Below are 57,671 nucleotides of genomic sequence, written 5' to 3'. Positions count from 1 at the left end.
TTTCCAGCCGCGATCGTCGAAGCCGGGGAGATGCCAGCCGCGGCGCTCGCCATCGAGGCCGCCATTATTGGCCACTCCGCGTACCGGATCGGGGAGATCCTCGCCGCGGCCGTTGATCCGCCATGCGATCGGCACCGCGAAGCTCGGTCCGGCGACCGGTTCGATCGATGCCGAGACGAGGCCGCGCGCTTCCTTGTGGAAATCGTCGGCGTCGAGGTCCCAATTATGCCCGTTGTTGCGCACCATCACCGACAGGACGTGCTCGCCCGGCGCGCGCGCGGCCTCGGGCAGCGCGAAGCTGGGCGCACCGGTGGTGAGGGGACGCGGGAGACCGGCGGGGATCTCGTCCTGCCCGATCAGTCTGCCGTCGAGGAACACCTGGACCAGCCCCGAGCCGCCGGCGCCGTAATGGAGCTTGAGCCGCTCGGCATCGGGGGTGCCGGCGAAGCGCCCGCGATACCAGACATCGCCCTCGTGGAAGCCATAGGCGTCCATCAGCATGTTGGGCTGACCGTCGGCGCGCGCGGTGATGCTGGCGTAGGCGCGGTTGTCGATCTTGGCCCAATCGCGATCGTCGAATTTCGGATCGGCCTCGGGCGACCCCGCCGCGACGCGCCAGTCGGTCAGCGCAGGAACCGAGAATTCGACCGGGGCCGGCAGGCTGGCCGTCGCTGCCGCGCTGCCCGATAGGGTGCGAACGGTCGCGACCTTCGCCCCGTTCCACGTCACGCTGCGGATGCCGGCGGGTGCCCATAGCTCGAGTGGTGTCGGTTCGCGCGTGTCGCCGGTGAGCGCGAGGCTGCCACCCTTGAATTTCGCCGCACGGAGCAGCGCCGGCCCGCGCACCAGCGTTTCGCCAATGTGCCAGAATCTCGCGCCCTCGGCCTCGTCGCCGATCAGCAGCAACAGTTCGGGCCGCCCGCCGCCGCTGATGCGAATTCGGGTCAGCCCACGGTGCGCGTAATTGAGCTTGAGATCGCCCTTGGCCGCATCGAATGCCGAAGTCGCGCCGCCTTCGAGCACGGCGACCTTCGGGGCGCTCGTATAGCGCAGCACGGTCTCGCCGGCCTCGCCCGCGCGGCCATAGAGCAGTGCGACGTCGCGATCGTCCTGCTTGAGGATCGTCTGCAGCTCGGACGTCGAATAGACCAGCCGCTGCCCGCCGAGATCGACGCCGGCGATCAGCCATTTGGCGTCGAACCCGTCGAGCTGCATCGGAAGCGTGTAGCGGCCGTCGGGCAGGTTCGCCGTGAAGCTGAAGCGGTCGCTGGTCTGGACGTTGGACGGCTTGTGGGTGACCAGCAGGAAGCGCGCGTCGGTTTCGGGGTTCTTGTTGTGATAGACTTGCACCTTGTCGGTCGAGATCTCGACCGGTCCCGCCGGCACCATCCCGGCGAGATCGGGCACCGCGGCGATCAGCCCGCCGAGCTGCTTCAGTTCCTCGGCCTTGGGGCGCACCTCGCGGGTCTCGGAGAAGGCGGCGCCATAATCATAGCTGGTGAACACCACCGGCGCCGGCAGCCAGCCCCAGCTCGTCCCGCCGAACCCCATATAGAAGCTCTGGATCTGGATGCCGTTGGCGAGATTGGTGCCGTAGAACACCCGCTGGAAGCGGCGCCCGCGCTGGATCGCGTTGCATTCGTAGCCGCCGTTCGAGCCCCAATAATCGAACCAGCCACCGCCGAACTCGGCGAGGAAGCCCGGCGTGTTGGGCGAGGCCGAGGCGCCGCCCTTGGCGCCGCCGGGGCCGTAATAGCCCCAGTCGGGCGCCGCGCTGCCGCGGGTAGGCTTCCCCTCGACGGTGCAGGTGCCGCCGGGATAGCCGTCGAAGGCATACAGGTCGTTGGGGCCGGCAACGGTCTTCTCGACCTTGCTGTCCTCGGGCACCCAATAGCCGTTGCGGCCCTGATCGTTGTGGAAGATCGGCACGTTGATGCCGTCGGCGAGCGCCTTGGCATAGAGGTGATCCATGTAGCGGCGCTGCGCCGGAGTGGTCAGCGCCAGCTCGTTTTCGATCTGGTGGAGGATGACGTTGCCCTTATGGCCCTTGCCGTCGCCGTTGATCTGGTGGCGCGCGATGATCGCGTTGACCTTGGTCAGCCACTCGTCCGACGCGGAGAGATATTCGGGATCGTCGGTGCGCGCGCGGCCGCGCTGATTGACCAGCCAGCCGGGGAAGCCGCCCCGGGTGAGCTCGGCATTCACATAGGGCCCGGCCCGGGTGATCACCCACAGGCCCTCTTCCTCGGCCATGGTCAGCAGGCGATCGATGTCGCGGATGCCGCTGAAATCGTAGACGCCCTTTTTCGGGCTGTGGAACCCCCAGTCGAAATAGAATGCGACGGTGTTGAACCCGCTCGCCTTCATCTTCTGGAGCACGTCGCGCCACAGATCGGGCGAGGGCAGGCGGAACGCGTGCATCTCGCTCGACCAGATGATCGTGCGCTTGCCGTCGATCATCAGCGAGCGCGCATCGTACGAAACCCGGCCGAAGCTCTTGACCGGCGCGTCGAAATTGGCGGTCTGCCGGGCCTCCTGCGCGGCGGCGGGGGCGGAGAGCGCCACGGCGGCGGCGAGGGCCGCGCGGATCATGCGAGGTGGAACACTGGCTTGAGGACCCATTCCTTCGGCTTGTTGTCCGGCTCGACCTCCATCAGCGGGGCCATGTAATCCCACCATTTCCGCATCACCGGATGCTCGGGCAGTGCGTCGCGCGCATTGTCGTCGGTCAGCTTGAGCACGGCGAACAGCGCGCACGTCTCTTCGTCGAGGAAGATCGAATAATCGCGGATGCCGCTATGATGGAGCAATTCGGCCAGCTCGGGCCAAATCGCATCGTGCCGCGCCTTGTACGCGTCCGCGGTGCCGGGCTTCAGCTGCATCCTGAATGCGTGCGTGGTGGTCATGCCCTCTCCCGACATCCATTATATGGGAACTATATGCAACATATGGTAGTCGTTTGCGGGCGTCGCGTCAAACCGCATCGGGCCAATATTGTGCGTCCTCGGCCCGCCCATGGGCGTCGTCGAGCAATATGGGCGGGCGACGATCGCCAGCTTCGCGGCTGAGGCGGAGCTTCTTGACGTCCAGCCCCGCCACATGCCGCGCCCAGAAACCCCAGGCCGGGGTGGGGCCGAACATGCTCGGTTCGGGATAGGCGTCGGCCAATTCGGGCGGGCTGGCCGGCACCGGCCCCGAAAAGACGCCGCGGAACGACAGGTCCACGTCGCGGAGTTGAACGCATTCGATCGGGTTGCCGGGCAATCCCGCGAGGATCGCGGCGAAGCGCGGGTCGATCCCCGTCGCCTTCAACCCGCGGATCTCGACATTGCGCATCGCGCCGGGGCGAATCCCCTCGGGCCCGCGCAGCCGCGCGCCGAGGCGGAGGAACAAGGGGGCGGTGGTCACGTCGGCCATTGCGATATTCTCGGCGAGAACATCCTCGATCACGCCCCCGTCGACCGTCTCCAGCGCGAGCCCGCGGCTGCGTTCGAAGCGGCAATTGGCGATGCGGATGCGGCGGAAATCGCCATTGCTTTCGGTGCCGAGCTTGATCCGCCCGGTGACGCGGTCGCGGTCGGGCGAAAGCTCCTGGGTGCGCTGGCGGGTGCCGTCGAGCATCGTGCCCAGATCGAACCCGCTGACCTGACAGTCGCGGATCTCGATGTCCTCGCAGGCCGAGCGCCTGCCGAGCCCCAGGCTGGTCTTGAGCACGATCGCGTCGTCATTGGGCGTGTTGACCCGGCAGCGCACGACCCGGGCATCGCGGACGCAATCCAGATCGAGCCCGTCGCGATTGGTGTCGATATGGAGATCGGAGATGTCGATCCCGTCGACTTCGCTGGCGAGCAAAGCGAAATGGCCGCCCTTGAACAAGGTGAAGCCATCGAGCCTGACGCGCTTGCAATGCGCCAGCGCGATCGCCTTGTTGCCCATGCCCTGCATTGCCGCGCGATCGCGCTCGAGTTTGCCGACCTCGGCGGCGGGCATCGCCGCCATCGACAGCGGCCGCTCGCCGGCCTGCTTGCTCCACGGCGTGCCAGGGCCGTTGCGGGTGAGCCCGAGCCCCAGGATCCGGCCCTTGCCGATGATCGCGATGTCTTCGGCATGTTCGGCCCAGATCAGGCTGTTGTGCCAATGGCTGTGGCCGAAATCCTGATAGAGCTGGGGCCCGCGTTCCTCGGGCAGGTCATAGGCGCCTGGCGGGCCCTTCTCGGCGGCGATCAGGGTGGCGCCCTTTTCGAGCACCAGCGTGACGCGGCTCTTGAGGCGGATCGAGAAGCTGAGATAGTCGCCCGGCGGCAGGATCACCATGCCCCCGCCCGCAGCCTCGGCAGCGAGGATCGCGGCGTTGATCGCAGGGGAATCGAGCGCGACGCCGTCGCCCTTCGCACCATGGTCGCGGACGTCGAAGACGTGGCCGGTACGCATCAGATCCTCTCCTGGAGGGGGAGAAGGACCAAGCGCAGCTTGGTGGAGGGGTAATCTCCACGGGCGGCATCGCTTGGGGAGAATATCTCTCCACCGCTGCGCGGTCCCCCTTCCCCTTCGGGGGAGGATGGATTGGTGTGCGCCATCAATTCCCCGCGGGCCGCACGTCGCTCTCCGCGAGGCTCGCGGCGACAAAGCGTTCGTCGAGATCGGGATTGGCAGCGTCGAAGCGACGGGCGGCGGGCTTGAGGTGCGCAGCGAGCTCGGGAATCTGCGCGGCAATCCCCGCGGCGAGCGCACGGGCGAGAAACCATGCGCCGGCATTATTATGGTGCGTACGGTCCTTGCCGCGATCATTGAACAGGTTCGCCGCCTTGGCGTCACCCAGGGCTTCGTACAGCGCGACGGTCCGCTCCTGCAGGTCGAGCAGGGGAATCCGTTCTTCGCGCGCAACCCTTCGGGCGGCTTCGCCATATTCGGCCAATGTCCGCCGCACGGTTCCGTCGCCCTGATAGTTGCGCCGTTCGGGCGAGGTCACCAGCACCGGATGCGCGCCGCGGCGGCGGGCTTCCGCGATATAGGTCCTGAGCCATGCCGGATAGGTGATTTGCGGGTCGGCATAGGTTTGCGGCCACTGCACCTTCTGATCGTTATGGCCGAACTGGATCAGCAGCCAGTCGCCCGACTTCACCTGCGACAGCAATTTGTCGAAACGCAATTCGGTGACGAACGATTTGAGCGTCTCGCCCGATTCGGCGTGGTTGGCGACCGCAATGTCCGGCTCGAACAGCGCCGTCAGCATCTGACCCCAGCTCGCCGCGGGCTCGGAGCGCTGGTCGGTGACGGTCGAATCCCCCGCGAGAAAGATCGTCGGCACGGCGACCGGCTCGATGTCGATCGAGGCCACCCGCGGATCGCCGAGGAATTCGAGCGTGAGCTTGTCGTCCCATGTATAGCTCTCCGCTTCGCGGCTCTTGAGCCTGACCGCGCTGCCGCCCGGCGCATTGGCCGGAGGTGGCACGAGCCGGGCGTCGCGGACGTTCACGATGAAGCTGACGGTGACGTACTGACCCGGTCTGGTGGTGATGTCGCGCAGCATCAGTCGACGCGATTCGGCCTTCACCGTCACGCGTCCGCCCAGCCTTACGGTCACTCGATAATTGCCCTCGGGCAACGCGGCGGAGAACAGGAATTCCTTGCCGCGGCGCTGCGGCTCATAGCCGTAGCCGCCTTGCTCATACGCCTTGTCCGCCGTCACTGCGATGCGGCCGGTGACGTGTTTCGGCGGTTCGAGGTCGAAGCGGAGAGGGGTCTGGGTCATCGCCATCTGCAGTGCGATCAGTAGCACCAAGCTACTCCTTCATCCGTCGTCCTGGCGAAAGCCGGAATCTCGGGTAACAACAGGCTCCGTTTGCCGCATGCGATCCCGGCATTCGCCGGGATGACGGATTTCACTTCGCCCCCAGGAAATACGACGTGTGTGGCGGCTGGTTGTACGCGGTGTTCTGCCACGCCACTCCGAGCCGATAGACCGGGTCGTGCATCAGCGTCACGATGCGTTCGCTGGTGGGGTAGGGCGTAGCGTAGATGCGCAGCTCGCGGCTGTCCGCGCTCGGCACCGCCAGTTCCTCGCGCCAGTCGCCGATGATGTCGGCGGACAGCGACGGGTTCGCCTTGGTGCCGTTGTTCGAGACCGCGCCGGCCGGGTCGAGCAGGATCTGCTCGGTGCCATTGTTCCAGTCCCATTTGGAAATCCGCTTGCCGTCGAGCAACTCGCGCAGCCGGTCGCCGTCCCACCAGATCCCGAAATTGGCCGCGCGCGGATGCCCGCCGGGAATGACGTTGCCCTTCGCATCATAAAGGTCGCGCGAATTGCTCGCCCAAGCCTCGGCGCCCGCATGGCGCGGATCCACGTCGATCGCGATGCCGCGGCCGGTATCCCTGTCGGCCGGCGTCGACCAAAGGATCGCCCCGGTCTTCGCATCGAGCATCGCCGCGCCGCGATTGCCGCTCATCTTCATATTCTCATGCACGCCGAACTTCTCGAGCCCCGGATGCGTCGGGTCGAGATCGGACAAGTGCATCGCATCGCCATGCCCGAGGCCCGAGGACCACAGGCCCTTGCCGTCATCGTCGAGCACCATCGATCCGTAGAATATCTCGTCGCGCCCGTCGCCGTCGACATCGGCGACCGAGAGCTGATGGTTGCCCTGACCACCGAACTTTTCATTGCCCGGCACTGCGCTGTCGAACAGCCAGCGCATGCGGAGCTCGCCCTTTCGATAATCCCAGGCGGCGACGGTCGAGCGGGCATAGTAACCGCGTCCGAAGACGAGGCTGGGTCTGTGCCCGTCGAGATAGGCCAGCCCGGCCAGATAGCGTTCGGAGCGGTTGCCATAGCCATCGCCCCAGACCGCCTTCATCCGCTCATAGTCCGGATTGTCGTCGCCGCCTGGACCGCGCGAGGGTGCGTAGGGCGCGCTGGCCAGCGCTCTGCCGGTCGTGCCGTCGAATACAGTCAGATATTCGGGGCCCCTGAGGATGCGACCCTTGAGTTCGGAAACCTTTCGCCCATCGGGCAGGACCTTGGCGCCGGTGCGGTCCTCGATGTCGACTTCACCTTCGCGGCTGGTCCAGCTGGCATGCGGATCGCCGATCATGTGGTTGGTGCCGTCGACCGTGCCGTCGGCAGTCTTCATCGCAACTTCGGCTTTGCCGTCGCCGTCGAGATCATAGACCATGAACTGGGTGTAATGCGCGCCCGAGCGGATGTTTGGCCCCAGATTGATCCGCCACAGCTTCCTGCCCTCGAGCGTATAGGCGTCGATCAAGGTGACGCCGGTATAGCCCGAAAAGGCATTGTCCTTGGCGATCGTCGGATACCATTTGACGATCAGCTCATAGCGTCCGTCGCCGTCGAGATCGCCGACCGAAGCGTCGTTGGCGGTATAGCCATAGGTCTCGCCGTCGCCAGTGCGCCCCTCGGCAGGCTTGTCGAGCGGGATCGCAAGATAGCCGTTGGCCCAGGCGAGCGCGCCGGCGCCTTTTGCCGCGAGCGAATAACGCGAGGTGACGGTACCGGCGCGGTCGAGAAAGCTGGTCGCCTGACTGCCACCGACCCGTGCGATCGGCTTGCCGTCGCGATAGAGCGTGAAGCGTGCGCTTCTGGCGTCGGTGGCGAGCAACCGCCACGAGACCTGATTGCCGCCGCCCGCCGCCGGCACGGCGACCAGCCCGCGATCGAGGCGCTCGATTTGCCGTCCCGCCACTGCCGGCGCCGCCGGCGCAGGGATCGCCGATGCGATGATCAGTGCCGCCAGCATGAACCTCTCCCCGATCTGTTTTCGACAAGCTGCCCCCGCAGCCGGATGGAGTCAACAAACTCCCAACAAATGGCACGACTATTTACATTTCGGGATTATATCCGTGCCGGCGCCCGACGCGAAAACGGGCCGCGATCCTTCGATCGCTGCCCGCTTTCGCCTGGTCTCCCGAAAAAAGTGGGCGGCCGCGAACGGCGGCCCACGGAAGGCAAGGTTCAGAACTGGAAGTTCACGCCGAAATTGAACGTCCGTCCGATCCGGGTCTGGAACAGCGTGTCGCGGCGCGTGCTGTCGATATACAGGTTGTTGCGCTCGTCGGTGAGGTTCTGCACCTCGAGGATCGCCTTGATATTGTCGGTGATCGCATAGGAGGCCGAGGCGTCGACGAAGACGTTCGGCGAATTGCCCTGGATGTCGCTGCCGGCCGGCCCCGGGATGCCGCGGATGTACCGATCGCGATAGCTCGCGGTGCCGCGGATGCTGAACTTGCTGTCTTCGTAGAACAGCGTGCCGCTGGCGGTGTTCTTCGACAGTCCGATCAGATCGGCGGTGGTGCCGACCGTGCAGGCCCCGTTCACGCTGGTGAGGCAGTAATTGATCGTCGAGGTGACGTGGGTGTAATTCGCCAGCACGCCGAAATTGCCGAGGAAGCCGGGCAGGAAATCGAGCTGCACCTGCGCATTGACTTCGACGCCTTCCAGCGGCCCGCCCGGCGTGTTGAACGGCTGGCTGACGTTGAAGAAGTCCGCGGGAGTCGACGGCGTCCCTGCCAGCAACTCGGCCGGAAGACCCAGTTCGCTGAACTGGATCCGGCTGGTGATGCGCTGGACGAAGGTTTTGATGTTCTTCTTGAAATAGGCGACCGACAGCAGCGAGCCCGGCTTGAAATACCATTCCAGCGCGGCATCGAAAGTATCGGCGCGGATCGGGTCGAGGAACGGATTGTTGATCGTACCGCTCTGGGTGGTCGCCGTGATGCTGCTCGTCGGCGTCAGGCTGGGGAGATCCGGACGCGACATCACCTTCGCCGCTGCGAGGCGCAGGAACAGATCACGGTTGATCTCCCACACCACGTTGGCGGAAGGCAGCCAGTCGGTATAGCCGCGGTTGACCTGCGTATAGACGCGGCGCGTGCCGGTGGGGCTGGATGCTGCGGTGATCGGGACATAGCCCGAGGCCAGCATGTCGGTGCGGACGTAGCGGACGCCGACATCGCCGCGCAGGGTGAGCGGGAACAGGCCTTCGGTGTTGAAGGTCGCCATCGCATAGACGCTCTTGACCTCCTCGCGGACGCGGGCACGGCTGCCGCCGCAGTCCACGTCGCAATAGCGCACCGCATCGAGGTCGAAGAGCGCGTCCCATTTGTCCGGATCGATCGCCGCCCAGCTGGCCGGCGCGCCGTTGCCCCATAAATTGTCGAGCCCGCTGATCTGGCGCGTGATGCTGGCGAGACTGGTGCCCGCGGGAAGCGGGCGAATGGCCAGGTCGGCGGTATAGGGCGCGAGGTTGTACGAGTTGAAATCGCTTTCGCGATACTGGCCGCCCACCTTGAACTTCAGGCCCTGATCGACATTCCATAGCGTGTTGAGTTCGAAGGTGCCGTTGTCGGTCTGCGCCTTGGACGGCTTGCCCTGGAAGCTGAAGCCACCGGTCACCGGCGCGGCGGCATTCGCGCGCGGCCCGTAGAGGAAATTGGCCGGGTTCGACACGTCGAACCCGAAGCCGATCTTCGGCGTGGCGCCGCCGTCGCGGAAGTCGATCGAGAAGCCGTCGGTGTGGATGGCGTCCATGAAAGTCTGGAAGCGCTTCGGACCCCACCAGACCGACTGGTTGATGCCGAACAGGCCGGTGATCTCGAGCGTGTCGTTGAAGCGGTGGCGGAAGTTCAGATTGCCCTGCTTGAAGTCCGAGATGAAGTGATCGACCAAGCCTTCGGAGCGCACATTGACGCCGTCGAACAGGCCGTAAACCAGCGAGCCATTCTCGTCGAATTCGATGTCGCGCACCGAAACCGTCGCCTGCCCGAGCTCGTTGACCAACCGGCCGAACGACATGGCCGCGATATAATTGTCGCGGCGCTCCACGTCATAGCGCGAATAGAGCATGTCGAAGCTGATATCGGTGTCGTCATCCGGCGTGAACTGGATGGTGAGCGTGCCGCCGATGCGCTTGGTGTCCTGTTCGGAATTCACGTAGCGCGGCAGCCGCGGCAAGAAGGCGCCGCTGCCCGGTATGGCGGCGGCATCGGCACGACGCAGGTTGAAGACGGTAGCATAGGCAGCCTGGGTGCTGGTGCGCGGGTTGCCCGCACTGCAATTCGCTGCATTCGCGCCGATGTTCACCCCATTGTTGGCGGTCGCCGTGGTCGGACTGACATAGGTCACGCCGTTCTGCACGAAGCCGCCGACCGGGGTGCAATAAGGCAGGATCGGGATCGGGCCGTTGCCGTCGGTGTCGAGGCCGTTCGCATTGGCCGAGAGGACGTCCACCGCCGAATAGCCGACTTCGCGGACGTGGCGCTTCTGATAGGCGACCGAGGCAAGCACGCCCCAGCTGTCGTTCAGCTTCTTGGAAACGATCAGCGAAGCGCGCGGATCGACCTTCTTGCTGATCGTGTTGTAGACGCCGCGCGCGGTCGCCGAGAAGACAAAGTCCTTGTCGAAATTCATCGGCTTGGGCGCGTTGAGATCGACGGTCGCGCCGAGCGAGCCCTCTTCCACATCGGCCGACGTGGTCTTGCGCACCGCCAACGACGAGAAAATCTCGGTCGGAAAGACGCTGAAATCGAAGCTGCGGCCGGAATTGCCGGCGCCGTAAATATCCGACGAGCCGGTTTGCGCGGTGCCTTCCATGCCGTTGATCCGCACGCGGGTGAATTGCGCGCCGAGCCCGCGGACCGAAATGTTGCGGCCCTCGCCGCCATCGCCGCGCGACAGGGCGACGCCGGGGACGCGTTGCATCGATTCGGCGAGATTGCTGTCGGGAAATTTGCCGATGTCCTCGGCGACGATCGAGTCGACCGCGGCGGTCTCCTCGCGCTTCTGGTTGAGCGCGCTGTTGAGCGAGGCGCGGAAGCCCTGGACGACGATTTCGCTCTCGTCTGGGGGGACGTTCTGCTGGGCGGCCGGGTCGGCGGCAGACGCGTCCTGTGCCATTGCCACCGGTATCCATGCCAGCGCGACAGCTAGAGCGGCGCTTGAAATTCCGGCCCCGCGAACACGCGAATACGATGCAACCCTCATGCTGATCCCCTCCTCTTGTCCTGCCGACCGCTGCGCTTGTCGCGTCAGTCAGTCTCATTTCTTGTTCTTATTTCCCAATATATATGACTTACCTGAAACGGTCCGCCAATCCCCCTTTTGCCATTTGCCCGATCCATGTGGGGTTTTGGTCACAGTCGAGACACATATCGCGGCGAGGCGCACGTCGGGCCGCGCCGACGCTAAATCTGCGCGGCGCTGCAGCTTTTGTCCAGCGGTGTCATCTTGACGGCAAACGACGCCGCTCAGCAGCAGGCGAAGCTGCCCAATGGCTTGGCTCGGTTGAGGTCCGGACGCTCGGCGAGAACCTTCTCGGCCAGCGGCACCTTCAGCGCCTTGAGCTCCTGCGCCACGAGATTGGCCATCGCGCGGGCGCCGAGCTCGCTGAAATGGGTGTCGTCAGCGATGCCGTTGGGGAAGGCGGCGATTTTGTCGGCCGCGGTGTAATGGAGGTAATATTTCTTCGATCCGGCCTCGCCGGCACTGCTGACCAGATCGAGCGAGCGCGTCTCGAGATCGATCATCGGCGTGTTGGTGCTCGCCACCAGTTCGCGCTCGACCTGCGAATATGCCGCGAAATCGGCCTTGGCGCGCGCGCCGTCGAAGGAGCGGCGGGCAGGGGGCGTGACCAGCACCGGGATCAGGCCGCGGCCGCGCGACTCCCAGATCATCCGCAGCAGATTGTCGCGGTAAAGTGTTGCGGCGGGGGCATAGCGCTCGGGGCGCGAGACGCTGGCGTCGTTATGCCCGAACTGGATCAGCACCACGTCGCCGGGCCTGGCCTCGGCGAGCAAGGCGTCCCATTTGCCTTCGGAGATGAAGGTCCGCGTGCTGCGGCCGCCCACGGCGCGGTTGATCACCTCGACATCGGGGGCGAGGCCGCATTTGAGCATCATCCCCCAGCCGGTCTGCGGATAGCGATCGGCGCCGTAATTGGCCGCGGTCGAATCGCTCGCGATCAGGATGCGCTGCTGCGCCTCGGCGGGCAGGGCCCAGGCGAGGACCGCGACTCCGGCGGCGAGCAGCGCCCTCATTGCAGATTCACGAAAGCGCCGCCGTCGACCAGCAAGGCCGCGCCGGTGACATAGGCCGCCATGTCCGAAGCGAGGAAGACGATCGGCCCGGCGAGATCCTCGGCCTGGCCCAGCCGGCCGAGCGGGATGCGGCCTTCCATGTATTTGCGCTTCTCCACATCGGCGAGATCGTCCTTGTTGATCTCGGTGAGGATCGTGCCGGGCAACACCGAATTGCAGCGGATATTGTGCTTGCCCAGCGCGATCGCAGTCGACTGCATCAGCGAATGCAGCCCCGCCTTGGTCGGGGTGTAGTGCGTTTGATATTCGCCGCCGACCAAAGCCGAGATCGAGGAGACCGCGATCAGCGCGCCGCCATGGCCCTGCGCGACCATCTGGTTGGCCGCCGCCTGGCACATGAAATAGCCGCCGAGCAGATTGACCTGCATCGTCCGCTGGACGGTCTCGACGGGCATGTCGAGGAACGAATGGAACGGGCAGATTCCGGCGTTGGAGACCATCACGTCGACCTTGCCGAACGCCTCGACTGCTTTCCGCACGAACTCGGTCGCGGTCTCCGGCGCGGCGACGTCGCCTTTCACCGCCAGCCCGCGCTGGCCGGCCGCCTCGATCTCGGCGACGCATGCCGCAGCATCGTCGTCGCGGCTGTGATAGTTGATGACGACATCGGCGCCGGCTTTGGCGGCGCCGACCGCGGCGGCGCGGCCGATGCCCGTCGATGCGCCCGTGACGAGCACGGTCTTGCCTTCCAACAACCTCACAAGCCTCTCCCGATACTATCTGCGTGAACGTCGCGGCGGGCGCACGTCGGGGCTCCAGCCCAGATCGGTGCTGATCCGCTGCGCGGTTTCGCGGACCTGGCCGCTCAGCGCCGCCATCCGCTCGTCGTCCATATATTGCGCGGCGCTCGACACGCTGATCGCCGCGACGATCTTTCCGGAGACGTCGCGCACCGGCGCGGCGACGCAGCGGATCTGATCCTCATTTTCCTCGAGGTCGAAAGCATGGCCGGCCTCGGCATAGCCGCGCATCCGCTCGAACCATGTCTCGCGATCCGCGCGCGGCGCGCCATGCGCCTGATCGGCTTCGAACAATCGCGTCCATTCCGCTTCGCTGCCGTCGACGAGCAGCGCCTTGCCGAGCCCGGTCGAGGTCAGCGGCTGGCGATCGCCGATCCGGCTCGAAATCTCGACGCGGCGGCGGCCGGGGATCTTGTCGAGATAGAGCGCGAGGTCGCCGTCCATTCGGCCGAGATGCACCGTGTCCTCGGATGCCGCGGCCAGCTCTTCCATGCGCGGGCGGGCGATCTGGACGATGTCGGCCTGACTCTGCGCGAGAAAGCCCAATTGGATCAATTTGGGGCCGAGCTGATAGCCGTCGCGCGGGAGGTAAGTGAGGAAGCCGCGGTCGATCAGCGCATTGGCGAGGCGGTGGGTGGTCGAGCGCGTGAGCCCCATCCGTGCCGAAAGCTCGGCGAGCTTGATCGGGCCGTCGATCACCTTGTCGAGCATGTCGAGCCCGCGGATCAGCGTCTGGCTGCCCTGCACCTTGGGGCCCGCCTTCTTCTCGGTCGGTTCCGATTCAGCGTTTGACGGGTCGCGTCTCATCTCGTAACATCCTATCCCATAAAGTGGAAAAGTAAAGCATCAGGAGGGGTGCGAAGCGGCGGAGCATTTCGGCTCGCGCCAGACCCTTTCAAACCGGAACAACGGCGCGGCGTATCACATGATGGTATTCGTTGCGCGCGATTTTTCACATTCTCAGGCGGCGTGCCCGGATATGGTACGCTGGCCCTAAAGGGGATCGATTGACGTGGCTGCAGCCGGCCTTTCGAAGATCAAGCACGTCCGTGCCTTTACCGTCCGCGGCGGCGGTGCCGATTATCATGATCAGGGCGGTGGTCACTGGATCGACGATCACATCGCCACGCCGATGGCGCGCTATCCCGAATATCGCCAGTCGCGGCAAAGTTTCGGCATCAACGTGCTCGGCACCCTGATCGTCGAGATCGAGGCCGAGGACGGCACGATCGGCTTCGCGGTGACCACCGGCGGCGAGCCCGCGGCGTTCATCGTCGAAAAGCATCTCGCGCGCTTCCTCGAAGGCCGCAGCCCGACCGACTATGAGAAGATCTGGGACCAGATGTACTTCTCGACGCAATATTATGGCCGCAAGGGTCTGGTGGTGAATGCCATTTCGGGCGTCGACCTTGCGCTCTGGGACCTGCTCGGCAAGTTGCGCGGCGAGCCGGTCTATCAAATGCTCGGCGGCGCGGTGCGCGACGAATTGCAATTCTACGCGACCGGCGCACGGCCCGACGTGGCCAAGGAGCTCGGCTTTATCGGCGGCAAGCTCCCGCTCCACCACGGCCCGGCCGAGGGACTGGACGGGCTGCACAGGAACATCGCCGATCTCGCCGACATGCGCGCCAAGGTCGGCGACGATTTCTGGCTGATGCTCGATTGCTGGATGAGCCTCGACCTCGATTATGCCACCCGGCTCGCCCACAGGGCGTACAATGAGTGCGGCTTGAAGTGGATCGAGGAGGCGCTGAGCCCCGACGATTATTGGGCCTATGCCGCATTGAAGAAGAACGCCCCCAGGGGCCTGCTCGTCACCACCGGCGAGCACGAGGCGACCCGTTGGGGCTTCCGCATGCTGATGGACATGGAATGCTGCGACATCATCCAGCCCGATGTGGGCTGGTGCGGCGGCGTCACCGAACTGATCAAGATTGCCAATTATGCCGACAGCAAGGGCGTCCTGATGATCCCGCACGGCTCGAGCGTCTACAGCTATCACTTCGTCATCACCCGGCATAACTCGCCCTTCGCCGAGTTCCTGATGATGCATCCCGGGCCGACCGAAGTCGTCCCGATGTTCCACCCGCAATTGATCGGCGAGCCGGTGCCCGTGAACGGGCGCCTGCATGTGAGCGCGCTCGACAAGCCCGGCTTCGGGGTCGAGCTCAATCGCGAACTGCCGATGCACCGCCCCTACACGCATTGAGACTGAGAGATCTGACCCATGAAACTCTGCCGTTTTGGAACCGCCGGTAACGAACGCCCCGGCCTGATCGACGCCGACGGCGCGATACGCGACTTGTCGGGCGTGATCGCCGATGTGGGCCCCGCCGAGATCTCTCCCGAGGGGCTGGCAAGGCTCGCCGCGATCGACCCGGCATCGCTGCCCAAGGTCGAGGGCGATCCGCGCTACGGCGCCTGCGTCGCCGGCACGCGGCAGTTCGTCGCGATCGGCCTGAACTATGCCGATCACGCGGCGGAATCGAACCTGCCGATCCCCGAAGAGCCGGTGGTGTTCCAGAAATGGGTGACCTGCATCCAGGGACCGAACGATCCGGTGACGATCCCGAAGGATTCGAAGAAGACCGATTGGGAAGTCGAGCTCGGCGTGATCATCGGCAAGCGCGCTTCCTACGTTTCGGAAGCCGATGCGCTCAGCCATGTCGCCGGCTATTGCGTGATCGACGACATTTCCGAGCGCCACTGGCAGACCGAGCGCGGCGCGACCTGGGACAAGGGCAAGGGCTTTCCGACCTTCGGCCCGATCGGCCCCTGGCTGGTCACCGCCGACGAGGTCGGCGATCCGCAGAATTTGAGCATGTGGCTCGACGTCAATGGCGAGCGCAAGCAGGACGGATCGACCAAGACGATGATCTTCACCGTCGCGCAGATCATCGCCTATCTCTCGCAGTTCATGATCCTCGAGCCCGGCGACGTCATCACCACCGGCACGCCTCCCGGCGTCGGCCTCGGCCAGAAGCCCGAGCCCTGGTATCTGAAGGCGGGCGACGTCGTGACTCTCGGCATCGAGAAACTCGGCGAGCAGCGTCAGGAATTCGTGGCGTGGGTGGCCGAATGACCGTTTATTCCGGCCGCTTCGCCGGCCGCACCGCGGTCATCACCGGCGGCACCGGGGGGCTCGGTCTTGCGGTCGCGCGCCGCTTCATCGCCGAAGGGGGCGAGGTCGCGCTCTGGGACCTGAACGCCGATGCGCTCGCCACGGTGGCGGGCGAGATCGGCGCGAAGCACAATGTCGTGCTCGACGTTTCCGATCCCGCGGCGGTCGCCCGGGCCGCCAAAGACAGCGCCGCGGCGCTCGGCCGGATCGACGTGCTGGTCAATTCGGCCGGGATCACCGGCGCGACCGTGCCGGTCCACGAATTCCCGCTCGACAGCTGGCAGCGCGTGATCGACATCAACCTCAACGGCCTGTTCTATTGCTGCCGCGAAGTGATCCCGCAGATGCTGGCGAACGGCTATGGCCGGATCGTCAACGTCGCCTCGGTCGCGGGCAAGGAAGGCAATCCCAACGCCTCGGCCTATTCGGCGTCGAAAGCGGGGGTGATCGGCCTCACCAAGTCGCTCGGCAAGGAACTGGCGGGCAAGGGCATCATCGCCAACGCGCTGACTCCGGCGACGTTCGAGAGCCCGATCCTCGAACAACTCCCCGCGAGCCAGGTCGATTACATGCGCTCGAAGATCCCGATGGGCCGCCTCGGCGAGGCCGAGGAAAGCGCCGCGATGATCCTGTTCATGGCGAGCGAGGAATGCAGCTTCACGACGGCGTCGACTTTCGACACGTCCGGGGGGCGGACGACGTATTGAACTAATTCCTCCCCGAGCTTGCTCGGGGAGGGGGACCATGCGCAGCATGGTGGAGGGGCGCCGCGCAGCGGCGTTTGTGGAGCGGTACCCGGCGACTGCGGCGGCGCCTCTCCACCATTGCCTGCGGCAATGGTCCCCTCCCCCAGGCGAGCTCGGGGAGGAGTTGGAGAGGAAATGGCGCGCGATCTGCCGTTCATCGATGCCCATGTGCATCTCTGGGACCTCGACCGCATCGCCTATCCGTGGCTGACGCCGCCCTTCGCCGATGACGGCCCCAATGGCAGCGTCGCGCCGATCGCCAGGACCTATCTGCTCGACGACTACCTCGCCGATGCCGAGGGCTGGGACGTCCGCGGCATCGTCCATGTCGATGCCGGTGCCGACGCCAGCGCCGCGCTCGCCGAGACCGAATGGCTGCAGGGCCTCGCCGACGCACGCGGCATGCCCAATGCGATCATCGCCTTCGCCGCGCTCGACGACCCCGGGATCGAGGCCTTGCTCGACGCGCATGCCGCGCACCACGCCGTCCGCGGCATCCGCCACATCGTCAACTGGCACGCCGACCCGCGCCGCAGCTACACGCCGCGCGACGTCACGCAGGACGAGGCCTGGGCGCAGGGCTTCGCCTTGCTCGGCAAATACGGGCTGAGCTTCGACCTCCAGGCCTATCCCGGCCAGTTCGCGGGGCTCGCGGAGATCATCGCGCGGCACCCCGAAACGCAAATCATTATCAACCATACCGGCATGGCGGTGCCCGGCGAATGGGAGCAGTGGCGCACCGGCATGGCCGCGCTCGCCGCCTTGCCCAATGTCGCGACCAAGCTCTCGGGAATGGGCTTCACGCATCGCCCGTGGAGCCTCGACCAGGCACGGCTCTACATCCTCGAAGCGATCGGGTTGTTCGGCACCGACCGCGCGATGTTCGCCAGCGACTTTCCGACCGACAAGCTCTTCGGCAGCTTCGCGCAGCATCTCGACGCCTATGCCGCGATCACTGCCGATTTCAGCGAGGACGAGCGCCGCGCGCTGTGGGGGCGCAACGCCGATCGCATCTACCGGCTCGGGCTGGGCATCTGAGGGGGCATATGAGCGACACGCAGGACCATAAGTGGCGCGACACCATTCTCGCCGGCCTCGCCAATTATATCGATGCGGGGTCGATCGTCGCCGGATCGGTCGCGCTGGCGCTGTGGAAGGAGATTTACGGCCTTTCGGACAGCTTTATCGGGCTGATCGGGGCGTTCAGCGCCAACGCGATCTCCGCCGGTGTCGGCGCGCTGATCGGCGGCATCCTGTGCGACAAATTCGGTCGCAAGAAGATCTACCAGTACGACATGCTGTTCTACGCGTTCGGCATGCTGTTCCTCGTCTTCGCCTCGGCGCCGTGGATGATCGTGCTGGGGTTCGTTCTCGTGGGCCTCGCGGTCGGCGCGGACATCCCCGCCTCGTGGTCGCTGATCGCCGAGCAGGCGCCCGACGACAAGCGCGGCGCGCATTCGGGCGTGGCGCAATTGCTCTGGTACCTCGGCCCGGTCGCGGTGCTGGTCGCGGCCTTTTTCCTCCAGCCCTGGGGCATCACCGGAGTGCGCTGGATCTTCGCGCATCTGGCCGTGCTGGCGCTGGGGCTGACCTTCCTGCGTTCGCGGATGCGGGAGTCGCAGCGTTGGGAGGAGAGCCAGGCACAGGACCAGCAGACCGGCTGGCGCGAGCTGTTCAGTCCGCGCTATTTCGCGGCGGTGCTGTTCCTCGCCGCGATGTACGGCTTCTGGAACCTGTGGGCGGGGTTCAACGGCTTCTTCACGCCCTATCTCGTCAACCAGCATGATCTGCCCGAATGGGTCGCGACGATCGTGCCGGCGAGCTATTTCCTGATCGGCATGGTCTCGATCCTCGCGATCTTCATGACGCTGTCCGACAAGGTCAACCAGCGGCTGCTGTTCGGCATTTCCGCGGCGATGCATGTGGTCGGCATGGCGATCCTCGCGATCTTCGGCTTCACGCTGGAGATCTACATCCTCCATGTGATCATCATGGGGGTGGCTGGCGGTTTCGGCGCGCAGAGCTTCTTCCAGCTCTGGTCGGCCGAGCTTTTCCCAACCGCGATCCGCTCGACGGCGCAGGGTCTTACCTTCGCCATCGTCCGCATCGGCCTCGGCATCTGGAGCTTCTTCGTGCCGTGGCTCGCATCCTATGATTACACCACGCTGGCGTGGATCCTGACCGGCTTCCTCGTCGCCTCGAGTGTGATCGGATTGATCTGGGCGCCACGCAACGAAGGTAAGTCGCTCGAGGAAATCGCGGCGGGGCGGAGCTAAGGGCATGCGATTCAAGCATTTGCTCGCTGCGCTGGCCGTACTCACGGCGGCCCCAGTCGCCGCGCAGCAAAAGCCCGCCGAAGCGCCGCTGCTCCTCCCGCAAATGCAGCTCCACGATCCCTTCATCGTCGCCGACAATGCCAGCAAGACCTATTATCTCTTCACCCGCAACGAGACCGCGATGACCGGTGAGCGCCGGCTCGGCACGATGGTCTATGCCAGCAGGGACCTGAAGCACTGGAGCCGCCCGCGGGTAGTGTTCACGCTGCCCGAAGGCATTTGGGCCAAGGGCGGCGCCTGGGCGCCCGAGGTGCATCAATGGCGGGGCAAATGGTACCTCTTCACGACCTTCCACGATGAAGCCGCGACCTTGCCGCCCGAAGGCAATCGCAAGCCCTATCGCCGCGGCACCATCCTCGCGGTGGCTGACAAGGTGGACGGGCCATATCGCGCCGTCCGGAACGGCGAGCCGATCGCGCCCAAGGAATTGATGACGCTCGACGGCACGCTCCATGTCGATGCCGCGGGCAAGCCGTGGCTCGTCTATGCCCATGAATGGCTGCAGACTACGGTGGGCACGATCGAGGCGATCCCGCTCGACGACATGCTCGCCGCCGCGGGCCCGCCCAAGCTGTTGTTTCGCGCCGACGAAGCGCCCTGGGCCAAGGGCCAGCGCCAGCCCGACGGCGACAGCGTCTGGGTGACCGACGGTCCCGAATTTTATCGCACCGCCAAAGGCACGCTGGTGATGCTGTGGTCGAGCTATGGCGAGCGCGGCTATGTCCAGTCGATCGCGCGCTCGAAATCGGGCAGCCTCGAAGGGCCGTGGGAGCAGCTCGACCCGCTGGTCCGCCGCGACAGCGGTCACGGCATGCTGTTCCGCGCGTTCGACGGCCGGCTGATGATGGTCCTCCACCGGCCCTTCACCTTCGCGCTCGGCAAGCTCTATGAGATGAAGGATGCGGGCGACCGGGTGGAAGTCGTGCGCGAAGCGACCGAACTCGACCTCGAAGCCTATCCCACCCACCCGTGCATCCAGCCGCACACACCGACCGAGCGGAAGGTGGATTGCTAATTTGACGGTGCTCCTGCGAAAGCGCGGGCCGAGCCTAAGTTGACCAAGTTGGCGGAAACGCAAAACATCTCGCAACATTATCGCGCGAAATTTGCGGCGCGCGATCCGTTTCCCGAACGATATGAAAGAGCGGCCGGCGAGGATCCGGCCCTGCGAGCCAAGCAGGCGAAATCCTACATTGCAAGACGTGCCGGAGCGCCGCGCCGACTGACGAAGGTCGGCGGTAATACGAGGCTTAGCGTCTGAGGCTCCGGCGCCGTCGCACGGGGCAAATCCCGATTTGGCGGCAGCGTCGCCCAGGCGATTGCCACACCCGACGTGTCCTCGACCGTATTGAGCCGCATGCCCTTCGGCACGGCGATCCGCTTCGCCAGCCGGCCCGCCAGCGTCCTTCCCGGCCGTTCGCCGTTTCGGGCCAGCGTCGCGCCATCGAGCAGCAGGTCTATCGGCTTGCCGTCGCGCGCCACCGGCACGCGGAGCATCCTCCCATCCATTCGGGGCGCCTCGACGTGCAGGCGGAAGTCCAGCGAGCCCGGGCCGCCGAAATCCCAGCGAAAGCCCTTCCAGTCGCTCGCCTGCACGATCCGCCAGGCACGCGCCTCGCGACGCGCGACATAGACCTGGGTGTTCCCCGCCGCGTCGAGCTTGTGGAATGCGATCGCCGGCCGCCCGGCGGCGTCGAAACCGATCGGCGTGTTGTTGTTGATCATGCCGCCGCGCACCGGCACCGGATCGACCACCTCGGCATCACCCAGCCGGATCGGCAGGGGCAAAGGCGTGCCGTCCGAGCGCTCCCAATGCAGCAGGTCGCGGCTGCGAGCATAGGAAAGATCGTGATTGGTCGCCGCATCGGGAGTGTCGCGCCAGACCCAGCTGAGATGGAACCAGCCGTCGGGACCAGATACCGGCCCGACGAAATAGGCGCTGCGCCGGCCTTCGCCGTCGACCAGCGGCGCGTCGAGCAGCCGCTTCCACGCCGCGCCGTCGAGGATATTGTAGATCTCGCGCCCACGCCCGCTGCCCCCGTCGCGATATTTGAAGATCAGGCTGCCGCCGGCGTTCTTCAGGAACATCGGATAGGTCATGCTCCGCTCGCTCGCCCGGTCGGTCATGACTTCGACCCGGGCGAGGGTGCGGACATCGCCCGCGCTGGACGTGCGAAAATAGACGAGCGGATCATTGTGCATGTTGGCGGCGACATGAAGCTGTCCGGCGGTGTCGATCGCCATGGCGATGCGATTGTGGCTATCCCAGCCGACCTTGCTCGGCAGCCGCTTATAGGTCCACCCGGAAGACTTGCGCGAGCGGCTGGCGACGCTCAACTGGCGTGCGGCATCGTAATAGCCGACGAAGATGCGCTCTTCGGCCACCACGAGGGCGAAGGGCACGTCATGACCGGCCCAAACGCGGTCGACCGCCTCGATCCGCTGTGCCGCCGCCGGCGCCGCGCAGACCAGAGTGAGCGGCGCCAGCAGCCGCAGCATCAGTCGAGCTTCAGGTCTGCGACTGCGCTGGCCGCGAGCAGGAACGCGCCGACGCCATAATATTGGGTGTCGGTGGCGAGCACCTGTTCGGGCCTATCGCTGACTTGCTGGACATAGCCGAGCCGGCCGTCGGGCTGGATCGCGCGATTGAGTGCCGACCAGCCCTTTCGCACCACCGGTGCATATTCGGCCCGCGGCAGCAGCCCGGCCTTGATCCCCCAGGCAAGGCCATAGGTGAAGAAGCCGGTGCCGCTCGATTCGGGCGGCGAATCCTCGGGCGCGAGCAGCGAGGGCGCCCAATAGCCGTCGGGCTTCTGCACGGCCTTCACCTTGCCCGCCATCTCGACGAACAAGGCCTCGAGCTTCTTCCGCTCGGGATCGCTTTTGGGCAGTTTCGGGATCATCAGCGCGAGCCCTGCGACCACCCAGCCATTGCCGCGACTCCAGAACATCTTCCGCCCCCCGGCGTCGCGCCGGTCGAAGAAACGGCTGTCGCGGTAGAAGAGCCGTTCGGCCGGATCGTAGAGGAAATTGGTGGTCGCCCAGATCTCGCGGAGCGCATAATCGCGGTAGCGTCGGTCGCCGGTCTGGTTCGACAGCTCGAGCATCGCCGGCGGCGCCATGAACAGCGCATCGCACCAGCACCAGCGCGCGAGGCACTCGGTCGCGCCATAGCCGCCCTTTTCCGGAACGACGAAGGCGAGCGTCACGCGCGGGGCGTTGTTCACGACATTGTCGAAGACGCGGCGCACCGACTGCACCGGAGCCGAGCCTGCACCATGCTTCGCCGTCCAGAGATAGCTCTGGGTGATCGCATGATCGTCGGCGAAGAAGGGCAGACGGCCCGGCTGCCACTTATTGGAGCGGCCCATGTCGAGGATCGCCTTGCCGATATCGGCGGGCGCGCCGTGATCGGCGAGCGCGGTCATGCCGACCCAGAATGCCGCCTGCTCCCACGCCCGCGGATTGCCTGTCTCGCCGCCGGCGCGGGAGATGTGGCTGGTGTCGGTCATCCGCGCGAGCTGCCAGCGTGCCAGCCTGGTCGCAGTGTCGATCGCCGCGCGCGGGCTCGCTGCGGGCGCCTGGGCGAGCGCCGCGCCCGGCGCCGCGCCGGTTGCAGCCAGCAGGAGCAATGCGGTGCGCAGCGACATGCGGATCCCCTCTTCGTTATTGAAGGGTCATAGCAAAGCCGCGCCGGAAAAGAAGAAAGCTGGAGGACTCGCGTCCCCCGGCCTTGCTCGGGCCCGCGGCGTTCCGATCAGAAGCGGAAGCGCACGCCGAGCGAGTAGCTGCGCTCGAGGTACAGCACCTGCCGCGTGTAGACGTCGCCGGTGTCGTACGCGCGTTCGCGCTGCAACGGATTGCCGAGCATGTTCACGATGTCGAACGCCACGGTGATGTTCGGAATCGGCGTGATTGAAGTCGAGAAATCGAGCTGGCCGCGGCCCTTCTCCTTGATCGCGTGCGCGATCGGATCGAAAGCCTCGAGCGTATAGCCGGTGACGAACTTAGACCGGTAATTATAGGCGAGACGCGCCGAGAATTGCGGCTTCTCGTACAATGCGACGAGATTGTACGCCCATTTGGAGACGCCGGGGAATTCCTGCTGCTCGTTGTTGAGCGTCGCCGCGAAGTTCGGCTGCAGGTCGCCCTTGGCATCGATATAGGTGCCGTTGGCCTGCAGGCCGAAGCCCTTCATCCATTCGGGCAGCCCCTCGATGTCGAGGAAGCTGGTGAAGGTGATTTCCGCGCCCTGCAGCCGGGTCTGGCCAAGGTTCACCGGACGGTCGATGCGCAGGCCCGGCTGGCTGCGGTCCGCCACCGTCGCAAGGAAGCCCGCGGCGTCGTGGCGGAAGATCCCTGCGGTGAGCGAGCCGGTCCGCGAGAAATAATATTCGAGGCTCGCGTCGTAATTGTCCGAAGTGAGCGGCTTCAGATTGGGATTGCCGGCCGAACCGCCGCGGCGGCGACGCTCGATGCAGGGCTCGGTCGTGTTGGTTTCGTCGAAGCAGGGATCGTTCGGATCGGTGAAGGTGGGCGGCTGGAACAGCGTCGTGTTGGGTCGAAGATCGAAGAAGTTCGGCCGGGTGCGCGTCTGGGTGAAAGCAAGGCGCATCTGGAGCTTGTCGGTGAAGCCGATGCGCGCGCTCGCATTGGGCAGCCAGTCGGTATATTCGCTTTCGGCGGAAACCGGCGGGTTGGTGACGGGGACGTTCGGAAGCTCGACCCGCGAGAAGCCGTCGATGTTGAGCTTGGTCTTGACGCCGCGCACGCCGACCACGCCGTCGATCACGGTGCCGCCCAGGTCGAAGCCGTATTTCAGCTGCGCATAAGCGGCATAGGACTTTTCATTCGCGCGGAAATTCTCGGACGGATTGAACGCAGGCAGGCCTGCCGGCGCCCCGAAGAAGCTGCGCAACGCGGGCAGATTGTCGCGAATGCTGTCGCGGGTGAGCGTCGCATAGAAGACGTTGGGCTGGACCCGATTGTAGGTGAAACCGGGCAGGCTGGTCTTCACCTCGGCGCCCGGCAGCGAGGTCAGCGGAACGCCGATCCCCTGGCCGTTGGCGTAGAAGTTGCCGAGATTGCGGCCGGCCTTGCGGTCGGAGAAGCGGAAGCCGACGTCCAGCCGCTTCAGGAAGCCCAGATCGAGATCGTAGGAAAGATCCGCACGCGCCTGCAGGTCTTTGCCGTTCACCACCGACAGTTCCTGCCAAAGACCGCGCGTGGTGAAATTGGCGGGGTTGGTGATGTCGTAATTGACGAAGGTCTGCGTCGGCCCGCCGTCCTGCCCGGCCTCGAACTGGACGTTGCGCACCGGCGCGCCGGTCATCGAATAGTCGACGTTGACGTTGTTCGCGGTGTACTGGCTGTCGGTATAGGCGATATCGGCGGAGATCCGCAGCCGGTCGCGCGTCCAGATGATGCCGCCGCCGCCCTGATAGGTGTCGGTCTTGCCGTTGAACGAGCCGGTCCAGCCATCGGGATTGGCCGCACCGGTGACGGTCATGCTCGAAATCTGGTTGGTGCCGGCAAAGGTCGTGATGTTCGACAGCGTCATTCCGGTCCGAACCCCCGGAAGGGTGGTCGGGCCGAAGATCGGGATGAACATCCAGCGGTTGTAATCCTGCGAGCGGAAACCCTGGTAGAGGCCGTCGAGATAGATTTCGAGCTCGGGCGTCGGCTTCCACTGGAACGCGGCGTTGGCCGAGGGGCGCCAGCGCTTGCCATAGCCCTGGTAGATGCCCTGTGCGTCGGGAAAGCGCAGCCCGGCCGGTTGGCCCGGCGCGTAGTTCGTGATCTCGCCGTTCTGCGGATTGACCTGGTTGGTCCGCGCGATCACCAGCGACTGCTCGCGGGTCGAATCGAGGAACTCGATGCCGACATAGGACGCGTTGAACAACAGGCCCATCTCGCCGATGCCGGTGTCCCAGCGGTTGCTGATCAGCAGGTTGCCGTTCGGTGCTTCCTTTTGCGCCTGCTCCGAATGAACATAGTTGAGCGAGCCCGACAGCTCGAAGCCGTCAAAGTCGAAAGGCTTGCGGCCGCGGACGTTGACTGCGCCGGCGATGCCGCCTTCGACCTGGTTGGCGAGGCCGGACTTGTAGACTTCGAGGGCGGCGACGGTGCCGGCGGGGAAATCCTGGATCGCGACGAAGCGACCTTCGGCAGTGAAAATCTCGCGGCCGTTATAGGTGGTGGTCAGATTGGGCAGGCCGCGGACGGTGACCCCCGCCGATTCGCCACCGCCGCGGGTGACGTTCACGCCGGCCACGCGCTGCAGCGCGGAAGAGGCGAAGGTGTCGGGCAGCTTGCCGATATCCTCGGCGACGATCGCGTCGACGATACCTTCGGATTCGCGCTTGATCCGCTGTGAGGTCTCGAGGCTGCGGCGCAAGCCGGTGACGACGATCGCATCCTCTTCCTGCGTGGCGGCATCGGCCGCGACTGCGGCTGCGTCCTGCGCGGCGGGCGCGTCGTCGGTCTGGGCAAAGGCGGGAGCGGTTCCCGCCAAAATGAGAAACGAAGTCGAAGCTAGAATTACGGATTTCAGGCGCATCGCGAACCTCCCCTTGGCAACTGAGCAGGGCTCTTGACGAGCCTCTCTCATTCAAGTCGTCGCTATGCCGTTGCTTCCAACCACCGGCAAGTGATTAATCATATCAATAAGACGGTAGGCGCAAATCGTGGAGAGGCGTGGCAGGAAGGACACAGTCCGGACACACTGTGGGAAACGTCGGTGCCGCTGTTCCGAATGATGATGTCCGGGTGCGGGCGGTCCCTTTTTGTGAGATCGCCCGCTCGAGGCTTAAAAGTCGAACGGCGCCGTCACGCGTCGCTCGGCCATCATGAAGGCATCGGCGACGATCTGCAGCGGCCGCACGTCGACGTCGCTCTCGCCCGCCGCCACCAGTTCGGCGAAGCGCGCATAGAGCCGCGGATATTCGCGGTCGGGCGCTTTCTGCTCGTCTTCGCCGGGGAGCTGGAGGATGCTGCCGCCCATGCACAGCCGGAGCGTGCCGGCATCGGTGTCGATTTCGATGTCCCACGTCTGCGGGCCGGTCTGGAGGAAGTCGAACACCACGTCGACGCGGGCATTGCCGCTGCGCATCTCGAGTTCGGCGGCGAGCGGCGAGGCGCGGCCTTCGGGCACTTCCATCCACGCCGATTTGAGCAGCATCGGCTCGGGCAGAATCTTGGTCGCGATCGACAAGGCGTTGATGCCCGGATCGAACACCCCGAAGCCGCCCGCCGCGAGGATCCATTCCTGCCCCGGATGCCAGCGGCGGATATCCTCGCGCCACGTGATCCGCACCGCGTGGATCTGCTTGCCCTGCAGCCACGCCTTGGCGGGCTCGACCCCCGCGGCTTCGCGCGAGTGCCACGTGGTGTAGAGCACGACGCCCTTGGCCCGCGCGCGTTCGGCGAGCGCGGCGATCTCGGTCAGCGTCGTCGCCGGCGGCTTTTCGAGCATCACGTGCAGCCCCGCGTCGATCGCCGTGACGGCCTGCTCATAGCGCCCGTCCGGGGGAGTGCAGAGCGAGACTGCATCCAGATCATGCCCGCCCGCGATCATCGTGCCGATGTCGTGATAGCCGGGAATGCCGTCCAGGGTCGCGTGGCGGCTGGCGGTCGCGGTCAGCGCGAACCGGCCATCGGCGGCGAGGGCAGGGAGGTGCTGGTCCCGCGCGATCTTGCCGATTCCCACCAGTCCCAGCCGAATGGGCTGCGTCCCGCTCTCCGTCATCCTCACTACTTTCCTTTTATAAGATATATATGCTTCCTATTGCCCCGCACTGCCGGTATCAAGCCCGCACGACACCGTCGGCGCGAACAAAAATGGCGCCGGCGGACAAGGCAATTACCCCACCGGAGAGGTGAATGAGCGACGCGGAAAATGGTTCGAACGGCGGACGTCCGCCCCTGAGGTCGCGCGCCTGGTTTGATAATCCCGCCAATCCCGACATGACCGCGCTCTATGTCGAGCGCTATCTCAACTTCGGAATCAGCCTCGAAGAGATTCAATCGGGCAAGCCGATCATCGGCATCGCCCAGACCGGCAGCGATCTGGCGCCGTGCAACCGCCACCATCTCGAGCTCGCCAAGCGCGTCAAGGAAGGCATTCGCGACGCCGGCGGCATCGCGCTCGAGTTCGGCACGCATCCGATCCAGGAAACCGGCAAGCGCCCGACCGCGGGGCTCGATCGCAACCTGCAATATCTCAGCCTGGTCGAGGCGGTTTACGGCTATCCGATGGACGGTGTCGTCTTCACGATCGGCTGCGACAAGACCACTCCCGCCTGCCTGATGGCCGCGGCGACGGTGAACATCCCGTCGATCGCGCTCTCGGTCGGCCCGATGCTCAACGGCTGGTTCAAGGGCGAGCGCACCGGATCGGGCACGATCGTGTGGAAGGCCCGCGAGATGCTCGCCGCCGGAGAGATCGACTATCAGGGCTTCATCAAGCTCGTCGCCTCGTCGGCGCCGTCGACGGGCTGGTGCAACACGATGGGCACCGCGACGACGATGAACTCCTTGTGCGAGGCGCTCGGCATGTCGCTGCCCGGTTCGGCCGCGATCCCCGCGCCGTATCGCGACCGGCAGGAGAATGCCTATCGCACCGGCCTCCAGATCGTCGAGATGGTCCATGCCGACCGCAAGCCTTCGGACGTGCTCACCCGCACCGCGTTCATGAACGCGATCCGGGTCAATTCGGCGATCGGCGGATCGACCAACGCGCCGATCCACCTGAACGCGATCGCCCGCCATATCGGCGTCGAACTGAGCCTCGCCGACTGGGAAGAGCATGGTTCGGACATCCCGCTGGTGGTCAATCTCCAGCCCGCGGGCAAATATCTCGGCGAGGATTTCTATCGCGCCGGCGGCGTCCCCGCGGTGATGGGGCAATTGCTCCGCGCCGGGCTGATCGACGGCAGCGCGCTCACCGTCAACGGCAAGACCGTCGCCGACAATGTCGCGACTGCCGAGAGCGAGGATGCCGACGTGATCTTCCCGCTCGACGCGCCGATGAAGCCTGCCGCGGGGCTCACCGTTCTTTCGGGCAATCTGTTCGACAATGCGGTGATGAAACTCAGCGTGATCTCCGACGAGTTCCGCAGCCGCTATCTCAGCAATCCCGAGGATCCCGAGGCGTTCGAAGGCGTCGCCGTGGTGTTCGACGGACCGGAGGATTATCATCACCGCATCGACGATCCCTCGGTCGGCATCGACACCAATTCGATCCTGATCATGCGCGGGGCCGGCCCGGTCGGCTATCCCGGCGGCGCCGAAGTGGTGAACATGCGCCCGCCCACCGCCCTGATTCAGGCTGGCGTGCATGCGCTGCCGTGCCTCGGCGACGGCCGCCAGTCGGGCACCAGCGGCTCGCCCTCGATCCTCAACGCCGCGCCCGAGGCGGCGGTCGGCGGTGGGCTCGCTTTGGTCCAGACCGGCGACCGCATTCGCATCGACCTCAAGAACCGCACCGCCGACATGCTCGTCGATCCGCAAGAGATCGCGCGCCGCCGCGAAGCGCTCGCGATCGATTACGTGCCCGAGGCGCAGACGCCGTGGCAGGAGATCCACCGCGATCTCGTCGGCCAGTTCGATACCGGCGCGGTGCTCGAGAGCGCCGTCAAATATCAGCGTATCGCCCAGACACGGGGCATTCCGCGCGACAGCCACTAATCTGGCACTAATCTGACATTGATCAGAACAAGCTTGGGAGGAGAGAGACAATGAAGACGATGACAGCCCTGGGAGTATTGGCCGCCATGGCAATCGCCGCCCCCGCCGCCGATGCCGCCACCGCGAAGCGCGGCACCTTCGGCAAGCTGCCCGACGGCCGCACCGTCGACTCGGTGCTGCTCACCAACGCCCGCGGCGTGTCGGCGAACATCATCGCTTATGGCGCGTCGATCCAGTCGCTGGTGATGCCCGATCGCGCCGGCAAGAAAGCCGATATCGCGCTCGGCCACGACAATATCGGCGACTATCTGAAATACCCCAATTTCATCGGCGCCACGGTCGGCCGCTTCGCCAACCGCATCGACGGCGGGCGCTTCCGGCTCGACGGCCGCGACTATCAGACTCCGCTCAACGACGGCACCAATGCGCTGCACGGCGGCTCGATGGGCTTCGACAAGGTGCTGTGGGAAGTCGTGTCGGTGAAGAACGGCCCCGCCGCCTCGGTCACCCTGCGCTATGTCAGTCCCGACGGCGATCAGGGCTATCCCGGCACGCTCACCGTCGACGCCACTTATGCGCTCGACGAGGCGAACAACCTCACGATCGAATATACCGCCACCACCGACAAGGCGACGATCGTCAACATCTCGAACCACGCGTACTGGAACCTCTCGGGCGAAGGCTCCTCGAACGGCGCGATGGGCCATATCGTCACCATTCCGGCGGATTCGATCACCCCGGTCAACGAGACCCTGATCCCGACCGGCATCTTCCGCCCGGTCGCCGGCACCGTGTTCGATTTCCGCAAGCCCCGCGCGATCGGCGATCGCGTCCGCGACGCGAGCGACAAGCAGATGGTCTATGGCCGCGGCTACGACCATAATTGGGTGATCGGCCGCAAGGTCACCAGTACCCAGCATCTGATGTCGCGCGTCTCCGATCCGGTTTCGGGCCGCAGCTTCGAGCTCTGGTCGAACCAGCCCGGGCTGCAATTCTATTCGGGCAATTTCCTCAACGGCACCTTCTCGGGCAAGGCGAAGAAGATCTATCGCGGCGGCGACGCGATCGTGATGGAGCCGCAGATCTTCCCCGATTCGGTCAACCAGAAGGGCTTCCCCGAATCGCGGCTCGAGCCCGGCCAGACCTATCGCAACATCATGACCTACAAATTGAGCAGCGGCGCGACCGCGGCTCGCCGCTGATCCCGGGAGAGACCAGATGATCCGTCAAAGCTTCCTTCTCTCGGCGACCGCGCTCGCCTTCGTCGCAAGCATCTCCTCGGCCGAGGCGCGCGACCAATGGACCAAGGCGCAGGCCAATGCGTGGCATGCCACCCAGCCCTGGCAGGTCGGCGCCAATTACACGCCCGCCACGGCGATCAACCAGCTCGAGATGTTCCAGGCCGAGACCTGGGATCCGCAGCGCATCGATCTCGAGCTCGGCTGGGCCCAGGCGATGGGGATGAACGTGATGCGGGTGAACCTGCATCACTTGCTCTGGGAAACCGACGCCGCCGGGCTCAAGCGCCGCATGGACGAGTTCATGACGATCGCGGCAAAGCACAATATCAAGACGCTGTGGATCTTCTTCGACAGCTGCTGGGATCCCAACCCGGTTGCCGGCCCGCAGCATCCGCCGATCCCCGGCGTGCACAATTCGGGCTCGCTCCAGTCGCCGGGCGCGGACCGCCTCAAGGACGCGTCGCAATATGGCAAGCTCGAAGCCTATGTGAAGGATGTGGTCACCACCTTCGCCAAGGACGATCGCATCGTCGGCTGGGACGTGTGGAACGAGCCGAACAATAGCGGCGGCGGCAATTACAAGCCGACCCCGGACAAGAACAAATATGTCGCATTGCTGCTGCCGCGCTTCTTCGCTGCCGCACGCGCTGCGAACCCGGTCCAGCCGCTCACCTCGGGCGTGTGGATCGGCGAGCATTGGGACGATCTGAACCGGGTCGATGCGGTCGAGAAGATCCAGATCCGCGAGTCCGATGTGCTCAGCTTCCACGATTACAGCTGGGCGGAGAAGTTCGAGAAGCGCGCGCAGCAGATGCTGAGCTATGGCCGCCCGGTATGGTGCACCGAATATATGGCGCGCGGCAACGGCTCGACCTTCGACAACACGCTGCCGATCGGCAAGAAGCTCAATATCGCGATGTACAATTGGGGCTTTGTCGACGGCAAGATGCAGACCCGCTTCCCATGGGACAGCTGGAAGAAGCCGTACACCTATGAGGAGCCGACGATCTGGTTCCACGACATCCTGCACTTCGACGGCAAGCCCTATCGCCAGGCCGAAGTCGATCTGATCAAGCGCCTCGCCGCGGCGCCGAAGGGCGTGGTACCCGCCTCGGGCAAGTGAGGCGCGCATTCCTGCCGTTCGCGGCGCTGTTGGCGGGTCTCCCGCCGGCAGCGTCCGCGCAGGAAGTGAAGTCGGTCTTCGCCGGCGCCGATCCGGATATCGAAATGGCCGACGGCCAATATTGGATCTACCCGACGGGCGGCGACGGCCTCTCGGCCTGGTCCTCGCCCGACAAGGCCAAATGGACAAAGAGCGACCCGCTGATCCGCCTCAAGGACATCGCCTGGGCCGATGACGACTGCGCCCCGGTCCATTTCCTCTGGGCGCCCGACATGGTCCAGGCGAATGGGGGCTGGTATTTCTATTATTCGGTCGGCCCGCAAAACCCGACTCCCAGCCGTATCGGCGTGGCGACGTGCAAGGGGCCGGCGGGTCCCTGCACCGACAGCGGCAAGCCGCTGATCACGGGGGGCAAGGGCTTCGAGGCGATCGATCCCGCGGTGTTCGTCGATCCGAAGACCAGCACGCCATATCTCTATGCCGGCGGCAGCGCTGGCGCGACGCTGCGCGTCTGGAAGCTCAAGCCGGACATGGTCTCGATCGATCAGGAAGTGAAGGTCGATACCCCGCCCAATTTCACCGAGGGTGCGTTCATGCACTTTCGCAAGGGCATCTATTACCTGTCTTATTCGGCGGGGCAGTGGAACCTGTCGAATTATCAGGTCCATTATGCCGTGGCGCTCTCGCCGACCGGTCCGTGGCGCTATGGCGGTCCGCTGCTCGTCGGCGACACGCGCTACAAGGGGCCGGGGCACCACAGCTTCTTCGAGGATCCGAAGGACGGCAACAGCTACATCGTCTATCATCGCTGGGAAGGGCAGGCTGGCAACGGCCCGTATAATGGCAGCCGCCGCGTCGCGATTCAGCCGATCCAGTATCACCCGGACGGCGTGATCGAGACGATCAGGATACGGTGAAAATCCTCCCCCCGCTAGGTCGAGGTCGCCAAAGGTGACGGAGGGGAGGAATCATGCCGCGAGGTTGGTGCTTCCTCCCCCTCCGTCATGCTGTGCATGCCACCTCCCCTGGCGGGGGAGGATTGAATACGAAAAAGGGCGCCGCGGCCTGGCCGCGACGCCCTTTCTGCTCGGGTGAACCCCCTAGAACGAAGCCCAGTCGTCGCCACCGGTGCTCGCCATCGCGGTCACCGGCAGTGCCCGTACCGGCGAGACATAGCCCGCGGCCTTGGCCGCCGGCCTCGCCGGAGCGCTGGCGCGCGCCGCCACCGTACGTACGCCGGCGCCGACATTGAACTTCGACGCCTGCTCGCTAAGCGCGGCGACTTCGCCGCTCAGATTGCGCGCAGCAGCCGAAGTCTCTTCGACCATCGCAGCATTCTGCTGGGTCGACTGGTCCATCGTGCCGATCGCGATCGAGATTTCGGTGATCGCCGTCGACTGGGCCTGATTGTCGCTGGCCATCTCGCCGAGCAGGGTGTGGACTTCGCTGACGTCGCCCGAGATGTCGGCGAGCGCGCTGTCGACCTTCTGGACCATCTCCACTGCCGCGACGATATCGGTCTGGGTGGCGGTCAGCTGATCGCGGGCGCGGCCGGCTTCTTCCTCGGCACGCATCGCCAGCGCCGAGACGAGGTCGGCGACGACCGCGAAGCCGCGGCCCGCCTCGCCGGCACGACCGGCTTCGACTGCCGCGTTCATCGCGAGAACCCGGGTCTGGAACGCGATCTTGTCGAGGCCTTCGATGACGCTGTCGATGCCCTTGGCCGAATCGGCGACCCGGGTCATCGCCTGCACGGCTTCGTCGGCGATGGCGCGGCCGCCCGATACCGTGGCGATGGCGCCGTCGGCGCGGCCGACGGTGCGGCCTGCCGAGGCGGCCGTCGCCTTGAGGCGGCCGTCCATCTGGGTGACTGCGGCCGAAGTCTCTTCGAGGCTCGCGGCGTTGGCTTCGGTGCGGCGCGCGAGATCTTCCGACGCCTGGGCGATCTCGCCTGAACCGGTGCGGATCGTCGCGGCGCTCTCCATCACGGTGCCGATCAGGTTGCGCAATTCGCTCACCGCGGCGTTGAAATTGACCTTCACCGATTCATAGGCCGGCGAGAACGCCTCGTTGATCTCGCTGGTCAGATCGCCCTGGGCCAGCTTGCCGAGGTTCGCCTCGAGCGTATCGACCACGCGCTGCTGCTCGGCGTCGGCGATCTTCTTGGCCGCGTCGGTCTTCTGCTTCTCGACCGCGGCTTCGCGGAATACGAGGACTGCCTTGGCCATCGCGCCGATCTCGTCGCCGCGGGTCGTGCCGGGAACCTCGACGGCGTTGTTGCCGCTGGCGAGCTTGTTCATCACGCCGGTCATCTGGGCAACCGGGGCGGCGATCCCGCGCGATAGCAGCCAGCCGAGCAGCACCGAGAGCGCCACGGCAAATGCGCCACCGATCCAGATCGCCCATTTGGCCGAAGCGACCGCCGTGTCCTCCGCCGCGATCCTGTCCTCGACGCGGCCTTCCTGGACTTCCGCGATCTCCTTGATCAGCGGACGGATCTCGCCGAGCATCTTGACGCCCGAGAGCTCGCCGGCCTGGCCGCGGGTCGCGGGGTTGCGTGCGAGCGTGATGATATGGTCGAGCTTCTCGCGCAACGTCTTGACGTTGGTGATCAGCTGATCGGCGCGGGCGTGTTGCTCCTTCGAGGTCGAGAATTCCTTGAACTCGTCGACCGTCTTGAAGAACTTCTCGCCATTCTCCTGATAGGTCTTGGCGAACTCCTCCTTGCCGAGGATGGCGAAGCCGCGCGCCGCGTTCTGCTGCTCGAGCACGCCGGTGAGCAGCTTCTGGGTGATCTCCATCGCGCGCAGCGAGCGTTCCTTGTCGTCCGCCGCCGTGGCCAGCGCCGAAAGATTGACGAAGACGATCGCGCCAATACCGGCGAAGATCACGATCAGCGCAGCAAAAGCGCCGGCGAGCTTTCGCGAAATGGGGAGGTTCTGCAACGACATCATAAGCTCCGTAACAACATTGCCGGCAGAGCATCCGTCATTGCGGACATTCGCGAACCCGTCCCCTCATCCCCTCGGGTTCGACATACCGATCATCAATGCCATCATAGGAAGAGTGTGGAGAGGGCAGGGCGGTGCCGCGGCCATATAGTTTACCATGATGTCGGGGCTCTCTGGTGTTTCCAGAATATTTCCATGATATTTCGGTAACTTAGCTTTGCGCGCGACCACGCAAAGAATTTTCGAACGCTCGCGCCGGGAGGCTCGTGAAACCCGCGGGATCGCTGCAAGCCCTTGTGTTGACACGATCAAACGCGCGGCCAAAGCTGCAACTCAGCCCTGCGTTTCGCCCGCCTCGACATCGTCGATCAGCTCGAGCACGTCGCCGATCAGCGCCCGCATCGCGGTCCGCGCGCCTTCGGAATCATGCGCCGCGATCGCGTCGCGCACCGCCGCATGATCGGCGACATTCGCGGTGCGTCCCTTCAGCCGGTTGGTGAAGCGGATCGAGGTACGCAAGGCGGTGCCCACCACGTCGCGAAATTGCGCGTAGAACGGATTGCCCGACGCGCGCAGGATCGCGACATGGAAGGCGATATCAGCCTCCAGCGTATCCTCGAGGCCCTGTTCGGCCGCTTCCATCCGTTCCAGACCGTGCGAGATCCGGGCAAGGTCGTCGAGCGTGCCGACGCGTGCCGCCAGCGCCGCCGCCTCGGGCTCGATCGCCACGCGCAGCTGGTTGAATTGGCGCAGCAACTCGACCGAGAATTGCCGCTCGAGCAGCCAGCGCAGCACGTCGGTGTCGAACAAATTCCAGTTGGTCGCCGGCTGGACCACCGTGCCCTGGCGCGGGCGCGCGCTCAACAGCCCCTTGGCGGTGAGCATCTTGACGGCTTCGCGGGTCACCGAGCGGCTGACGCCATGCTGCTTGGCGAGCTCGGCTTCGGTCGGGAACGCCTCGCGTTCGTAGCGGCCGGTGACGATCGCGCGCCCGAGGCTGTCGAGCATGCCATAGGTCAGGTTGCGGCCCAGCTGGGGCCGCGCATCCTCCGCGCCCAGTTCCGGATAATTGTTCGACATGCCTGCCGCCCCTTGATCGACCCCGACAACGATGTCAGGACCCTCTCCACGCCATTGTTTCACCTACGTTAGCGGAGTGGTGGCGCTGGACAAGTCCAATAAATACGATAAATGAACCAACGACGCTCGAATGGGCGTCACAGGCGGGCACGAGAGCGCGGCATCAGCCGCCGGCGCCCGGGGCAGGGAGGAAGCAATGACGAGTCTCTCGAACTTGGATCTGTTCGTCGTGATCGCCTATGCGATCGGAATTTTCGGCCTTGCCCAATGGGTTAGTCGAGAGAAGGCGGGGCATGCCAAGGATACTTCGGATTATTTCCTCGCATCCAAGTCGCTGCCCTGGTGGGCGATCGGCGCGTCGCTGATCGCGGCGAATATTTCTGCAGAACAGATCGTCGGAATGGCCGGTTCGGGCTATGCGATCGGGCTTGCGATCGCGTCCTATGAGTGGATGGCGGCGCTGACCCTGCTGATCGTCGGCAAATTCTTCCTGCCGATCTTCCTCAAGAACGAGATCTACACGATGCCGCAGTTCCTCGAGCAGCGGTTCGGCCGCGTGCTCCCGGTGCTGATGGCGTTGTTCTGGCTCGCGCTCTACGTGTTCGTGAACCTTACTTCGATCATCTGGCTCGGCTCGATCGCGGTCAACAAGGTCGCGGGCGTCGATCAGACCGCGTCGCTGATCGCCCTGGGCGGCTTCGCCTTGCTCTATCAGCTCTATGGCGGCCTCAAGGCGGTGGCGCTCACCGACATCGTCCAGGTGACGCTGTTGGTGCTCGGCGGCCTCGTCGTCTCCTATCTCACCCTCAACCAGATCGGCGGCGATCAGGGCGTCCTCGCCGGCTTCTCGGTGCTCACCGAGCGCGCGCCGAGCCATTTCGACATGATCCTTAGCCAGGACAATCCCTTCTACAAGGATCTGCCCGGCATCGCGGTGCTGGTCGGCGGAATGTGGATCGCCAACCTGTCTTATTGGGGCTTCAACCAATACATCATCCAGCGCGCGCTCGCCGCGAAGAATCTCGGCGAGGCGCAGAAGGGCGTGGTGTTCGCCGCTTACCTGAAGCTGCTGATGCCGGTGATCATCGTCCTCCCGGGCATCGCCGCCGTCGTGCTCGCGCCCGAGCTCGCCAAGCCGGATGAGGCCTATCCGACGATGATGAAGCTGCTGCCCCCCGGGCTGCTCGGCCTCGTCTTCGCGGCGCTGATCGCGGCGATCATCGCCTCGACCGCTTCGAAGATCAATTCGATCGCCACCATCTTCACGCTCGATCTCTACGCCAAGGCACGCGGCATGAAGACTCGCGGCGAGGACAATGTCGCTGCGGTCGAGGGGCAGGAGAAGCATCTCGTTCTCGTCGGCCGCGTCGTCGCCGCGATTGCGGTGGTGATCGCGATCGTCGCCGCCCGGCCGCTGATCGGCCAGTCGGACCAGGCCTTTCAGTTCATCCAGGAATTCTCGGGCTTCTTCACCCCGGGCATCACCGTGATCTTCCTGCTCGGCCTGTTCTGGAAGCCCGCGACCGAAGCCGGCGCGATCGTCGCCGCGATCACCTCGGTGCTGCTGTCGTACATCCTCAAGATGGGCATCCCCTCGGACTTCCTGCCCGACGCGCTCAACGCCTATCTCTTCCCGTTCATGAACCGGATGATGTTCGTGTTCGTGGTGAGCCTGTTCCTCGCAATGGCGGTCTCGCTGCTGGTACGCGGCCGAGGCGACGCCAACCGGGTGACGATGGAGGGCGTGACCTTCCGCACCTCGGGGGTGTTCAACGTGGCCGGGATCGGCGTGATCCTCATCCTCATCGCCTTGTACGCGACCTGGTGGTGAGTTTCGGCAGCCGCTTCCTCGCCGTCGACTGGGGCACCACCAACCGGCGCGTGTTCCTGATCGACGGCGGTCAGGTCGTGCAGACCGAACGCGATGACCGCGGCGTGACTTCGGTCGAGGATTTCGGAGCCGAGGCGGCGGCGATCCGCGGCCGGTTCGGCGATCTGCCGATGCTGCTCGCGGGCATGGTCGGCTCGAATATCGGCTGGCGGCCGGCGCCCTATGTCGCTGCGCCCGCCGGGGTCGCCGAACTGGCGGCGGGGCTGTTGTGGATCGACGACCGCACCGCGATCGTCCCCGGCATATCGACTCTGGTCGGCGGCCGGCCCGACGTGATGCGCGGCGAGGAAGTCCAGTTGCTCGGCGCGGTCGCGGCGGACCTCGTCCCGGCGGATTCGCTGCTCGCCCAGCCCGGCACCCATTGCAAATGGGTCGAGATGCAAGGGGGCAAGGTCGCGGATTTCGTCACCGCGATGACCGGCGAATTGTTCGCCCTGCTTCGGAAACATGGCCTGCTCGCCACCCAGCTCGGCGGCGAAGTCACCCTCGGCGCGGCGTTTCTCGAAGGCGTCGAGGACGGCAACCGCCAAGACCTCGCCGCGTCGCTGTTCGGCATCCGTGCCGCGAAGATGCTCGGTCAACGCAACGATGCCGACGCCGCCTCTTATGCCTCGGGCCTGCTGATCGGCACCGACGTCGCCGCGCGGCTCGCCACGTCGAGGCACGACGCCGTCCACATCCTCGCCGGTCCCACTCTCGGCGGGCTCTATGCGGCGGCCATTCAATCGCACGGCCGCAATGCCCATCTGATCGACAGCCACGCCGCGTTCGTCGCGGGCATCAACGAGATCGTGAAACAATGAGCCATATCGCCGCCTTCGACGCCGCCTTTGCCCGCTGCCCGCTGATCGCGATCCTGCGCGGGGTGAGGCCCGACGAGGTCGAAGGCATCGGCGACGCCTTGGTCGATGCCGGATTCGCCCTGATCGAAGTCCCGATGAACTCGCCCGACCCGCTCGACAGCATCGCGCGGCTCGCCCGCCGCTTCGAGGGCCGCGCAGTGATCGGTGCCGGCACGGTGCTGACCGAAGGCCAGGTCGAGCAGGTCGCCGCGGTCGGCGGCACGATGATCATCTCGCCCAACGCCAACACACGGGTCATCGCCGCGAGCGCCGAGGCGGGGCTGGTTTCGCTCCCCGGCGTGGTTACCCCGACCGAGGCCTTCGCCGCCCTCGAGGCAGGCGCCACAGCGCTCAAGCTCTTTCCTGCCGAGGGATCGAGCCCGACGATCCTCAAGGCGATGCGCGCCGTGCTGCCCAAAGAGCTTCGCCTGCTCCCCGTCGGCGGCATCGCACCCGACAATATGGGCCCGTGGCGCGAAGCCGGGGCAGACGGGTTCGGGCTGGGGTCGGCGCTCTACAAGATCGGCCTCACCGCGGCCGAAGTCGGCGAACGCGCGCGCGCGTTCGTTTCAGCCCTTTCCTAACAGGATTTCCTTTGCCACGCTGATACCGAGGGCCGGGATGGGGAGCAATGCGGCAGCGCAGCCGCAACTTTCCGGGCGCGGCCCGCAACTTCCTAAACTTCCGCAGATGAAGTGACGGAAAAGTCGAGGAATTCGTCGCAACGCCAAAGTTGCGGACGGGCGCCGCGAATCGGGGCGAGAGGATGCAGGAACCGCGCAAGCGCGTAGTGGTAATCGGTGGCGGCACCGCCGGCTGGATGGCCGCGTCGGCGGTCGCGAAGCTGTTGCCGCATGCCGCCAGCGTCGAATTGATCGAATCCGCCGAGATCGGCATCGTCGGAGTCGGCGAGGCCACGCTCCCGCATCTGCGTGCCTTCATCCAGACGCTGGGGCTCGACGAGGCCGGGTTCATGGCGGCGACCCACGCCACCTACAAGCTCGGCATCGAGTTCCGCGATTTCGGCAAGCCGGGCGATTGCTATCTCCACCCGTTCGGCGATTTCGGCCGGCCGCTGGGCGACGTGCCCTTCCTCCATTGGTGGCGCCGCATCCACGCGCTGGGGCGGGGAGGCGAACTCGCGGACTATTGCGTTGCTCATGTCATGGCCGCGCAACGCCGTTTCGCGCCGCCAGCCGCCGATCCCGAGGCTCTGCTCTCGACCTATGGCTATGCCTATCAGTTCGACGCGACTCGCTTCGGTCCGTACCTGCGGACCTTCGCCGAGGCGAATGGCGTGACGCGAACCGAGGGCAAGATCGTCTCGGTCGAGCGCGACGGCGAAACCGGCGATGTCGCGGCGGTGTTGCTCGAAAGCGGCGCGCGGATCCATGGCGATCTGTTCGTCGATTGCTCGGGGTTCCGCAGCCTGCTGCTCGGCGACGCCCTCGGCGAGGCATGGGAGGATTGGTCGCACTGGCTGCCCTGCGATCGCGCGATGGCATTGCCCTGCGCCTCGCCACCGGGTGAGATCGAGCCGCTCACCCGCGCCACGGCGATGCCCGCAGGGTGGTGCTGGCGAATCCCGCTCCAGCACCGCGTCGGCAATGGCTATGTCTATTCGAGCGCGCATCTGTCCGACGAGGAAGCGTCCGCCGCGATCCTCGCCGCGATCGAGGGCGAGCCGCTCGCCGACCCGCGCGTGCTGCGCTTCAGGGCGGGGCGCCGCAAGCGCAGCTGGTCGCACAATGTCATCGCGGTGGGGCTCGCCTCGGGCTTCCTCGAGCCGCTCGAATCGACCAGCATCTATCTGGTCCAGGTCGCGATCCAGCAATTGATCGAGCTGTTCCCGATCCAGCAGATCCATGCCGCCGACCGCGACGAATTCAACGCGCAGGTCGATTATGAATATGATCGGATCCGCGACTTCCTGATCCTGCATTACCACGCCAGCTCGCGCGACGATTCATCGTTCTGGCGCGACGTGCGGCACGCGCCGATCCCGGAGAGCCTCGCCGAGAAGATCGAACTGTTCCGTCGCGCCGGGCGAATCCAGCGCTACAGCCGCGGGCTGTTCTTCGCGCCGAGCTGGATCGCCGTGCTGATCGGACAGGGGATAGTGCCCGAAAGCTGGGACCAGCGCGTCGATGCGGCCAATCCGCAGGAACTGGGCGCGGCGCTGGCGCGACTGCGCGGCCAGATCGCCCGCGAAGTCGCAGCGCTGCCCGGCCACCGCGCCGCGCTGGGGCTGGCATGAGCGACCGCGCGATCCGCAGCATCGCCATCCTCGGCGGCGGCATCGTCGGCCTGTCCGCCGCGGCCGCTTTCGCCCGCGCGCTGCCGCAACTCGCGATCACCATGGTCGAGACACCGCTTGATCCCGCCGCGCTCGCCGATCGCTTGCCGGGAAGCACGAGCGCGATCCACCGCTTCCATGCGAGCATCGGCATGGACGAGCAGGCGCTGCTCGGTGCCGGCGCCGCGGTGCCGCGGCTCGGGCTGCGCTTCGAGCATTGGCCCGCTGGCGCCGAAACCTGGGTGCATGTCCATGGCGAGCATGGCGCGCCCGCGGGCAAGATCGCCTTTCACCAGCTCTGGGCGCGTGCCCGCCGCGAAGGCCGCGCCGGGGCGTGGCACCTTCACGCGCCCGCCGGAGTGATCGCCGAAGCGGGCAAGTTCGTCCATCCGCAGCCCGGCACGCCGCTCGCGGCCTTCGATTATGCCCTGCGGCTGGACCCCGCGCGCTACCGGGATTTGCTCGCAGCGCTGGCCGATCGGCTGCGCGTCACCCGGCTCGCCGGCACGTTCGGCAGCGTCGAGGGGCGTGCCGATGGCGGAGTCGCAGCGGTGCTGCTGGACGACGGCCGGCGAGTCGAAGCCGATCTCTATCTCGACGCCTCGGGCCCGGCGGCGCCGCTGGCGGCCCTGTCTTCGGGTGGTTTCGAGGATTGGAGCAGCGCGCTGCCCTGCGATCGGGTGGCGATCGTCGAGGCGCCGCCCAGCGCGGCCGATCCCAACGACACCATCATCGGCGGCGGCGTGCAGGACTGGCAATTCGTATCGTCGCTACCCGGCAAAACCTTGCTCGGACGGGTCCACGCCTCGTCGGATGGCGGCGACAATTCGGTCGCGATCCGTCCCGGCCGGCGCGCCGAACCGTGGGTCCGCAACGTCCTCGCGCTCGGCGACGCCGCCGTCGCGCTCGATCCGCTGCACTGGCCCAATCTTCACCTCGCGCACAGCGGCATCGCCCGCGCGATCGAATTGCTGCCGGGCCGCGACTGCCACCCGGTCGAGACCGCCGAATATAACCGCCGGTCGCGTGCCGAGGCCGAGGGGATGCGCGACTTTCAGGCGCTGCATTATCTCCGCGCCGGCACGAGGATCGAAGTGCCGGACAGCCTCGCACGCGTCCTCGATCAATTCGAGCGTCGCGGCCGTTTCGTCCATAAGGACGAGGACAGCCTGCTCGAGGAAGTCTGGATCGCGGCTTTGCTCGGGCTCGGGGTGGTGCCGCAGGCGATCGACCCGTGCGCTGCGGCGGTGCCCGCCGACACGGCGGCGACGCGAATGACGGAGATGCGCGCCGGCCTCGCGCAATTGCCGGGGCGACTGCCGTCCTATGCCGACTATCTCGCGCGCTGCGGCGTGCCGGGGACCTAAGGCTGCGGCGCGGTCGCCTCGGGCCCTTGCGGCGTCGCGCGGAGCAGCGAGTCGCCACCGAGCGTGCGGTACAGGGTCACCAGATTGCTCGCCTGCACCAGCCGCGTGTTCACCAGGGTGCGGCGCGCCGAATAGAGCGAGCGCTGGGCATCGAGGCTCGACAGGAAGGTGTCGATGCCGCCGCGATAGCGCGCTTCGGCAAGGCGATAGGTGTCGGCGGCGGCGTCGGTTTGGGCCTGGGTCGCACGCAATTGCTCGGTGATCGTCCCGCGCCGCGCCAGCGCGTCGGCGACTTCGCGGAATGCCGACTGGATCGCGCGCTCATAGGTGGCGACCGCCGCCTCGCGCTGCGCCTCGGTCAATCGGACATTGGCGCGGCCGGCGCCGGCGTTGAAGATCGAATAATTCGCGTCGACACCCGCGGACCAGTTGAACCCGCCGCCGCTGAACAATCCGGTCAGCGCGTTGCTGGCGAGGCCGAGCAGTCCGGTGAGCGAGAGGCGCGGGAACAAGGCCGCGCGCGCGGCACCGATCTCGGCATTGGCGGCGCGCAGCGTATATTCGGCCTGCACCACGTCGGGGCGGCGGAGCAGCACGCTCGAATCGATCCCTGCCGGCAGCTCGGCGATCATGGGCGCAGCTTCGTCGAGCGAAGCGGGGAGCAAGGTCGGGTCCACCGGCGCGCCGATCAGCAATTGCAGCGCGTTGACGTCCTGCGCGAGCGCGGTGCGTTGCTCGGCGAGGTCGGCGCGCGCGCCTTCGAGCACTTGCTCGGCCTGGCGCAGATCGGTCCGCGGCGCGATCCCGCCTTCCAGCCGCGCCCTGGTCAGGCGAACGCTGTTCTCGGCATTGGCGGCGGTATCCTGCGCGATCTTGAGCAGACTGGCGTCGGCCGCATAGCGCAGCCACGCATCGGCGACGTCGCCGACCAGGGTCAGCCATGTCGCCCGTGCGCCCGCTTCGGTGGCGAAATAGCGGTTCTGTTCGGCGCGGGTCAGCGAGGCGACGCGCCCGAACAGGTCGAGTTCGAACCCGGTGATCCCCGCGTCGGCGGTGAAGCGGGTGCGGGTGCCCGATCCCGCGGTCGATCCGCTGCTGCTCTGGCCGTCCGAAGCGGTAGCGCCGGCGCCGGCGGTGACTTCAGGGAAGCGATCGGCTCGCTGGATGCGATATTGCTCGCGCGCCGCCCGGATATTCGCCGCGGCGAGGCGCAGGTCGCGATTCTCGGCGATCGCCCGTTCGATCAGCTTCTGGAGCCGCGCATCGCGGAAGATGTCGCGATAGGTGACCGCCGGCAGCGTCGCTTCGCTGTTCGCCAGATAGGCGTCGCCGGCCGGCCAGCTCGGCGGCACGGGCGCCGCGGGCTGAACGTATTTCGGCTCCATCGAGCAGCTGGCGAGGGCAGTTCCGACGAGAAGGATCAGTGCCGCGCGCTTCATGCCTGCGCCTCCCGATTCCGCCCGAACCGCGCGCGCGCTGCCTTCAGGCCGTCGCGCACCCCGCGACGGACGAGCACGAAGAACAGGGGGATGTAGAAGATCGCGAGGATCGTCGCGGTCAGCATGCCGCCGATCACCGCGGTGCCGATCGCGATGCGGCTGTTCGCGCCGGCACCGGTCGAGATCGCCAGCGGCAGCACGCCGAAGATGAAGGCGAGGCTGGTCATCAGGATCGGGCGGAGCCGGATACGGGCCGCCTCGAGCGCCGCGTCGATCACGCGCTTGCCTTCCTTCTCGGCGCGCTCCGCGAACTCGATCATCAGGATCGCGTTCTTGGCGGCGAGGCCCATCGTGGTGAGCAGTCCGATCTGGAGATAGACGTCGTTCTGCAGCCCGCGGAGAGTCACCGCGAACACCGCCCCGACCAGCCCGAGCGGAATAACCAGCAGCACCGCCACCGGAATGCTCCAGCTTTCATACAAGGCGGCAAGGCACAGGAACACCACCAGCAGCGACACCGCGTAGAGATATGGCGCCTGTCCCGAGGACAGCCGCTCCTGGAACGACAGCCCCGACCAGGCGACGCTGGTGCCCGGAATCTGCGATGCCAGTTCCTCCATCCGGCGCATCGCCTCGCCCGAGCTCTGGCCCGGCGCGGCCTGGCCCTGGATCTCGAAGGCGGGAATGCCCTGAAAGCGCGACATGGTCGTCGGCGCGGTGGCCCAGCTGGTCTGCGCGAAGGACGAGAAAGGGGCCATCTCGCCGCTGCGGGTGCGGACGAACCATTCGTCGATATTGTCCGGGCTGGCGCGATATTGCGCGTCGCCCTGGACATAGACGCGCTTCACCCGGCCGCGATCGATGAAGTCGTTGACGTAGCGGCCGCCCCATGCGGTCGACAGCGTCGAATTGACGTCGCCCTGGGCGAGCCCGAGCGCAGCGAGCTTCTGCTGGTCGATGTCGACCTTGAGCGTCGCAACGTCGGGCAAGTCGGAGAGGCGTACCTGCGCCAGCGCCGGATCGCTGTTGGCGGCGGCGAGCAATTTGTCGCGCGCGGCGAGGAACTGGTCGCGCGGCATGCCGCTGGCATTCTGGAGCTGCATCGTGAAGCCGCTCGACTGTCCGAGCCCGCGGATTGCCGGGGGCACGAGCGCGAAGACCTGCGCATCGCGGAAATTGCGGAACGCGCCCGACGCACGCTGGACGATCGCCTCGGCGGCATTCTCCTTGCCGTGCCGCGCGGACCAATCGGCAAGGTTGATGAAGCCCTGCCCGGTATTCTGGCCGCTGGCGCCGCCACCGCCGCCGCCGCCGGTGACGGTGAACATCGTCGCGGTGTTCTTGCCTTCCTGTTCCATGAAATAGCGCTCGACCGCGCGCTGCACTTCCTGCGTGCGGCTCTGCGTTGCGCCGGCGGGGAGACGGAACTGCACCGATGCCGCGCCCTGGTCCTCGGTCGGCAGGAAGCCGGTGGGAAGGCGCGTGAACATCAGCACCAGCAACAGGCAGACGGCGGCATAGAGCAAAAGGAACAGCCATTTGCGGTCGACCACCTTGGTGACGCCGCCGACATAACGCTGCACCCCGCGATCGAAATTGGTGTTGAACCAGTCGCGTGCTCTGGCGAAGAAGCGGCCGACCGCGGGAAAGCGCCGCTCGACCCAGCCATTATGCTCCTCGCTCTTCTTCCGGAGCAAGGTAGCGGTCAGCGCGGGTGTGAGGATCAGCGCGACCAGCACCGACAGCACCATCGCCGAGACGATCGTAACCGAGAATTGCCGATAGATCACGCCGGTGGAGCCGCCGAAGAACGCCATCGGCAGGAACACCGCCGAGAGCACCAGCCCGATGCCGACCAAGGCGAACTGGATCTGTTCCATCGACTGGATCGTCGCGTCGCGCGGAGAGAGGTCGGGATCCTCCTCCATCAGCCGTTCGACATTCTCGACCACCACGATCGCGTCGTCGACGAGCATGCCGATCGCCAGCACCAGCCCGAACAGGGTCAGCGTGTTGATCGAGAAGCCGAGCGCATAGAACACCGCGAACGTGCCGAGCAGCACCACCGGCACCGCGATGAACGGGATCAGCGTCGCCCGCCAGTTCTGCAGGAAGATGAACATCACGATCACGACGAGGACGATCGCCTCGACCAGCGTCTTGACCACTTCCTCGATCGAAAGCTTGATGAACGCGGTGGTGTCGTTGGCATAAGCGAATTTGAAGCCGGCGGGGAAGCTGCGGGCGATCTCCTCGACCTTGGCCTTGACCAGCTCGGCGGTTTCGAGCGCGTCGGCGCCCGGCGCGAGGCTGACCGCGATGCCCGCGCCGGGATGGCCGTTGACCCGGCTGACCGCGTTGTAGCTCTCGGCACCCAGCTCGACCCGGGCGACGTCCTTCAGCAGCACGTTGGCGCCGCTGGTCTCGGTCTTGAGGATGATCTGCTCGAACTGCTGCGGGGTCTGAAGGCGCGACTGGGCGGTGACCGTCGCGTTGAGCATCTGGGTGCTCGGCTGCGGCTGGCCGCCGATCTCGCCCGCGGCGACTTCGGTGTTCTGGTTCTGAATCGCGGTGATGACGTCGCTCGGCATCAGCGCATAGCTCGCCAGCCGATCGGGGTTCAGCCAGATCCGCATCGCATAGGGCGCGCCGAACACGTTGGTGTCGCCGACGCCGGGCGTGCGGGCCAGCGTGTCCTGCATGTTCGAAGCCATCCAGTCCGATACGTCCTGGTTGGTGCGCTTGTCGGTCTCGTCATAGACTCCGACGATCATCAGAAAGTCGGGGTTCGACTTGGTGACGCGCAACCCCTGCTGCTGGACCTGCTGCGGCAGCCTCGAGAGCGCCTGCTGGACCTGGTTCTGGACCTGGACCTGCGCGATGTCCGGATCGGTGCCCTTCTCGAACGTCGCCGAGATGTTGACCTGCCCGCGCGAGGTCGAGGACGAGCTGAAATAGATCAGACCGTCGATACCCGTGAGCTGCTGCTCGATCACCTGCGTGACCGAATTCTGCACCGTCTCGGCCGAGGCGCCGGGATAGGAGGCGCGGACGTTGACTTGCGGCGGCGCGACGTCGGGATATTGCGCGATGGGGAGCGACATGATCGCTCCGACCCCCATCAGCATGACGATGATCGCGATCACCCAGGCGAAGATCGGGCGATCGATGAATATGCGAGACATAGGGGGTCAGCCGCCCTTCTTCGCCGCGCCACCCTGCGCGCCCTGATTGCCTTGCGCGCCGCCCTTCGGCGCCTCGATCTTCTGCGGCGTGGTGACGGGGACGGGGCGGATCTCGGCGTCGGGGCGCAGATTGGCGGTGCCCTGGACGATGACCTTGTCGCCGGGCGCGAGGCCCTGCGTCACGACCCAATTGGCGCCGAGCGTGCGTTGGGCGATCACGGTCCGCGCCACCGCGCGATTGCCCGGGCCGACGATATAGACGGTCGCGTTGCCGCGCGGATCGCGCGACAGGCCGGCCTGCGGGACGAGAAACGCCTGGCGGTCGATCCCCTGCGCGAAAGTGGCCCGCGCGAACATGCCCGGCAGCAAAATGCCCTCGGCATTGGGGAAGCGCGCGCGCAGCGTCACCGTGCCGGTATTCTCGTTGACCATCACTTCGGAGAATTCGACCGTGCCGGTCTGGCCGTAGTCGCTGCCATCCTCGAGCTTGAGGCGGACCACGGCACTGGCTGGCGCGAGTCCGCCCTGCGCCAGCGATTTGCGAAGCGCGAGCAGGTCGGCGCTCGATTGCTGGATGTCGACGAAGATCGGGTCGAGCCGCTGGATCACCGCGAGCGGATCGGCCTGGTTGGTGGTGACCAAGGCGCCTTCGGTGACCAGCGAGCGGCCGATCCGGCCGGTGATCGGGGCGGGGACGCGCGTGAAGCGCAGATTGATCTGCGCGGTGCGCAGCTGGGCGTTGTTCTGCGCGACCGCGGCGCTCGCCTGCCGCGCTTGCGCTGCGGCGTCGGTATAATCCTGTTGGCTGACCGCTTCCATCTTCGCAAGCGGGCGATAGCGGTCGGCGCGGACCCGCGCCGCCTCGGCGGTGGCGCGCGCGCTCTGCAAATTGGCCTCGGCTTCGGATGCCTGCGCCTGATAGAGGCTCGGATCGATCTGGTAGAGCGTCTGCCCGGCGCGGACGATCGAGCCTTCCTTGAAGAAGCGTCGCTGGACGATCCCGGCGACCTGCGGCCGCACCTCGGACATCTGGAAGGCGGTGACGCGGCCCGCCAGCTCGGTGGTCACCGGCACGCTGGTCGGCTGCACCACGACATAGCCGACCTGGACCGGGCCGCTCGGGCCGCGCCCGCCCTTTTTCTGGGCATCGCCGCTGCCACTGCTGCAAGACGCGAGGAGGAGGGCCGCCACGCAGAGCGCCACGCCCGATCGGCCGTTGAGGTTCGATAGGTTCAGATTCAATTCGCAGACCCGCTCGTAGCGCCCATTGGGAGGGCGCAGTTCAGTTCCGAAACTCGCCCATAGGGCAGCTGGTTGCGCGGCTACTAGGGAAGAAATGTATCAGAATGTGTCAGACACATTCCGGATACGCGAAAGCGGGCAGATACACGAAAGGCCGCTTCCCTTGCGGGAAACGGCCTTTCCATTGTCAGCCGCTGCGGCGAGCGACCTTGAATTTAAGCCTCAGGCGGCGGCGCGCAGGGAGCGAACCGAAGCCTGAGTGCGCGCCGCAGACGGCGTTTGACAATGAGACATTCGATCACCTCCTTCCATGTTGTTGAACTCGAAAGGGAATATGGGCGCGTCGCGGCGTGTTTAAAGGGAGTGGCGCAAATTTTGCGAACGCCCTAGAAACCCGGCCGAAATGGCACGTATCGAAACCCCCAAGCGCATCCGGGGCACCCAGGACATTTTCGGCGACGAGCAAAGGCGCTTCGCGCACGTGCTCGACACGTTCGAGCGCGTCCGGCGGCTCTATTGCTTCCAGCGCGTCGACATCCCCGTGTTCGAGGCGACCGGCGTGTTCGCCCGCTCGATGGGCGAGACCTCGGATGTCGTCTCCAAGGAGATGTACACCTTCGAGGACCGCGGCGGCGATTCGCTGACCTTGCGCCCTGAATTCACTGCCGGGATCGCCCGCGCCTATATCACCGAGGGCTGGCAGCAATATGCGCCGCTCAAGCTGGTCACCGCGGGCCCGGTGTTCCGCTACGAGCGCCCGCAAAAGGGGCGCTTCCGCCAGTTCCACCAGATCGATTCCGAGATCATCGGTGCGGCCGAGCCCGCCGCGGACGTCGAATTGCTCGTCCTCGCCGATCAGTTGCTCCACGAGCTCGGTATCGCCGAGGGCGTGACGCTCCAGCTCAATACCTTGGGCGACGTCGAGACCCGCGATGCGTGGCGCACGGCGCTGGTCGCGCATTTCGAGGCGCATCGCGACGCGCTGTCCGAGGACAGCCAGGTCCGGCTCGACAAGAACCCGATGCGCATCCTCGATTCGAAGGACCCGCGCGACCGCCCGATCGCCGACAGCGCGCCGGACATCGACGCCTATCTGACCGAGGAGGCCGCGGCCTTCTTCAAGGCGGTCACCGACGGGCTCGATGCGGCGGGGGTGCAATGGACGCGCAATTCGCGGCTGGTGCGCGGGCTGGATTATTATCGCCACACTGCGTTCGAGTTCGTCACCGATCGGCTGGGCGCGCAGGGCACCGTCCTCGCCGGCGGGCGCTATGACGGCCTGATTGGCTCGCTCGGTGGGCCGGAGACGCCGGGCGTGGGCTGGGCCGCAGGTGTCGAGCGGCTGGCGATGCTGATCGCGGAGCCGGCGATCGAGCCGCCCCTCGTTGTGATTGCGGTTGAAGACGATTTCGCAATCGGCGCGGCGCAACACACTCTGAAGCTGTTACGAGACAACGGCTTTTCCGCGGACATGGTCGCAACGGGCTCGCCCAAGAAGCGCTTTGATAAGGCCGCTAAAACGGGCGCTCGCATGGTCCTCAGCCTGACCGTTCGAGACGGGCTGGTCTGTCGCGGATCGAGAGGCGACAAGGAAATCGTGGAGCGGGTCAACGCTTTGCTTCCGCTTGAGGCGACGCCCGTCCTATGATCAGCATCCCCGCCGACCGTATCGCCGCGATCGAGGCGCGCCGCGACGAATTGCAGGCGCAGATGGCGACCGGCGATTTGCCGGGCGACAAATATGTCCAGGTCTCCAAGGAATATGCCGAGCTCGAGCCGGTGGCGCTCGCCGCGGGCGAAGTGCGGCGGCTTCGCCAGGAAGCCGAATCGCTCCAGCACATGACGCAGGATGCCGACGAGGAGCTCCGCGCCATGGCGTCGGAGGAGCTTCGCGCCAATGACGAAGCCCTCGCCGCCGCCGACCGCAAGCTCGCGCTCGCGCTTCTGCCCCGCGATGCCGCCGATCAGCGCCCGGCGATGCTCGAGATCCGCGCCGGCGTCGGCGGCGACGAGGCGGCGCTGTTCGCCGGCGACTTGCTGCGCATGTACCAGCGCTACGCCGATCGCATGGGTTGGCGGCTGGAATTGATCTCGGCCTCCGAAGCCGAGTTCGGCGGCTACAAGGAAGCCGTGCTCAGCGTCACCGGCGTGGGCGTGTTCGCGAAGCTCAAGTTCGAGAGCGGCGTCCACCGCGTCCAGCGCGTCCCCGCGACCGAGGCGGGCGGGCGCATCCATACGTCGGCCGCGACGGTCGCGGTGCTGCCCGAGGCCGAAGAGGCCGATATCCGGATCGACGACAAGGATTTGCGCATCGACATCTATCGCGCGTCGGGGCCGGGCGGGCAGGGGGTCAACACCACCGATTCGGCGGTGCGCATCACCCATTTGCCGACCGGCACGATCGTCATCCAGCAGGACGAGCGCTCGCAGCTCAAGAACAAGGCCAAGGCGATGAAGGTGCTCCGCACCCGCCTGTACGAAGCCGAGCGCGACCGGCTCAATTCGGAGCGTGCGGGCGCGCGCCAATCGATGGTCGGCTCGGGCGATCGCTCGGAGCGCATCCGCACCTATAATTTCCCGCAAGGCCGGGTGACCGACCACCGGATCAACCTGACACTCCATCGCTTGCCCGAGATTCTCGAAGGCGAGCTTGACGAACTGATCGCCGCGCTGACCGCGCAGGACGAAGCCGACCGGCTGGCCCAGCTGGATGGGTGAACCTTTCCTTTTTCCCCTCCCGCTTGCGAGAGGGGCTAGGGGAGGGGAGTGCCGCAAGCGAGCTGCTTCATGACAGCCCCTCCCCCAACCCCTCCCGCAAGCGGAAGGGGAGCCCGGTCGGCCCTCGTGGATGCTGCAGAGCGCCTCGCCTCGGTCACCGATACCCCCCGCCTCGATGCCGAGCTCCTCATGGCGCACGCCCTCGGCGTCACCCGCAACGACCTGCTCCTCCGCCACCTCGACGAGGCAACCCCCGACGCCTTCGAGCCGCTGCTCCAGCGCCGTCTCGCGCACGAACCGGTCGCCTATATCACCGGCACTCGCGCTTTCTGGACCATCGAGCTGCAGGTCGGCCCCGGCGCACTCATCCCGCGCCCCGACAGCGAGACGCTGATCGAGGCGGCGATCGAGCATTTCGATGATCGCGCGCCCGCCACCATCCTCGATCTCGGCACCGGACCCGGCACCTTGCTGCTCGCCGCGCTCGATCAATGGCCCGAAGCGCACGGGCTGGGCGTGGACGCATCGGAACAGGCGCTCGGTTATGCCCGCGCCAATGCCACGGGCCTCGGCATGGCACATCGCGTCGCGTTCCGCATCGGAGATTGGGCGGAAGGGCTGGAAGGCCAATTCGACCTGATCCTCGCCAACCCGCCCTATATCGGCACCGCCGAACTGCTGCCGCCGGAGGTCCGCGAGCACGAACCTGCCTCTGCGCTCTTCGCGGGAATCGACGGTCTCGACGATTATCGCCGCATCGTTCCGGCACTACCCGACCTGCTCGCCCCCGGTGGCGCCGCGGTGCTCGAAATCGGCTGGACGCAGGCGAAAGCGGTCTCCGCGCTGGGCCTCCAGCACGGCCTGTTGCCCGCCGTCCACAGCGATCTCGGCGGGCGTCCCCGCGTGATACTACTTACTTGAAACTGGAGCACCGAGATCCCATAATTGTGCTTGGAGATTGGTGCTCCACGGGCTAAGACAGCGCCGGGGCGAGGCACTTTCAACCAAGTTGTTGAAACATAGGGCTAAGGCTCACTCCATGGTCATGCGTGCCGCTGCAGTCCGGCGGCCATGGCGGGCGGAAGCGCCGGATCGGCGCTGTCCGCAAGTGTAACCTGCATCCGGGACCCCGAATGGATCGACGGACGGCTTAAGTAGACAGGACATACAGACCTTGATGAACAATCGTCAGGCTAACAACGGCCGCCGTCGCGGTCGTGGTGGTCAACAGCGCCAGGGTGGCAGCCCCAACCAAGGCAATGGCAACCGCATCGACAATCGTGCCCGCGGCAATGCGGCGCAGTTGCTCGAGAAATACAAGAATCTCGCGCGCGATGCGCAGATGCAGGGCGATCGGGTCAACGCCGAATATTATCTCCAGTTCGCCGATCATTATTTCCGGGTGCTGAGCGAAACCCGCTCGCGCTTCGAGGAGGCGAATCCGAATCAGCGTCCGCAGCCCCGCCCGAGCAACGACATCGACGGCGATGACGATGATTTCGATTTCGAGGGCGAGGGCAATCGCGGCGACGAGCAGCAGCGCGACGATCGTCCGCAGCAGCGCGAGTCGCGCTACGAGCGTGAGCCTCGCCAGGAAGCCCGCCGTGACCGCGACGATCGCGAGCCTCGTCAGGATCGCGAACCGCGTCAGGATCGTGAAGCGCGCTCCGAGCGCGAACCGCGTCAAGATCGTGAACCCCGCGAAGGCCGTCGCGATCGCCGCCCGAACGGCAATGCCGCGAACGGCTATGCCAACGGCCATCAGGCCGAAGCGCAGGAAGCCCCGGCCGCCGAGCTGTTCCCCGAGCAGCGCGAAGCCGCCGAAGAGCGCCCCGCGCGTGCCGCCCGCGGCCGCGGGCGTCCGCGGCGTGACGAAAGCGCCGGGGCCGAGGCCCCGCAGGGCATCGACGCCGCGATCCTCCCGCCGGCTTTCGGCACCGAATCGGCTGCGGCGAACGATGCCGAGGAAGCGCCCAAGAAGCCGCGTCGCCGTCGCACCAAGAGCGACGATGTCGAGGTTCCGCCGGCCGCCTGATTTTCAATCCGCGATGGGCTGACCCTTCGCGACCAACCTGCTAGCATCCTCCCCTGAGAAAGCCTTGGGGGAGGATGCTTTGCGTTTCACGGCTCTGATTCTGACGGCGACTCCGTTCGCCGCGCATGCCCAGGCGCAGCCGGCCTCAGTCCCGGCCCCCGACCAGACCGCGCAGGGCGACGTGTCGGTCACCATCTATCAGAACGGCCAGTCGCTGGTGCAGGACGTGCGCCAGCTCGAACTTCCCGCCGGTCGCACGCGCCAGGAATTCCCTGACGTGTCGGCGCAGATCCGGTCGGAGACGGTGACCTTGTCGGGTCCCGGGCTCGGTATCGTCGAGCAGAATTTCGACTATGATCTGCTCTCGCCCGACAAATTGATGGAAAAGGCGGTGGGTTCGGTCGTCACGATCGTGCGCACCAATCCCGCGACCGGGGCCGAGACGCGCGAGCAGGCGCGGGTGCTCGCCGCCAATGGCGGCATCGTCCTCCAGATCGGCAACCGCATCGAAGTGCTCCGCGACGACGGCCTGCCGGTACGGGTGATCTTCGACAAGGTGCCTGAAAATCTCCGTGCCCGCCCGACCCTGTCGGTGACGCTGCAGGCGGCGAAGGCGGGGCGCGTGCCGGCGACCCTCACCTATCTGACTCCCGGGCTCGGCTGGACCAGCGACTATGTGATGTTGTTCGACGAGGCCAAGGGCGCGATCGACATGCAGGGCTGGGTGACGCTGACCAACAATACCGGCACCAATTATCGCAGCGCAGACGTGCTGCTGGTTGCCGGTAACACCAATCGCAGCTTTTCGCAGCTCGGCGATTCGACGATCGAGGAAGCCGGCACCGAAAGCGGCCCGCGCGAGAAACTGGGCGATTATTATCTATATCCGCTCGGCGAGCGCACCACGATCGCCAATGCCCAGCAGAAGCAGGTCAGCTTCCTCGACGTCAAGAACACGCCCGCGCGCAAAACTTATGAATGGACCAATGGCTGGCTGGAGACCCAGTCCGACCCGCGCAGCGCCGCGACCGTGCTCAAATTCTCGACCTCGAAGAATGGCGGTCTCGGCGATCAGCTGCCGTCGGGAACGATTCGCGTCTATATGCGCGACGCGCGCGGCGATCCGCAGTTCATCGGCGAAAGCCGCGTGGCGGCGGCGCCGATGGGATCGGCGATGTCGATCCGAACCGGCGACGCGTTCGACGTCAAGGGCGCCGCGGTGGTGGTCGAGCGCAAGCGGTTGTCCTCGTCGCGCTGGCGCACCACGATGCGCTATGATTTCACCAATGCCCGGCCCGCGCCGGTGACGGTCGATCTCGCCCAGAACGGGCTGTGGGGCGACGTCCGGCTGGTCGAGCAGAGCCTGACCGGCGAGCGCGTCTCGGCCGATCGGATGGAGTGGAAGGTGCCGGTGCCTGCCAACGGCAAGGCGTCGGTCACCGTGGTGTTCGACACGCGCTACTGATGCGCCGCATTCTCGCACTCTGCCTGCTGTCCGCCGCGACGCCTGCGGCGGGGCAGACCCTCGTCGAATCCGAGCGGATCGATGCGGTGTCGGTGACGCTCTATCGCGATCCGGGCCGGGGCGAGGGGGCGATACCCGCGGGCGGCTGGCCGGGCGGCTATGCTCTGGTCACCGAGACCCGGACGATCAGCGTACCCGCCGGCAAATCAGTGATCCGCTTTGTCGGCGTTTCAGAAGGGATGATGCCCGAAACCGCGATCGTCGCCGGCCTGCCGCGGCAGGTGAACGAGAAGAATCGCGATGCGCGGCTACTGTCGCCCGCGGCACTGATCGATACCTATCTCAAGCGCCGGGTGACGATTCGCCGCACCAATCGCGCTACCGGCAAGATCACCGAGGGCGAGGCGATCATCCAGTCCGGGCCGGGCGGCGGGGTGCTGCTCACCACCGCGGCGGGAGTCGAGGCGCTGGGCTGCTCCGGTCTGCCCGAAGGCCTCAAATATCCCGGCGTTCCGGCGGATCTCTCTGCCAAGCCTACTTTATCGGTGACCACCGACAGCGCCGCGGCCGCGACGGTCACGATCCAGATCTCCTATCTCGCGCAGGGGTTCGACTGGTCGGCGAATTATGTCGCGCAAGTTGCCGAGGATGGCGAGACGCTCGACCTGTTCGCATGGCTGACCGTCGCCAATGGCGGCAGCCAGGGCTTTGCCGACGCCAGCACCAATGCCGTGGCGGGCGCGCCCAACAAGGAAGCCGCCGCGGCGCTGCCGAAAGGGCCTGCCCCCCAACTTCATCTGCGCTGCTGGCCGATGGACACCACCAGCACCTACCCAAGCTGGGGGATAGAGCGTCTGCCGTCGGCACCTGTGCCGATGTTCGAAGGGTTTGCCGACGACATCGTCGTCACGGGCAGCCTGCAGAGAATGGAGATGATGGCACCGGCACCGGCGCCGATGATGTCGGTCACTGCGGTGATGACCGCCAGGCAGGAGGAGCTCGGCGACCTCAAGCTCTATCGCGTTCCGGAACCCGTCACCGTCGCCGCGCAGAGCCGCAAGCAGGTCGCGATGATCGACCGCAAGAAGGTCGGTTTCGCACGCGTCTATGCCGGGGTTTTCCAGCCGTTCGAATATAGCCCGGGGCGGGGCGTGTCCGTCGGTTTCGAGTCCGCGCGGATATTGCGCACGCGCAATGTCGACGAACGCGGCCTCGGCCTTCCGCTGCCCGCGGGCCGGGTGGCGGTGTTCGAGCGCGCCCGCGAGCAATCACTGTTGGTCGGCGAGAGCGACCTGGCGGACCGTGCGATCGGCGACGATGTCGAGTTCGCCACCGGCATGAGCAGCGACTTGCGCTACACGATCGTCGGGCGCCCGCCTTCGAAGAAGCGCCAGCCCTTCGCCGTCGAAGTCACCAACGCGCGATCGACGCCCGAGACCTTCGAGCTGCCGATTCCGTTCCCGCTCGCGTCGGCGGACGCGGAGCTCGTCGAGCATAAGGGCGTCAAGACGTGGCGGGTGACGGTTCCGGCCAATGGCGTCGCGCGGCTCGAATTCGCGCTCAAGCGCGGGGAGCGGCGCTGATCTCAGTCGAGGTCGATCTCGTCCTTCAGCCGATCCTCGATTCGGTCGTCATGGCCGCTGCCCGAGCTCAGGAACATCAGTCCCATCAGCGCCGCGGCGAGCAGCATCGTCAGGAACACCCCGAGAAAGGCCGCGCTGGCGGTGACGAAATTGAGTTCGCCCAGCGATAGCCAAAGCGCGAACTCGGCCAGGCCCGCAGTGAACAGGCTGATCAGCGCCATTCCCTTGAGGATCCGCCGATAGCGTCCCCAGGCGAAAGCGGCATAGTCCGGATCGTCGAGATCGTGCGGCGTGCCCATGATTTTGCAATTGGGCACGAATCATGGGAGAAACAATCGCCTGAACCCGAAAGCGGAGATAAGCGATGACGATCGCGGCGATCCTTGGGGGAAAAGGCCATGACGTGGTGTCGATCGCGGGGGATCGCACCGTGGCCGAAGCGGTGGCGTTGCTCGCCGGCCGACGAATCGGCGCGGTTCCGGTGATGGACGGCGACGCCGTGGTGGGCATCTTTTCCGAACGTGACGTGATCTACGGCCTCGAACGCGAAGGCGCCGCGGCGCTGGACCGTATGGTAAGCGACGTGATGACCGCGCCCGCGCTCACCGTCGCGCCCGACGAATCGGTCCTTGGTGCGCTCGCGCTGATGACCCGGCGCCGGGTGCGCCATCTCCCCGTGGTCGAGCGCGGCCGGTGCATCGGCTTCATCTCGATCGGCGATCTGGTGAAGTACCGGATCGAGCGGATCGAGTCCGAAGCCGAGGCGATGCGGGCGTATATCCAGGCGGTCTAACCGCTCCGGTTGCGGACCAGAGCGACGACTTCGTCGAGCGTTTCCCGCGCGAACAGCGCGAGCCATCCGCCATAGGCAAGGACTCCGGCGCCCCCGAGCAGCACCAGCTGCGCCAGCGCCGGCATCGGCGGCAGCAGGCGGGCCAGCAGCGACACGATCAGCGCCATTGCGATGGCGGCGAAGACCGGCGGAAGGATCCCGTCGACCAGATCGCGCAGCCGCACGCCGATCACCGGCAGAGTCCGCCGGGTCGAGATCGCCAGATAGAGCGGGTAGGCGGCGAACCATGCCGCGATCAGCCCCATCACACCCCAATGCACCCCGATCAGGAAGGCTGCGGGCAGCAGCAACGCCCCGGTCGCGCCGTTCTGCGCGCCGATTCCGGGACGGCCGACGGCGTCGCTCGCCGGCGAATAGAGCGCCTGAAGGGTCATCATCGGCATCGCCAGCGCCAGCCAGTGGACCACCGGCGCCGCCTCGAGCCATTTGGGGCCGAGCACCACTTCGACCAGCGGTCGCGCCGTCACCGCGAGCCCGAGATAGAAAGGCATCGCGACGACGAAGATCACCCGCGCCGATTTGACGAAGCCCGCCGCCATCGCGGCGCGGTCGTCCTTCAATCGGGCATAGGCCGAAAAGGCGACTTCGTTGAGCGGCGGGACGAACTTCGAGACGAAGATCTGGGTGAGAAACAGGCTGGTGGTGTAGATGCCGAGCATGTGCGGATCGAACAGCCGCCCGGCGATGAACACATCGGCCTGGCTCTGCAGGAACCAGAAGATCTGTCCCGTCGCCATCACCCCGCCATAGCGCGCGATGTCGCCGGCGCCGCGAAAGTCGAAGCTCGGCCACATCAGGGCGTTCGCCGCCCAAGTCATGCCGATCGCACGCACCGTGAACAAGGCGATCGGCGCCGCGACGAGAGTCCACACGCCGAGCCCCGCCCAGGCGCCCGCCAATGCCGTCACCGCGCCGGCGATTCCCGAGGCGAAATTGACCTGCGCCTGTTTGCGGAAATCCATCTCGCGCGAAAGCAGCGCATAGGGGAGGGCGATGAACGGCGTCGCGACATAGAGCAGGGCCTGTACCCGCAGCAGATCGGCGACCATAGGCTGGCGATAATAAGCCGCGGCGAAGGGGGCGCAGCCGAACTGGATGCCGGCGAGCACCAGATTGAGCAGAATCAGCATCCCGAACAGCTGACGCTGGGCGTGGCGACCGGCATCGCCGCGCTGGATCAACGCGCTGGCGAGACCATAGCCATTGAGCATGTTGAGCAGCACCAGAACGACCTGCGTCATCGCGAACAGCCCGTAATCGGAGGGGCTGAGCACCCGAATCACGATGAAGGTCGATGCCCAGGTGAGCAACTGGCCGAGGATCTGGGTGCCCGAACGCCAGATCACGGCGCTGCGCACCTGATCCTTGAGCGATTCGAGCCCCTGATTCGGGGATTGGGCGGTTGATTCGGTCACGGGAACGTCATGCGGGCGAACCGGTTGAGATGGCGTAAAGCGCGGTTTTCTGCGGCTTTCGGCCCGTGTTTCGGTAAAAAGACAGAAAGTTTCAAATGGCTGTTGACCGAATCAAAAGCCGCGCATAGAAGCCACTCCACCGCAGCGGGGGCCCAAACGGGGTTCTGCAGTGGTCATCGAAAACCAGGCGCACGGTTCGCCCCGAGA

At 65.9% G+C, this 57,671-nt stretch carries 42 protein-coding genes (1 of these 42 running past the window's edge); 22 read left to right on the top strand and 20 right to left on the bottom strand.

The genetic code is table 11. The annotated features are described in order from the left end of the window. The 9 genes from Q9Q95_RS00210 to Q9Q95_RS00170 all read right to left on the bottom strand — a co-directional run. On the bottom strand, positions 1 to 2,592 hold the 5' portion of the coding sequence (locus Q9Q95_RS00210; RefSeq protein ID WP_306093053.1) for a beta-galactosidase. The gene continues 396 nt to the left of window position 1, outside the view; the window shows 2,592 of its 2,988 coding nt (coding positions 1-2,592); the start codon lies at positions 2,590 to 2,592; its stop codon lies off the left edge, out of view. Next, on the bottom strand, positions 2,589 to 2,906 hold the full coding sequence (locus Q9Q95_RS00205) for an L-rhamnose mutarotase (protein ID WP_306093052.1): 318 nt from the start codon (positions 2,904 to 2,906) through the stop codon (positions 2,589 to 2,591). Before Q9Q95_RS00205 ends, Q9Q95_RS00210 begins: the two co-directional genes overlap by 4 nt. A 67-nt stretch (positions 2,907 to 2,973) precedes the next feature. Further along, positions 2,974 to 4,431, bottom strand: a complete 1,458-nt coding sequence (locus tag Q9Q95_RS00200) for a glycoside hydrolase family 28 protein (protein WP_306093051.1) — start codon at positions 4,429 to 4,431, stop codon at positions 2,974 to 2,976. A gap of 145 nt (positions 4,432 to 4,576) precedes the next feature. Further along, on the bottom strand, positions 4,577 to 5,779 hold the full coding sequence (locus tag Q9Q95_RS00195) for a rhamnogalacturonan acetylesterase (protein WP_306093050.1): 1,203 nt from the start codon (positions 5,777 to 5,779) through the stop codon (positions 4,577 to 4,579). Between the two features lie 103 nt (positions 5,780 to 5,882). Next, the gene (locus Q9Q95_RS00190; protein WP_306093049.1) at positions 5,883 to 7,754 is read right to left on the bottom strand and encodes a rhamnogalacturonan lyase; all 1,872 of its coding nucleotides are present in this window, start codon (positions 7,752 to 7,754) and stop codon (positions 5,883 to 5,885) included. 215 nt (positions 7,755 to 7,969) lie between these two features. Continuing rightward, a complete protein-coding gene (locus Q9Q95_RS00185; RefSeq protein ID WP_306093048.1) occupies positions 7,970 to 10,909 on the bottom strand; it encodes a TonB-dependent receptor in 2,940 nt (979 codons plus the stop codon). A gap of 350 nt (positions 10,910 to 11,259) precedes the next feature. Beyond that, complete coding sequence (locus Q9Q95_RS00180) at positions 11,260 to 12,048, bottom strand: rhamnogalacturonan acetylesterase (protein WP_306093047.1); 789 nt, start codon at positions 12,046 to 12,048, stop codon at positions 11,260 to 11,262. Further along, entirely contained in the window at positions 12,045 to 12,809 is a 765-nt protein-coding gene (locus Q9Q95_RS00175) for an SDR family NAD(P)-dependent oxidoreductase (protein WP_306093046.1), read from the bottom strand. Before Q9Q95_RS00175 ends, Q9Q95_RS00180 begins: the two co-directional genes overlap by 4 nt. Before the next feature lie 15 nt (positions 12,810 to 12,824). Beyond that, positions 12,825 to 13,655 carry an IclR family transcriptional regulator gene (locus Q9Q95_RS00170; RefSeq protein WP_306093045.1) on the bottom strand — a complete coding sequence of 277 codons (831 nt, stop codon included), beginning with the start codon at positions 13,653 to 13,655 and terminating at the stop codon, positions 12,825 to 12,827. Between the two features lie 205 nt (positions 13,656 to 13,860). On the opposite strand from Q9Q95_RS00170, the gene rhmD reads away from it, so the two are divergent. The 6 genes from rhmD to Q9Q95_RS00140 all read left to right on the top strand — a co-directional run bounded on the left by rhmD (position 13,861) and on the right by Q9Q95_RS00140 (position 20,066). Beyond that, complete coding sequence (gene rhmD / locus Q9Q95_RS00165; protein ID WP_306093044.1) at positions 13,861 to 15,057, top strand: L-rhamnonate dehydratase; 1,197 nt, start codon at positions 13,861 to 13,863, stop codon at positions 15,055 to 15,057. Positions 15,058 to 15,075: 18 nt separating this feature from the next. Beyond that, complete coding sequence (locus tag Q9Q95_RS00160; protein WP_306093043.1) at positions 15,076 to 15,930, top strand: fumarylacetoacetate hydrolase family protein; 855 nt, start codon at positions 15,076 to 15,078, stop codon at positions 15,928 to 15,930. Next, a complete protein-coding gene (locus Q9Q95_RS00155; protein WP_306093042.1) occupies positions 15,927 to 16,676 on the top strand; it encodes an SDR family NAD(P)-dependent oxidoreductase in 750 nt (249 codons plus the stop codon). The genes Q9Q95_RS00160 and Q9Q95_RS00155 overlap by 4 nt, the downstream gene beginning before the upstream one ends. Positions 16,677 to 16,850: 174 nt before the next feature. Continuing rightward, positions 16,851 to 17,753: an amidohydrolase gene (locus Q9Q95_RS00150; RefSeq protein ID WP_306093041.1), complete on the top strand. Its 903-nt coding sequence runs from the start codon at positions 16,851 to 16,853 to the stop codon at positions 17,751 to 17,753. An 8-nt stretch (positions 17,754 to 17,761) separates the two neighbouring features. Further along, positions 17,762 to 18,991, top strand: a complete 1,230-nt coding sequence (locus Q9Q95_RS00145; RefSeq protein ID WP_306093040.1) for an MFS transporter — start codon at positions 17,762 to 17,764, stop codon at positions 18,989 to 18,991. A gap of 4 nt (positions 18,992 to 18,995) precedes the next feature. Then, the gene (locus Q9Q95_RS00140) at positions 18,996 to 20,066 is read left to right on the top strand and encodes a glycoside hydrolase family 43 protein (RefSeq protein WP_306093039.1); all 1,071 of its coding nucleotides are present in this window, start codon (positions 18,996 to 18,998) and stop codon (positions 20,064 to 20,066) included. A gap of 173 nt (positions 20,067 to 20,239) precedes the next feature. Here the strand turns inward: Q9Q95_RS00140 and Q9Q95_RS00135 are convergent, their stop codons facing one another. The 4 genes from Q9Q95_RS00135 to Q9Q95_RS00120 all read right to left on the bottom strand — a co-directional run bounded on the left by Q9Q95_RS00135 (position 20,240) and on the right by Q9Q95_RS00120 (position 26,798). Continuing rightward, the gene (locus tag Q9Q95_RS00135; protein WP_306093038.1) at positions 20,240 to 21,550 is read right to left on the bottom strand and encodes a BNR repeat-containing protein; all 1,311 of its coding nucleotides are present in this window, start codon (positions 21,548 to 21,550) and stop codon (positions 20,240 to 20,242) included. After that, the gene (locus Q9Q95_RS00130) at positions 21,550 to 22,701 is read right to left on the bottom strand and encodes a glycoside hydrolase family 105 protein (RefSeq protein WP_306093037.1); all 1,152 of its coding nucleotides are present in this window, start codon (positions 22,699 to 22,701) and stop codon (positions 21,550 to 21,552) included. Before Q9Q95_RS00130 ends, Q9Q95_RS00135 begins: the two co-directional genes overlap by 1 nt. 107 nt (positions 22,702 to 22,808) lie before the next feature. Continuing rightward, positions 22,809 to 25,565, bottom strand: coding sequence for a TonB-dependent receptor (locus Q9Q95_RS00125; protein WP_306093036.1), 2,757 nt, complete (start codon positions 25,563 to 25,565; stop codon positions 22,809 to 22,811). 294 nt (positions 25,566 to 25,859) lie between these two features. Further along, positions 25,860 to 26,798: a Gfo/Idh/MocA family protein gene (locus Q9Q95_RS00120; protein ID WP_306093035.1), complete on the bottom strand. Its 939-nt coding sequence runs from the start codon at positions 26,796 to 26,798 to the stop codon at positions 25,860 to 25,862. A gap of 134 nt (positions 26,799 to 26,932) precedes the next feature. On the opposite strand from Q9Q95_RS00120, the gene Q9Q95_RS00115 reads away from it, so the two are divergent. The 4 genes from Q9Q95_RS00115 to Q9Q95_RS00100 are packed head-to-tail and all read left to right on the top strand — an operon-like array spanning position 26,933 to position 32,019. Continuing rightward, positions 26,933 to 28,738, top strand: a complete 1,806-nt coding sequence (locus Q9Q95_RS00115) for an IlvD/Edd family dehydratase (RefSeq protein WP_306093034.1) — start codon at positions 26,933 to 26,935, stop codon at positions 28,736 to 28,738. Positions 28,739 to 28,788: 50 nt separating this feature from the next. Continuing rightward, positions 28,789 to 29,940 carry an aldose epimerase family protein gene (locus Q9Q95_RS00110; RefSeq protein WP_306093033.1) on the top strand — a complete coding sequence of 384 codons (1,152 nt, stop codon included), beginning with the start codon at positions 28,789 to 28,791 and terminating at the stop codon, positions 29,938 to 29,940. Positions 29,941 to 29,956: 16 nt separating this feature from the next. Next, complete coding sequence (locus Q9Q95_RS00105) at positions 29,957 to 31,102, top strand: cellulase family glycosylhydrolase (RefSeq protein ID WP_306093032.1); 1,146 nt, start codon at positions 29,957 to 29,959, stop codon at positions 31,100 to 31,102. Continuing rightward, positions 31,099 to 32,019 (top strand): family 43 glycosylhydrolase, encoded by a 921-nt coding sequence (locus Q9Q95_RS00100; protein WP_306093031.1) that lies wholly within the window; start codon positions 31,099 to 31,101, stop codon positions 32,017 to 32,019. Before Q9Q95_RS00105 ends, Q9Q95_RS00100 begins: the two co-directional genes overlap by 4 nt. Before the next feature lie 183 nt (positions 32,020 to 32,202). Here Q9Q95_RS00100 and Q9Q95_RS00095 read toward each other — a convergent pair whose 3' ends face one another. Beyond that, positions 32,203 to 34,053 (bottom strand): methyl-accepting chemotaxis protein, encoded by a 1,851-nt coding sequence (locus Q9Q95_RS00095; RefSeq protein WP_371876642.1) that lies wholly within the window; start codon positions 34,051 to 34,053, stop codon positions 32,203 to 32,205. A 333-nt stretch (positions 34,054 to 34,386) separates the two neighbouring features. Continuing rightward, a complete protein-coding gene (locus tag Q9Q95_RS00090; RefSeq protein WP_306093029.1) occupies positions 34,387 to 35,133 on the bottom strand; it encodes a FadR/GntR family transcriptional regulator in 747 nt (248 codons plus the stop codon). Positions 35,134 to 35,329: 196 nt separating this feature from the next. Here Q9Q95_RS00090 and Q9Q95_RS00085 point away from each other — a divergent pair, with 196 nt between their 5' ends. The 5 genes from Q9Q95_RS00085 (at position 35,330) to Q9Q95_RS00065 (ending at position 41,529) form a co-directional block, all read left to right on the top strand. Continuing rightward, positions 35,330 to 36,964, top strand: a complete 1,635-nt coding sequence (locus tag Q9Q95_RS00085; RefSeq protein WP_306093028.1) for a sodium/solute symporter — start codon at positions 35,330 to 35,332, stop codon at positions 36,962 to 36,964. Continuing rightward, positions 36,955 to 37,827 carry a 2-dehydro-3-deoxygalactonokinase gene (locus Q9Q95_RS00080; RefSeq protein WP_306093587.1) on the top strand — a complete coding sequence of 291 codons (873 nt, stop codon included), beginning with the start codon at positions 36,955 to 36,957 and terminating at the stop codon, positions 37,825 to 37,827. Before Q9Q95_RS00085 ends, Q9Q95_RS00080 begins: the two co-directional genes overlap by 10 nt. Next, positions 37,824 to 38,450: a 2-dehydro-3-deoxy-6-phosphogalactonate aldolase gene (locus Q9Q95_RS00075; protein ID WP_306093027.1), complete on the top strand. Its 627-nt coding sequence runs from the start codon at positions 37,824 to 37,826 to the stop codon at positions 38,448 to 38,450. The genes Q9Q95_RS00080 and Q9Q95_RS00075 overlap by 4 nt, the downstream gene beginning before the upstream one ends. Positions 38,451 to 38,632: 182 nt before the next feature. Continuing rightward, the gene (locus tag Q9Q95_RS00070) at positions 38,633 to 40,123 is read left to right on the top strand and encodes a tryptophan halogenase family protein (protein ID WP_306093026.1); all 1,491 of its coding nucleotides are present in this window, start codon (positions 38,633 to 38,635) and stop codon (positions 40,121 to 40,123) included. After that, entirely contained in the window at positions 40,120 to 41,529 is a 1,410-nt protein-coding gene (locus tag Q9Q95_RS00065) for a tryptophan 7-halogenase (RefSeq protein ID WP_306093025.1), read from the top strand. The genes Q9Q95_RS00070 and Q9Q95_RS00065 overlap by 4 nt, the downstream gene beginning before the upstream one ends. On the opposite strand, the gene Q9Q95_RS00060 is transcribed toward Q9Q95_RS00065, so the two are convergent. From Q9Q95_RS00060 to Q9Q95_RS00050, 3 genes are read right to left on the bottom strand one after another with little or no spacing between them, the layout of a single operon-like run. Then, entirely contained in the window at positions 41,526 to 42,968 is a 1,443-nt protein-coding gene (locus tag Q9Q95_RS00060; protein ID WP_306093024.1) for an efflux transporter outer membrane subunit, read from the bottom strand. The two genes, Q9Q95_RS00065 and Q9Q95_RS00060, sit on opposite strands and share 4 nt — an antisense overlap. After that, entirely contained in the window at positions 42,965 to 46,153 is a 3,189-nt protein-coding gene (locus Q9Q95_RS00055) for an efflux RND transporter permease subunit (RefSeq protein WP_306093023.1), read from the bottom strand. Before Q9Q95_RS00055 ends, Q9Q95_RS00060 begins: the two co-directional genes overlap by 4 nt. A 6-nt stretch (positions 46,154 to 46,159) precedes the next feature. Then, positions 46,160 to 47,344 carry an efflux RND transporter periplasmic adaptor subunit gene (locus Q9Q95_RS00050; protein ID WP_306093022.1) on the bottom strand — a complete coding sequence of 395 codons (1,185 nt, stop codon included), beginning with the start codon at positions 47,342 to 47,344 and terminating at the stop codon, positions 46,160 to 46,162. Positions 47,345 to 47,798: 454 nt separating this feature from the next. On the opposite strand from Q9Q95_RS00050, the gene hisS reads away from it, so the two are divergent. From hisS to Q9Q95_RS00020, 6 genes are all read left to right on the top strand, one after another. Beyond that, a complete protein-coding gene (hisS, locus tag Q9Q95_RS00045) occupies positions 47,799 to 49,043 on the top strand; it encodes a histidine--tRNA ligase (RefSeq protein WP_306093021.1) in 1,245 nt (414 codons plus the stop codon). After that, positions 49,040 to 50,113: a peptide chain release factor 1 gene (gene prfA / locus Q9Q95_RS00040; RefSeq protein WP_306093020.1), complete on the top strand. Its 1,074-nt coding sequence runs from the start codon at positions 49,040 to 49,042 to the stop codon at positions 50,111 to 50,113. The genes hisS and prfA overlap by 4 nt, the downstream gene beginning before the upstream one ends. Positions 50,114 to 50,182: 69 nt before the next feature. Next, a complete protein-coding gene (gene prmC, locus Q9Q95_RS00035; RefSeq protein ID WP_306093019.1) occupies positions 50,183 to 51,034 on the top strand; it encodes a peptide chain release factor N(5)-glutamine methyltransferase in 852 nt (283 codons plus the stop codon). 253 nt (positions 51,035 to 51,287) lie between these two features. After that, the gene (locus Q9Q95_RS00030) at positions 51,288 to 52,148 is read left to right on the top strand and encodes a DUF4167 domain-containing protein (protein WP_371876640.1); all 861 of its coding nucleotides are present in this window, start codon (positions 51,288 to 51,290) and stop codon (positions 52,146 to 52,148) included. A gap of 79 nt (positions 52,149 to 52,227) precedes the next feature. Then, complete coding sequence (locus tag Q9Q95_RS00025; RefSeq protein WP_306093017.1) at positions 52,228 to 53,613, top strand: DUF4139 domain-containing protein; 1,386 nt, start codon at positions 52,228 to 52,230, stop codon at positions 53,611 to 53,613. Beyond that, a complete protein-coding gene (locus tag Q9Q95_RS00020; RefSeq protein ID WP_306093016.1) occupies positions 53,613 to 55,196 on the top strand; it encodes a DUF4139 domain-containing protein in 1,584 nt (527 codons plus the stop codon). The genes Q9Q95_RS00025 and Q9Q95_RS00020 overlap by 1 nt, the downstream gene beginning before the upstream one ends. A gap of 2 nt (positions 55,197 to 55,198) precedes the next feature. On the opposite strand, the gene Q9Q95_RS00015 is transcribed toward Q9Q95_RS00020, so the two are convergent. Next, positions 55,199 to 55,495: a hypothetical protein gene (locus Q9Q95_RS00015; protein ID WP_306093015.1), complete on the bottom strand. Its 297-nt coding sequence runs from the start codon at positions 55,493 to 55,495 to the stop codon at positions 55,199 to 55,201. Positions 55,496 to 55,560: 65 nt separating this feature from the next. On the opposite strand from Q9Q95_RS00015, the gene Q9Q95_RS00010 reads away from it, so the two are divergent. After that, the gene (locus Q9Q95_RS00010) at positions 55,561 to 55,989 is read left to right on the top strand and encodes a CBS domain-containing protein (RefSeq protein ID WP_306093014.1); all 429 of its coding nucleotides are present in this window, start codon (positions 55,561 to 55,563) and stop codon (positions 55,987 to 55,989) included. Here Q9Q95_RS00010 and Q9Q95_RS00005 read toward each other — a convergent pair. Continuing rightward, positions 55,986 to 57,464, bottom strand: coding sequence for a lipopolysaccharide biosynthesis protein (locus Q9Q95_RS00005; protein WP_306093013.1), 1,479 nt, complete (start codon positions 57,462 to 57,464; stop codon positions 55,986 to 55,988). The genes Q9Q95_RS00010 and Q9Q95_RS00005 overlap by 4 nt on opposite strands. Between the last annotated feature and the right edge of the window lie 207 nt (positions 57,465 to 57,671).

The organism is Sphingomonas sp. DG1-23 (assembly GCF_030730875.1).
In the GTDB taxonomy this organism is placed as follows: domain Bacteria; phylum Pseudomonadota; class Alphaproteobacteria; order Sphingomonadales; family Sphingomonadaceae; genus Sphingomonas.
This window is presented reverse-complemented; position numbering and strand designations above follow the sequence as displayed.

What these genes read in the sequence shown, in the direction of transcription:
- Q9Q95_RS00180 (WP_306093047.1), bottom strand. Translation starts at nt 12,048, where the DNA reads ATGAGGGCGCTGCTCGCCGCCGGAGTCGCGGTCCTCGCCTGGGCCCTG.
- Q9Q95_RS00130 (WP_306093037.1), bottom strand. Translation starts at nt 22,701, where the DNA reads ATGTCGCTGCGCACCGCATTGCTCCTGCTGGCTGCAACCGGCGCGGCG.
- Q9Q95_RS00145 (WP_306093040.1), top strand. Translation starts at nt 17,762, where the DNA reads ATGAGCGACACGCAGGACCATAAGTGGCGCGACACCATTCTCGCCGGC.
- Q9Q95_RS00150 (WP_306093041.1), top strand. Translation starts at nt 16,851, where the DNA reads ATGGCGCGCGATCTGCCGTTCATCGATGCCCATGTGCATCTCTGGGAC.
- Q9Q95_RS00155 (WP_306093042.1), top strand. Translation starts at nt 15,927, where the DNA reads ATGACCGTTTATTCCGGCCGCTTCGCCGGCCGCACCGCGGTCATCACC.
- Q9Q95_RS00190 (WP_306093049.1), bottom strand. Translation starts at nt 7,754, where the DNA reads ATGCTGGCGGCACTGATCATCGCATCGGCGATCCCTGCGCCGGCGGCG.
- Q9Q95_RS00105 (WP_306093032.1), top strand. Translation starts at nt 29,957, where the DNA reads ATGATCCGTCAAAGCTTCCTTCTCTCGGCGACCGCGCTCGCCTTCGTC.
- Q9Q95_RS00055 (WP_306093023.1), bottom strand. Translation starts at nt 46,153, where the DNA reads ATGTCTCGCATATTCATCGATCGCCCGATCTTCGCCTGGGTGATCGCG.
- Q9Q95_RS00065 (WP_306093025.1), top strand. Translation starts at nt 40,120, where the DNA reads ATGAGCGACCGCGCGATCCGCAGCATCGCCATCCTCGGCGGCGGCATC.
- Q9Q95_RS00120 (WP_306093035.1), bottom strand. Translation starts at nt 26,798, where the DNA reads ATGACGGAGAGCGGGACGCAGCCCATTCGGCTGGGACTGGTGGGAATC.
- prfA (WP_306093020.1), top strand. Translation starts at nt 49,040, where the DNA reads ATGATCAGCATCCCCGCCGACCGTATCGCCGCGATCGAGGCGCGCCGC.
- Q9Q95_RS00020 (WP_306093016.1), top strand. Translation starts at nt 53,613, where the DNA reads ATGCGCCGCATTCTCGCACTCTGCCTGCTGTCCGCCGCGACGCCTGCG.
- Q9Q95_RS00095 (WP_371876642.1), bottom strand. Translation starts at nt 34,053, where the DNA reads ATGTCGTTGCAGAACCTCCCCATTTCGCGAAAGCTCGCCGGCGCTTTT.
- Q9Q95_RS00160 (WP_306093043.1), top strand. Translation starts at nt 15,076, where the DNA reads ATGAAACTCTGCCGTTTTGGAACCGCCGGTAACGAACGCCCCGGCCTG.
- Q9Q95_RS00115 (WP_306093034.1), top strand. Translation starts at nt 26,933, where the DNA reads ATGAGCGACGCGGAAAATGGTTCGAACGGCGGACGTCCGCCCCTGAGG.
- Q9Q95_RS00135 (WP_306093038.1), bottom strand. Translation starts at nt 21,550, where the DNA reads ATGCTGCGGCTGCTGGCGCCGCTCACTCTGGTCTGCGCGGCGCCGGCG.
- Q9Q95_RS00015 (WP_306093015.1), bottom strand. Translation starts at nt 55,495, where the DNA reads ATGGGCACGCCGCACGATCTCGACGATCCGGACTATGCCGCTTTCGCC.
- Q9Q95_RS00205 (WP_306093052.1), bottom strand. Translation starts at nt 2,906, where the DNA reads ATGACCACCACGCACGCATTCAGGATGCAGCTGAAGCCCGGCACCGCG.
- prmC (WP_306093019.1), top strand. Translation starts at nt 50,183, where the DNA reads ATGACAGCCCCTCCCCCAACCCCTCCCGCAAGCGGAAGGGGAGCCCGG.
- Q9Q95_RS00075 (WP_306093027.1), top strand. Translation starts at nt 37,824, where the DNA reads ATGAGCCATATCGCCGCCTTCGACGCCGCCTTTGCCCGCTGCCCGCTG.
- Q9Q95_RS00060 (WP_306093024.1), bottom strand. Translation starts at nt 42,968, where the DNA reads ATGAAGCGCGCGGCACTGATCCTTCTCGTCGGAACTGCCCTCGCCAGC.
- Q9Q95_RS00185 (WP_306093048.1), bottom strand. Translation starts at nt 10,909, where the DNA reads ATGGCACAGGACGCGTCTGCCGCCGACCCGGCCGCCCAGCAGAACGTC.
- Q9Q95_RS00110 (WP_306093033.1), top strand. Translation starts at nt 28,789, where the DNA reads ATGAAGACGATGACAGCCCTGGGAGTATTGGCCGCCATGGCAATCGCC.
- Q9Q95_RS00090 (WP_306093029.1), bottom strand. Translation starts at nt 35,133, where the DNA reads ATGTCGAACAATTATCCGGAACTGGGCGCGGAGGATGCGCGGCCCCAG.
- hisS (WP_306093021.1), top strand. Translation starts at nt 47,799, where the DNA reads ATGGCACGTATCGAAACCCCCAAGCGCATCCGGGGCACCCAGGACATT.
- Q9Q95_RS00070 (WP_306093026.1), top strand. Translation starts at nt 38,633, where the DNA reads ATGCAGGAACCGCGCAAGCGCGTAGTGGTAATCGGTGGCGGCACCGCC.
- Q9Q95_RS00200 (WP_306093051.1), bottom strand. Translation starts at nt 4,431, where the DNA reads ATGCGTACCGGCCACGTCTTCGACGTCCGCGACCATGGTGCGAAGGGC.
- Q9Q95_RS00140 (WP_306093039.1), top strand. Translation starts at nt 18,996, where the DNA reads ATGCGATTCAAGCATTTGCTCGCTGCGCTGGCCGTACTCACGGCGGCC.
- Q9Q95_RS00010 (WP_306093014.1), top strand. Translation starts at nt 55,561, where the DNA reads ATGACGATCGCGGCGATCCTTGGGGGAAAAGGCCATGACGTGGTGTCG.
- Q9Q95_RS00085 (WP_306093028.1), top strand. Translation starts at nt 35,330, where the DNA reads ATGACGAGTCTCTCGAACTTGGATCTGTTCGTCGTGATCGCCTATGCG.
- Q9Q95_RS00170 (WP_306093045.1), bottom strand. Translation starts at nt 13,655, where the DNA reads ATGAGACGCGACCCGTCAAACGCTGAATCGGAACCGACCGAGAAGAAG.